Source organism: Desulfovibrio sp. 6_1_46AFAA, assembly GCF_000224635.1.
Taxonomy (GTDB): domain Bacteria; phylum Desulfobacterota; class Desulfovibrionia; order Desulfovibrionales; family Desulfovibrionaceae; genus Desulfovibrio; species Desulfovibrio fairfieldensis.
Genome location: NZ_JH114303.1, coordinates 160,785 through 216,332, shown reverse-complemented (window position 1 = coordinate 216,332; position 55,548 = coordinate 160,785). Strand labels below are relative to the sequence as shown.

At 61.8% G+C, this 55,548-nt stretch carries 52 protein-coding genes and 2 tRNA genes (1 of these 54 cut by a window edge); 39 read left to right on the top strand and 15 right to left on the bottom strand.

The window, feature by feature from the left end; all coding sequences use genetic code 11:
- The 6 genes from HMPREF1022_RS10685 to HMPREF1022_RS10660 form a co-directional block, all read right to left on the bottom strand.
- On the bottom strand, positions 1-215 hold the 5' portion of the coding sequence (locus tag HMPREF1022_RS10685) for a bactofilin family protein (protein ID WP_008682480.1). Its footprint begins 154 nt before the window's first position; 215 of the gene's 369 nt are visible here — the first part of the coding sequence; it begins with the start codon at positions 213-215; the stop codon falls past the left edge of the window.
- Positions 216-498: 283 nt separating this feature from the next.
- Positions 499-1,605 carry a rod shape-determining protein RodA gene (gene rodA, locus HMPREF1022_RS10680; protein ID WP_008682478.1) on the bottom strand — a complete coding sequence of 369 codons (1,107 nt, stop codon included), beginning with the start codon at positions 1,603-1,605 and terminating at the stop codon, positions 499-501.
- Between the two features lie 319 nt (positions 1,606-1,924).
- A complete protein-coding gene (gene mrdA, locus HMPREF1022_RS10675) occupies positions 1,925-3,850 on the bottom strand; it encodes a penicillin-binding protein 2 (protein ID WP_008682476.1) in 1,926 nt (641 codons plus the stop codon).
- The gene (locus HMPREF1022_RS10670) at positions 3,837-4,307 is read right to left on the bottom strand and encodes a hypothetical protein (RefSeq protein WP_008682474.1); all 471 of its coding nucleotides are present in this window, start codon (positions 4,305-4,307) and stop codon (positions 3,837-3,839) included. Before HMPREF1022_RS10670 ends, mrdA begins: the two co-directional genes overlap by 14 nt.
- Positions 4,304-5,200 carry a rod shape-determining protein MreC gene (gene mreC / locus HMPREF1022_RS10665; RefSeq protein WP_009303113.1) on the bottom strand — a complete coding sequence of 299 codons (897 nt, stop codon included), beginning with the start codon at positions 5,198-5,200 and terminating at the stop codon, positions 4,304-4,306. Before mreC ends, HMPREF1022_RS10670 begins: the two co-directional genes overlap by 4 nt.
- 122 nt (positions 5,201-5,322) lie before the next feature.
- Positions 5,323-6,363, bottom strand: coding sequence for a rod shape-determining protein (locus HMPREF1022_RS10660; RefSeq protein ID WP_008682471.1), 1,041 nt, complete (start codon positions 6,361-6,363; stop codon positions 5,323-5,325).
- Positions 6,364-6,604: 241 nt separating this feature from the next.
- On the opposite strand from HMPREF1022_RS10660, the gene HMPREF1022_RS10655 reads away from it, so the two are divergent.
- The 4 genes from HMPREF1022_RS10655 (at position 6,605) to HMPREF1022_RS10640 (ending at position 11,610) form a co-directional block, all read left to right on the top strand.
- Positions 6,605-7,555, top strand: a complete 951-nt coding sequence (locus HMPREF1022_RS10655; RefSeq protein ID WP_009303112.1) for a TIGR01212 family radical SAM protein — start codon at positions 6,605-6,607, stop codon at positions 7,553-7,555.
- Positions 7,556-7,698: 143 nt separating this feature from the next.
- A complete protein-coding gene (locus HMPREF1022_RS10650; protein WP_009303111.1) occupies positions 7,699-9,246 on the top strand; it encodes a carbon starvation CstA family protein in 1,548 nt (515 codons plus the stop codon).
- A gap of 118 nt (positions 9,247-9,364) precedes the next feature.
- Positions 9,365-11,029: a hypothetical protein gene (locus tag HMPREF1022_RS10645; RefSeq protein ID WP_009303110.1), complete on the top strand. Its 1,665-nt coding sequence runs from the start codon at positions 9,365-9,367 to the stop codon at positions 11,027-11,029.
- A gap of 2 nt (positions 11,030-11,031) precedes the next feature.
- A complete protein-coding gene (locus tag HMPREF1022_RS10640; RefSeq protein WP_008682466.1) occupies positions 11,032-11,610 on the top strand; it encodes a prenyltransferase in 579 nt (192 codons plus the stop codon).
- Here the strand turns inward: HMPREF1022_RS10640 and HMPREF1022_RS10635 are convergent.
- Positions 11,603-12,526, bottom strand: coding sequence for a UbiA prenyltransferase family protein (locus HMPREF1022_RS10635; RefSeq protein WP_008682456.1), 924 nt, complete (start codon positions 12,524-12,526; stop codon positions 11,603-11,605). The two genes, HMPREF1022_RS10640 and HMPREF1022_RS10635, sit on opposite strands and share 8 nt — an antisense overlap.
- Before the next feature lie 211 nt (positions 12,527-12,737).
- On the opposite strand from HMPREF1022_RS10635, the gene HMPREF1022_RS10630 reads away from it, so the two are divergent.
- A complete protein-coding gene (locus HMPREF1022_RS10630) occupies positions 12,738-14,366 on the top strand; it encodes a hypothetical protein (RefSeq protein WP_009303109.1) in 1,629 nt (542 codons plus the stop codon).
- Between the two features lie 46 nt (positions 14,367-14,412).
- On the opposite strand, the gene HMPREF1022_RS10625 is transcribed toward HMPREF1022_RS10630, so the two are convergent.
- Positions 14,413-15,252, bottom strand: a complete 840-nt coding sequence (locus tag HMPREF1022_RS10625) for a sulfotransferase family 2 domain-containing protein (protein WP_008682454.1) — start codon at positions 15,250-15,252, stop codon at positions 14,413-14,415.
- A gap of 308 nt (positions 15,253-15,560) precedes the next feature.
- Between HMPREF1022_RS10625 and HMPREF1022_RS10620 the strand changes: the two genes are divergently transcribed.
- The 13 genes from HMPREF1022_RS10620 (at position 15,561) to HMPREF1022_RS10560 (ending at position 28,806) form a co-directional block, all read left to right on the top strand.
- Positions 15,561-16,352: a type III pantothenate kinase gene (locus HMPREF1022_RS10620; RefSeq protein WP_008682453.1), complete on the top strand. Its 792-nt coding sequence runs from the start codon at positions 15,561-15,563 to the stop codon at positions 16,350-16,352.
- A gap of 70 nt (positions 16,353-16,422) precedes the next feature.
- Positions 16,423-17,724 carry a phosphopyruvate hydratase gene (eno, locus tag HMPREF1022_RS10615; protein ID WP_008682452.1) on the top strand — a complete coding sequence of 434 codons (1,302 nt, stop codon included), beginning with the start codon at positions 16,423-16,425 and terminating at the stop codon, positions 17,722-17,724.
- A gap of 215 nt (positions 17,725-17,939) precedes the next feature.
- Positions 17,940-18,473, top strand: a complete 534-nt coding sequence (locus HMPREF1022_RS10610; protein ID WP_008682451.1) for a DUF805 domain-containing protein — start codon at positions 17,940-17,942, stop codon at positions 18,471-18,473.
- Positions 18,470-19,606, top strand: coding sequence for a DUF805 domain-containing protein (locus tag HMPREF1022_RS18915; protein ID WP_008682450.1), 1,137 nt, complete (start codon positions 18,470-18,472; stop codon positions 19,604-19,606). The genes HMPREF1022_RS10610 and HMPREF1022_RS18915 overlap by 4 nt, the downstream gene beginning before the upstream one ends.
- Positions 19,603-20,757, top strand: coding sequence for a DUF805 domain-containing protein (locus HMPREF1022_RS10600; protein WP_009303107.1), 1,155 nt, complete (start codon positions 19,603-19,605; stop codon positions 20,755-20,757). The genes HMPREF1022_RS18915 and HMPREF1022_RS10600 overlap by 4 nt, the downstream gene beginning before the upstream one ends.
- A 21-nt stretch (positions 20,758-20,778) precedes the next feature.
- Positions 20,779-21,636, top strand: a complete 858-nt coding sequence (folD, locus tag HMPREF1022_RS10595) for a bifunctional methylenetetrahydrofolate dehydrogenase/methenyltetrahydrofolate cyclohydrolase FolD (RefSeq protein ID WP_009303106.1) — start codon at positions 20,779-20,781, stop codon at positions 21,634-21,636.
- A 371-nt stretch (positions 21,637-22,007) separates the two neighbouring features.
- Positions 22,008-22,481, top strand: coding sequence for a DUF805 domain-containing protein (locus tag HMPREF1022_RS10590; RefSeq protein ID WP_009303105.1), 474 nt, complete (start codon positions 22,008-22,010; stop codon positions 22,479-22,481).
- A 22-nt stretch (positions 22,482-22,503) separates the two neighbouring features.
- The gene (locus tag HMPREF1022_RS10585) at positions 22,504-22,953 is read left to right on the top strand and encodes a DUF805 domain-containing protein (RefSeq protein WP_008682443.1); all 450 of its coding nucleotides are present in this window, start codon (positions 22,504-22,506) and stop codon (positions 22,951-22,953) included.
- A 79-nt stretch (positions 22,954-23,032) separates the two neighbouring features.
- Positions 23,033-24,112 carry an iron-containing alcohol dehydrogenase family protein gene (locus tag HMPREF1022_RS10580; RefSeq protein WP_009303104.1) on the top strand — a complete coding sequence of 360 codons (1,080 nt, stop codon included), beginning with the start codon at positions 23,033-23,035 and terminating at the stop codon, positions 24,110-24,112.
- A 257-nt stretch (positions 24,113-24,369) separates the two neighbouring features.
- Complete coding sequence (locus HMPREF1022_RS10575) at positions 24,370-25,557, top strand: DegT/DnrJ/EryC1/StrS family aminotransferase (RefSeq protein ID WP_008682441.1); 1,188 nt, start codon at positions 24,370-24,372, stop codon at positions 25,555-25,557.
- A gap of 282 nt (positions 25,558-25,839) precedes the next feature.
- Positions 25,840-27,513: a cytidine 5'-phosphate N-acetylneuraminic acid synthetase gene (locus tag HMPREF1022_RS10570; protein WP_009303103.1), complete on the top strand. Its 1,674-nt coding sequence runs from the start codon at positions 25,840-25,842 to the stop codon at positions 27,511-27,513.
- A complete protein-coding gene (locus HMPREF1022_RS10565) occupies positions 27,510-28,079 on the top strand; it encodes a DUF4952 domain-containing protein (protein WP_009303102.1) in 570 nt (189 codons plus the stop codon). Before HMPREF1022_RS10570 ends, HMPREF1022_RS10565 begins: the two co-directional genes overlap by 4 nt.
- A 28-nt stretch (positions 28,080-28,107) precedes the next feature.
- Positions 28,108-28,806 carry a cytidylyltransferase domain-containing protein gene (locus HMPREF1022_RS10560; RefSeq protein WP_008682438.1) on the top strand — a complete coding sequence of 233 codons (699 nt, stop codon included), beginning with the start codon at positions 28,108-28,110 and terminating at the stop codon, positions 28,804-28,806.
- A gap of 257 nt (positions 28,807-29,063) precedes the next feature.
- On the opposite strand, the gene HMPREF1022_RS10555 is transcribed toward HMPREF1022_RS10560, so the two are convergent.
- Entirely contained in the window at positions 29,064-30,194 is a 1,131-nt protein-coding gene (locus HMPREF1022_RS10555) for a TOBE domain-containing protein (RefSeq protein WP_009303101.1), read from the bottom strand.
- Positions 30,195-30,436: 242 nt separating this feature from the next.
- Here HMPREF1022_RS10555 and modA point away from each other — a divergent pair, with 242 nt between their 5' ends.
- The 13 genes from modA (at position 30,437) to tnpA (ending at position 44,847) form a co-directional block, all read left to right on the top strand.
- Positions 30,437-31,189, top strand: coding sequence for a molybdate ABC transporter substrate-binding protein (gene modA / locus HMPREF1022_RS10550; RefSeq protein ID WP_008682435.1), 753 nt, complete (start codon positions 30,437-30,439; stop codon positions 31,187-31,189).
- 191 nt (positions 31,190-31,380) lie between these two features.
- On the top strand, positions 31,381-32,067 hold the full coding sequence (gene modB / locus HMPREF1022_RS10545; RefSeq protein WP_008682433.1) for a molybdate ABC transporter permease subunit: 687 nt from the start codon (positions 31,381-31,383) through the stop codon (positions 32,065-32,067).
- Complete coding sequence (locus tag HMPREF1022_RS10540; RefSeq protein WP_008682432.1) at positions 32,064-32,936, top strand: ATP-binding cassette domain-containing protein; 873 nt, start codon at positions 32,064-32,066, stop codon at positions 32,934-32,936. The genes modB and HMPREF1022_RS10540 overlap by 4 nt, the downstream gene beginning before the upstream one ends.
- 540 nt (positions 32,937-33,476) lie before the next feature.
- Positions 33,477-35,216 carry a sulfoacetaldehyde acetyltransferase gene (gene xsc / locus HMPREF1022_RS10535; RefSeq protein ID WP_008682430.1) on the top strand — a complete coding sequence of 580 codons (1,740 nt, stop codon included), beginning with the start codon at positions 33,477-33,479 and terminating at the stop codon, positions 35,214-35,216.
- A 414-nt stretch (positions 35,217-35,630) separates the two neighbouring features.
- Positions 35,631-36,464, top strand: coding sequence for a phosphonoacetaldehyde hydrolase (gene phnX / locus HMPREF1022_RS10530; RefSeq protein ID WP_009303100.1), 834 nt, complete (start codon positions 35,631-35,633; stop codon positions 36,462-36,464).
- A gap of 765 nt (positions 36,465-37,229) precedes the next feature.
- On the top strand, positions 37,230-38,582 hold the full coding sequence (locus tag HMPREF1022_RS10525; protein WP_008682420.1) for an SLC13 family permease: 1,353 nt from the start codon (positions 37,230-37,232) through the stop codon (positions 38,580-38,582).
- A 22-nt stretch (positions 38,583-38,604) separates the two neighbouring features.
- Positions 38,605-39,450 carry a fumarate hydratase gene (locus tag HMPREF1022_RS10520; RefSeq protein ID WP_008682418.1) on the top strand — a complete coding sequence of 282 codons (846 nt, stop codon included), beginning with the start codon at positions 38,605-38,607 and terminating at the stop codon, positions 39,448-39,450.
- A gap of 14 nt (positions 39,451-39,464) precedes the next feature.
- Complete coding sequence (locus tag HMPREF1022_RS10515) at positions 39,465-40,028, top strand: Fe-S-containing hydro-lyase (protein WP_008682417.1); 564 nt, start codon at positions 39,465-39,467, stop codon at positions 40,026-40,028.
- Positions 40,029-40,101: 73 nt separating this feature from the next.
- The gene (locus HMPREF1022_RS10510; protein WP_009303099.1) at positions 40,102-40,731 is read left to right on the top strand and encodes a hypothetical protein; all 630 of its coding nucleotides are present in this window, start codon (positions 40,102-40,104) and stop codon (positions 40,729-40,731) included.
- Between the two features lie 10 nt (positions 40,732-40,741).
- Complete coding sequence (locus HMPREF1022_RS10505) at positions 40,742-42,598, top strand: fumarate reductase flavoprotein subunit (RefSeq protein ID WP_008682415.1); 1,857 nt, start codon at positions 40,742-40,744, stop codon at positions 42,596-42,598.
- A gap of 11 nt (positions 42,599-42,609) precedes the next feature.
- Positions 42,610-43,395: a fumarate reductase iron-sulfur subunit gene (locus HMPREF1022_RS10500; protein ID WP_008682413.1), complete on the top strand. Its 786-nt coding sequence runs from the start codon at positions 42,610-42,612 to the stop codon at positions 43,393-43,395.
- A gap of 120 nt (positions 43,396-43,515) precedes the next feature.
- Positions 43,516-44,208, top strand: coding sequence for a CBS and ACT domain-containing protein (locus tag HMPREF1022_RS10495; protein WP_008682411.1), 693 nt, complete (start codon positions 43,516-43,518; stop codon positions 44,206-44,208).
- A 186-nt stretch (positions 44,209-44,394) separates the two neighbouring features.
- The gene (tnpA, locus tag HMPREF1022_RS10490; protein ID WP_009303098.1) at positions 44,395-44,847 is read left to right on the top strand and encodes an IS200/IS605 family transposase; all 453 of its coding nucleotides are present in this window, start codon (positions 44,395-44,397) and stop codon (positions 44,845-44,847) included.
- A gap of 182 nt (positions 44,848-45,029) precedes the next feature.
- Here tnpA and HMPREF1022_RS10485 read toward each other — a convergent pair whose 3' ends face one another.
- Positions 45,030-46,415, bottom strand: coding sequence for a sigma-54 interaction domain-containing protein (locus HMPREF1022_RS10485; protein WP_009303097.1), 1,386 nt, complete (start codon positions 46,413-46,415; stop codon positions 45,030-45,032).
- 212 nt (positions 46,416-46,627) lie between these two features.
- Between HMPREF1022_RS10485 and HMPREF1022_RS10480 the strand changes: the two genes are divergently transcribed.
- Positions 46,628-47,818 carry a sensor domain-containing diguanylate cyclase gene (locus tag HMPREF1022_RS10480; protein ID WP_009303096.1) on the top strand — a complete coding sequence of 397 codons (1,191 nt, stop codon included), beginning with the start codon at positions 46,628-46,630 and terminating at the stop codon, positions 47,816-47,818.
- Positions 47,819-47,953: 135 nt separating this feature from the next.
- Here the strand turns inward: HMPREF1022_RS10480 and HMPREF1022_RS10475 are convergent, their stop codons facing one another.
- The gene (locus tag HMPREF1022_RS10475; protein ID WP_009303095.1) at positions 47,954-48,160 is read right to left on the bottom strand and encodes a helix-turn-helix domain-containing protein; all 207 of its coding nucleotides are present in this window, start codon (positions 48,158-48,160) and stop codon (positions 47,954-47,956) included.
- Positions 48,161-48,292: 132 nt separating this feature from the next.
- Positions 48,293-48,607, bottom strand: a complete 315-nt coding sequence (locus HMPREF1022_RS17420) for a helix-turn-helix domain-containing protein (RefSeq protein ID WP_083823289.1) — start codon at positions 48,605-48,607, stop codon at positions 48,293-48,295.
- 123 nt (positions 48,608-48,730) lie between these two features.
- Here HMPREF1022_RS17420 and HMPREF1022_RS10465 point away from each other — a divergent pair, with 123 nt between their 5' ends.
- Positions 48,731-49,078, top strand: coding sequence for a helix-turn-helix domain-containing protein (locus HMPREF1022_RS10465; protein ID WP_009303094.1), 348 nt, complete (start codon positions 48,731-48,733; stop codon positions 49,076-49,078).
- Positions 49,079-49,101: 23 nt separating this feature from the next.
- On the opposite strand, the gene HMPREF1022_RS10460 is transcribed toward HMPREF1022_RS10465, so the two are convergent.
- Positions 49,102-49,365 (bottom strand): helix-turn-helix domain-containing protein, encoded by a 264-nt coding sequence (locus HMPREF1022_RS10460; RefSeq protein ID WP_009303093.1) that lies wholly within the window; start codon positions 49,363-49,365, stop codon positions 49,102-49,104.
- Positions 49,366-49,462: 97 nt separating this feature from the next.
- On the opposite strand from HMPREF1022_RS10460, the gene HMPREF1022_RS10455 reads away from it, so the two are divergent.
- Together HMPREF1022_RS10455 and HMPREF1022_RS10450 are read left to right on the top strand one after the other, a co-directional pair.
- Positions 49,463-49,759, top strand: a complete 297-nt coding sequence (locus tag HMPREF1022_RS10455) for a helix-turn-helix domain-containing protein (protein WP_009303092.1) — start codon at positions 49,463-49,465, stop codon at positions 49,757-49,759.
- 183 nt (positions 49,760-49,942) lie between these two features.
- Positions 49,943-50,827 (top strand): GIY-YIG nuclease family protein, encoded by an 885-nt coding sequence (locus HMPREF1022_RS10450; protein WP_009303091.1) that lies wholly within the window; start codon positions 49,943-49,945, stop codon positions 50,825-50,827.
- Between the two features lie 263 nt (positions 50,828-51,090).
- Here the strand turns inward: HMPREF1022_RS10450 and HMPREF1022_RS10445 are convergent.
- Positions 51,091-51,185: transfer RNA gene (locus HMPREF1022_RS10445), tRNA-Ser, on the bottom strand.
- A gap of 250 nt (positions 51,186-51,435) precedes the next feature.
- Here HMPREF1022_RS10445 and HMPREF1022_RS10440 point away from each other — a divergent pair.
- Positions 51,436-53,142, top strand: a complete 1,707-nt coding sequence (locus HMPREF1022_RS10440) for a glutamine--tRNA ligase/YqeY domain fusion protein (protein ID WP_050801275.1) — start codon at positions 51,436-51,438, stop codon at positions 53,140-53,142.
- Positions 53,143-53,245: 103 nt separating this feature from the next.
- Positions 53,246-53,321: transfer RNA gene (locus tag HMPREF1022_RS10435), tRNA-Lys, on the top strand.
- 377 nt (positions 53,322-53,698) lie between these two features.
- On the opposite strand, the gene HMPREF1022_RS10430 is transcribed toward HMPREF1022_RS10435, so the two are convergent.
- Complete coding sequence (locus HMPREF1022_RS10430) at positions 53,699-53,881, bottom strand: hypothetical protein (RefSeq protein WP_008682388.1); 183 nt, start codon at positions 53,879-53,881, stop codon at positions 53,699-53,701.
- A gap of 654 nt (positions 53,882-54,535) precedes the next feature.
- On the opposite strand from HMPREF1022_RS10430, the gene HMPREF1022_RS10425 reads away from it, so the two are divergent.
- Positions 54,536-54,958, top strand: a complete 423-nt coding sequence (locus HMPREF1022_RS10425; protein ID WP_009303089.1) for a PA2779 family protein — start codon at positions 54,536-54,538, stop codon at positions 54,956-54,958.
- Positions 54,959-54,983: 25 nt separating this feature from the next.
- Positions 54,984-55,548, top strand: a 565-nt coding sequence (locus HMPREF1022_RS18600) for a tetratricopeptide repeat protein (RefSeq protein WP_009303088.1), incomplete at its 3' end; no start/stop codon positions are given.

Below are 55,548 nucleotides of genomic sequence, written 5' to 3'. Positions count from 1 at the left end.
CGCTTGGCCGTGACCTCGCCGGAAAAGCGGCCCGAAAGCAGCAGTTCGCCCACGTTCAGCGTGCCGTCCACTTGGGCGTCCTTGCCCACGTTCAGCGTGCCGTCGCTGACGATTTCGCCGGTGTATTTGCCTTCAATGCGCACCGTGCCCTTGAAGGTGAGTTTGCCTTCATACACGGTGTCGGAACCGAGATATGCGATTTCGTCCTTACCCACGGGTACCCCCCATTTCGCCATTAGAGGGTGTCGTTATGAGTGTCTTTTCGGTTATCTCCGCGTCGAAATTCGCCTTTTATTCCGGTCGAGTACCATAGCTCTGCTGTCCTCATCCGTAAGCAGCTTCGCTGCAACGGCTGAGGCAAGAGTACACTTCCTTCATGCTTTAGCCGTTATGCGAGGAACGAGCATTACGGATAAAGACAGCAGCGCTAAAAGGCTCTTTCTCATTGATATAACACGAAAATTCATCTCATGTGACACCCTCTGGAGCGGTTAACACTTATCCCTTGAACATGAAGCGCCGCATGGACACGTTGAGCACAATGCCCAGCAGCGTGAAATTGACCAGAGTGGCGCTGCCGCCGTAACTGATGAAGGGCAGGGGAATGCCCACCACCGGCATCAGCCCGATGACCATGCCCATATTGATGAAAATTTGCCAGAAGAAATAGAAGAAGACTCCCACCACCAGCATGCTGCCGAAGCGGTCCTTGGCCTGTACCGCCGTGGAGAAGATCGAGAGTAGGAAGAGGCAGAACAGGGTGACCAGGGCCACGCAGCCCACAAAGCCCCATTCCTCGCCGAACACGGCCACGGCGAAGTCCGAATGGCGTTCCGGCAGAAAGCGGAGCTGGCTCTGGGTGCCTTCCTTGAAGCCCTTGCCCCAGAGCTGGCCCGAACCGATGGCGATGCGCGACTGCAGAATGTGGTAGCCCGTGCCGCGCGGGTCGTTGCCGGGGTCCAGAAACGTCAGGATGCGTTGCCGCTGATAGTCGTGCATGCCCACGAACCACATGAAGGCCGCCGCGCAGGGCACGGCCAGCAGGCAGGTTTTGAGCACATAGCCCTTGAGCCCGTGGAAGAGGATCATGCCGCCCAGAATCAGCAGGATCATCAGAGTGGTGCCCAGATCCGGCTGGGTGACGATCAGGGCGGCTGGAATCAGGCCCACAGCCAGCACGGCGCTGAAATCCTTCCAGCCCAGCGGGCGCCCGTCGCGGGCCAGCAGACGCGCGGCCAGCACCAGCACGGCCAGCTTGGCCAGTTCCGAGGGCTGGATGCTCATGAAGCCCAGGGAGAGCCAACGCTTGGCCCCGTAGACGGTTTTGCCCGCCACGGGCACCAGGATCAGCAGCGCCAGACTGATTAGAAAAAAGGGCCAGGCCAGGTTGCGCAATTGGCGATAGTCAAAGCTCATGGCCAGAAGCATGCAGGCCAGGCCGCACACGCCCCAGATCAACTGGCGCTGGTAAAAACCGGAAAAGGCCAGACCGTCTTCCAGCCGCGTGCCGCTGGCGGAGTACAGATTGCCCACGCCCAGAAAATAGAGCAGGAACATGCAGGCCAGCAGGCCCCAGTTGATGTAGCTGAACAGGCGTTTATCCATGCGAGCTCCGGGCGGAGGAAATATATTTCAAACCTGTGCGACCTTCACACGGAACGCGCCCTGCGCGGGCGGAGGGCGAAAAGACCATGACGCGGCATTTCCCTGCACTTGGCGCGGATGTCCGCTCTTCGCGGCCATTAGGGCGATGTGCCTGTTTCAAAGGTGAATTGCCCCAGGGCCTGTTAACGCTATAGAATTTTTGTTCGCCCGCAAGGAAGATAAACCTGCTTTGAGGGAGTGTACTTTTCTGGTACCCGACCGAAAAAGCAGGTGAAATCTGACGCAGCAGGAGGGCAAAAAGGCATAGCGTTAACAGGTCCTAATCCTCCCGCCCCCGGACAGGGCGCGGCGCTGCCGCCGGAGCCGGGGACGCGGGCGCGCCCGAATCCGGGCCGAAGATATAATCGTAAATCTTTTTGGCCACCGGTCCGGCCACGCTGGAACCGCCGCCGCCGTGCTCCACCATGACCACCACCACGTAGGTTTTGCCGTTCTTGGAGCCCCAGGTGGCGATCCAGGCATGGTCGCGCTGGGCGTACTCCATTTCCGAGGAGCGCACGCGGCGGTCTCCGGCGGTCATTTTCAACTTGACCACCTGGGCCGTGCCGGTTTTGCCGCCCATGTCCGCGTCCTTGCGGCCCACCACCCGCGCCGTGCCCACGCCCGCGGTCTTGCGCATGGCGTCCACCACAAACTTGAACGTTTCAGGCTTGGCCGGAATACGGCTCTGCACCACGCGCGGGGCGTCGTTGAGCAGTTGCGGCTTGAGCAGATCCCCGCCGTTGAGCATGGCCGCCACATAGACCGCCACCTGCACGGGCGTGACCAGGGTGTAGCCCTGGCCGATGGAGACGTTGTAGGTCTCGCCGCGCACCCATGGCCTGCCGAAGCGGCGCTTTTTCCATTCGCGCGAGGGCACCAAGCCGGATTTTTCGTGCGGCAGGTCAATGCCCGTGGGGCGCCCGAAGCCGCAAGCCTTGGCAAATTCCTCCAGCTTGTCAATGCCCAGGCGCTCGGCCATGAGGTAGAAATAGACGTCGCAGGAGTTGACCAGCGCGCTTTCCATGTTCATGGCCCCGTGCCCGCCTTTTTTCCAGCAGCGGAAAATCTGGTTGCCCAGCTTGACCTGGCCGGGGCAGAACACGGTTTCGCGCGGATTGACGCCGCGTTCCAGGAACAGGGCGGCCATGACCAGCTTCCAGACCGAGCCCGGCGGGTAGACGCTCTGGATCACCCGGTTCTGGAGGGGAAAGCGGTTGCTGGTGCGCAGGGCGTCCCAGTCCCGCTGGGAAATGCCCGCCGCGAAAAGATTGTTGTCGTAGGCCGGGGAGGTGACCAGGGCGCGCAGCTTGCCCGTGTCCGGCTCCATGACCACCACGCAGCCCGCCTCGCCGCCCAGGGCGTCCCAGGCCGCCTGCTGGAGGCCCCGGTCCAGGGAAAGATGCACCTCATGCCCGCCGCGCGGCTCTTCGCGCAGGGCTTTGCCCAGCACACGGGCGTGGGCGTCCACCTCCACGTCATAGAGGCCCTTGCGGCCGCGCAGCTGTTTTTCCAGCTCCAGCTCCAGGCCCTGCTTGCCCACCAGATCGCCCATGGCCAGCGCCGGATCTTTGGCCATTTCCTGCTCGTTGGCTTCGGCCACATAGCCCAGCACATGGGCGAAAAGCTCTTTTTCCGGATAGCTGCGCTTGGTGCGGACCACGATTTCCAGACCCGGCCAGGCGTAGATCTCGGACTCGATGCGGGCCACCAGGTCAAAGTCGATGTCCGTGATCAGCAGAAGGGGTTCAAAAGACTTCACCTTGAAGCGGTCCTGCTGGTATTTCTCCCAGATCTGGGGCAGCGGAATGCCGGACCAGGCGCTGATCTGGGCCAGGGTGGCCGGGATGTCGTGGCAGTCTTCGCGTACCAGGGACAGGCCGTAGGCCGTGCGGTTGTCGGCCAGCAGCTTGTCGCCGTCGTCCAGAATGCGGCCGCGCGGGGCGAAGATGCGCTCCTGGCGCAGGCGGTTTTCCTGGGCCTGGCGGGCGAATTCCTCGCCGCGGTGGACCTGGAGGTACCAGAAGCGGACCACAAAGACGAAGAACAACAGGCCCACAAGCACCTGCAAAAGCACGACCCCGCCGCGCGGGGGCTGGTAGCCCTCGCTCTCCACCTGGATTTTGAGCCAGGAGCGGATGCCCTCTTTTTTGCTGGGCGTCGCACTTGGGGAGCCGGGCGCGAAGAGGCGCTTATTTTTCTTCATCATCCGTGGTCCAGTGCCGCGTCGCGATCAACAGACGCCAGGCGAACGGCAGGAAGAGCGCCTGGATCAGGCTTTTGTCCAGCTCGTCCGGCACGTTGAAAGCGAGATTCTGCAGCGGGGCCATGAGCCAGGCCACGCCGTAATAGGCCGCGCCCAGGCAGGCGGAAAGCAGAAAGATGAAAATGAAGTTTTCCACTTCGAACAACCAGCGGCCCAGCTTGAACAGCGCGATGACCGCCGCGTACCAGACGATGACCCCGCCGAACTCGCGGGTGCCCATGCCCTCCTGCAAGAGCACGAAGAGCGGCAGGAGCCAGAGCATGTTCTTGTAGTCCCGCTCCTGCAACAGAATGATAAGGCCCACGGCCAGCACGTCCAGGCCCGGCACCAGGGCCTGCAGGCAGACGGCGATGGCCATGAAGAAAATCCACCAGCAGATGTTGCGGAGCTTGCTCATGGCGTCACGGCGGCGGGCGGCGCGGGCGGCCCCACGAAGACAGGCGGCGGACCTTCGGGCTCGGGCTCGGGCTGGGCGATGCCCGTGGGCTCCAGCAGCAGCACTTCTTCAAGATGTTGCAGATCCACCAGGGGCTCGGCGTAAATGGCCATGAACTGGGTGTAGTCCGAAGGGGCCACGCTGAGCACGCGGGCCACGGGAATGCCCTTGGGATATTTGCCGTCCAGGCCGGAGGTGATCAGCACCTCGCCCTGTTTCACGTTGGCGTCGCGCTGCACGAAATTCACTTCCAGCTTGCGGCCCGTGCCCTGCCCCGCCAGGATGCCCAGCGCCCGGCTGTTCTGCGAGAAAACCGCGATGCGGCTGCCCGGGTCCGTGAGCAGCAGGGCGGTGGCGGTATGCGCGCTGGCCCGCAGCACACGGCCCACCAGGCCCATGTGGGTGACCAGCGGCGTGCCGGGCCGTCCGCCCGTGGCATAGCCCCGGCTGATGGTGATGCTGTCCAGTACGGCGTTGGGGCCCATGCGCCCGGCCAGCACGCGCGCGCCCAGGGGCCGCCAGCTGGCGTCCACCGGCAGCTGGACCAGGGCGCGCAGGCGTTTGAGCTCGGCCAGATCCTCGCCGTTGGCCAGCAGGCGGGATTCCAGGTCCGCCACCCTGGCCTGGAGGCGCTCATTTTCCTCGCGCACGCTCACCAGGTCGAAATAGCGCTCCCAGAAGCCCGTGCCCACATCCTGGATGTAGCGCATGGGCTTGAGCACGGCGCCGCTCAGTTCCAGGCCGATGTTGGCGGCAAAGTCGTCCAGGGTACGGGTACGCTGGTTCCAGGAATACATACCCAGAAAGAGGATGAGCAAGATGCCCGCGAAAATCAGAATACGCCGCAATGACACAGAGTTATATCCGCCTCAGACTCGATTACATACACACGGGCGACGTCATGCCGGAAGAAGCTTCCGGCATGACGTCGCCCACGGAGAAAATACGCCACAAAGGTGTGGAAGACCGCACGCTGTCAGTCGATGCAGACTTCTTTGAGGATGTTCAGGCTGTCCAGAGCCCGGCCCGTGCCGACCGCCACTGTGGAAAGCGGGTCGTCCACCACGGTGATGGGCAGGGAGGTCTCCTCGCGCAGAAGCTGATCCAGACCCTTGAGCAGCGCGCCGCCGCCCGTGAGCACAATGCCGCGGTCCACAATGTCCGCGGCCAGTTCCGGCGGGGTCTGCTCCAGGGCGATGCGCACGGCCTGCACAATGCTGTCCACCTGCTCGGAAATGGCTTTGCGCACTTCCTCGGAGGTGATGATGATATTCTGCGGGATGCCCGTGACCAAGTCCCGGCCTTTGACCTCAATCTGCTGTTCCGGATCCAGGGGGTAAGCCGAAGCGATCTTGATCTTGATTTCCTCGGCCGAGGATTCGCCGATGAGCATGTTATATTTGCGTTTGACGTGGGTCATGATGGCTTCGTCCATCTTGTCCCCGCCTACGCGCACCGAGCGCGAATAGACGATGCCGGAAAGGGAAATCACCGCAACTTCGGTGGTGCCGCCGCCGATGTCCACCACCATGTTGGAGGTGGGTTCTTGAATGGGCAGGTCCGCGCCGATGGCCGCGGCCATGGGTTCCTCAATCAGGTAGACTTCACGCGCTCCGGCTGACTGGGCGGATTCCTTGACGGCCCGCTTCTCCACCTGGGTGATGCCCGTGGGCACGCAGATCATGATCCGGGGGCGCACCAGGCGGCGCGAGTTGTGCACTTTGGCGATGAAGTGGCGCAGCATGGCCTCGGTCACTTCAAAGTCGGCGATGACGCCGTCCTTCATGGGACGGATGGCCCAGATGTTGCCGGGGGTTCTGCCGAGCATGCGCTTGGCGTCGTGGCCCACGGCCAGCACCACGTTGTTGCCGCGCGAATCCTTTTTGACCGCCACCACCGAGGGCTCGCGCAGCACAATGCCCTGGCCCTTGACGTAGACGCAGGTATTGGCCGTGCCCAGGTCGATGGCCAGATCGTTGGAAAACATCCCCAGTGCGAAATCCAGAATCTTGGACATTACTCTTGCTTGCCTCGCTGTGCTGGTATGCGTATGGTCCCGGCGGGCGGGAGCGGCATTCCGGGGCCGTCGCGGCGGCAACGGTCCGGAAATAATTTTTTGTCGTCAGGCTGAAAACTGTTCGGCTAAAACGGGCGTGAAGTCAAGACGATGGGCGTGGGGTTCAAAAACTTTGTCCCGGCCGGCGGATTCCCGAACCGGCCCCGGAACAGCCCGTAATCCGCCCGCAAGGCGCGTTAGTATGGTGCGTTGGCATACTCTGGCCGCGTATTTCCGTCGCAAGTACGGCATGCGGGTGCAAAAAATTCCACTTGACGCCGGTTCGGCCTGTCCCAACCGCGACGGCCTGCTGTCCACGCGGGGTTGTGTCTTCTGCAACGCCCTGGGTTCGGGCTCGGGCCTGGGCGGGCGCGGCCTGTCCCTGGCGGTCCAGTGGCAGGCTTGGCGGCAAAAGTACCGCGCCGGGGACCCGGACTGTCGTTTCCTGGCCTATCTGCAATCCTTTTCCAATACCTACGGCTCCCTGGAGCGCCTGCAAGACCTGCTGCACGCGGTCGCAACCCTGCCGGACTGCTGCGGCCTGGCCGTGGGTACGCGGCCCGACTGCCTGAGCCCGTCCAAGCTGGACGCTCTGCTCCGGGCCGGGGCCGAAGCGGGCGTTGCGGAGATCTGGCTGGAGCTGGGCCTGCAAAGCGCCCATGACGCCACTCTGGCCCGGGTCAACAGGGGGCATACGGCGGCCTGCGCGGCCAAAGCCGTGGCCGAAGCCGCCGGGCGCGGCCTGCTGGTCTGCGGGCATCTGATGGCCGGTTTGCCCGGCGAGGGCGAGGCGGCTTTTCTGGAAAGCGTGGACTGGGCCGTGAGCCTGCCCCTGCACGGCCTCAAACTGCACAATGTTTATGTGCCCGAGGGCACGGAACTGGCCCGCCGGTACCGGGACGGGCGCTACCAGCCCCTGGAGCGCGACGAATATGTGGACCTGCTCTGCGCGGCCCTGCCGCGCATTCCTTCCCGCCTGGTCATGCACCGTCTGCAAAGCGATCCCGCGCCCGGCGAACTGGTGGCCCCGGCCTGGGCCGCGCTCAAACGCCCGCTGATGGCGGATCTGCTGCGCGCCCTGCACGCGCGCGATCTCTGGCAGGGCTGCCGGGCCGACGTTCCGGAGGGCCGGCCCGCGTGGTACGGCGGGTAGGGGCGGCCTCGAAAAGCCCGGGTTCATCGTCGCCGGACAGGGCACACAGGGCCCAGGCCGCGTCTTGACCTTTATCACGGCCGGAACTATGCAGATGGGCGTCAATTTATAGTATTTTCAACATACTTCGCGGGACGGCCGGGATGGGGATGGTCTGCTTTCTTGCGGCGCTGGGCCTGCTGGTGCTGGGTTACGCGGTGTACGGCGTTTTTGTGGAAAAGGTTTTCGGCATTGACCGCACGCGGCCGACCCCGGTGCAGAGCAGGGCGGACGGCGTGGATTGCGTGGCCCTGCCTCCGTACAAGATTTTTTTCATCCAGTTGCTGAACATCGCGGGCCTGGGGCCGGTGTTCGGGCCCATTCTGGGCGCGGTGTACGGCCCCGCGGCCCTGCTCTGGGTGGTCTTCGGCTGCATTTTCGCGGGCGCGGTGCACGATTTCCTCACCGGGGCCATGAGCCTGCGTTACGGGGCGGCCTCCTATCCGGAGCTCATCGGGCGCAATCTGGGCAAATATGCCCGCTGGTTCATGCTGGTCTTCACCATCTGGTTCATGGTTCTGGTGGGCGCGGTTTTCGTCAACGGCCCGGCCGGGCTGCTGGCCTTCAAGACCGGCGAGCTGCTGCGTTCCTGGGAGGGCGGCGCGGCCGTGTTGCAGTGGCTTGAAGCCTGTCCGCTGGCCGTGTTCTGCGCCGGGGCGGACGGCACGGTTTCTGCGGGCAAGGTGCTGGCCCTGTTCTTTTCCGCTCTGATTTTCAGCTATTATTTCGTCGCCACTATCCTGCCCATCGATAAGATCATCGGCAGGATATACCCCTTTTTCGCCATCCTGCTGCTGTTCATGGCCTTCGGCCTGCTGGCCGCGCTGCTGCTCAATCCCCAGTACAGCATTCTGCCCAACCTGCGCCCGGCCGACTTTTTCACTAACCTGAACCCCAAGGGTGCGCCCCTTTGGCCTTTACTCTTCGTGACCATCGCCTGCGGGGCGATCTCGGGCTTCCACGCCACCCAGTCGCCCATGATGGCCCGCTGCATGCGCTCGGAAGGGCAGGCCCGGCTGATGTTTTACGGGGTAATGATCGCCGAGGGCGTGCTGGCGCTGATCTGGGTGACCATCGGGCTTTCTTTTTACGACGGGGACCCGGCGGCCCTGATGGCGGCCGGAACTCCGGCGGTGGTGGTTTCCAAGGCTTCCGAAGGCCTGCTGGGCGGGCTGGTGGGGGGCACCCTGGTTTTTCTGGGCGTGGTCATCCTGCCCATTTCCACCGGCGACACGGCCTTCCGCACCGGGCGGCTCATCCTGGCCGACGTGCTCCGTTTTGAGCAGGGCTCGCTGGGGCGGCGCATCGTGCTGGCCGTGCCGCTCTTTCTGCTGGGCATTTACTTTGCCGTAGGCGACTTCACGGCCATCTGGATGGCCTTCGGCTGGACGAACCAGACCCTGGCCTGCGTGTCCCTCTGGGCGGCGGCGGTCTGGCTGCGCCGCCGCAAACGCCTGCACTGGGTGGCCACCGTGCCCGCGTTGTTCATGACCGCCGTGTGCGGCAGCTATCTCTTTTACTTTGATAAATTTCCCTTCCGCTGGTCCATGACGGCCTCGGTCTGCATGGGGCTGGCCGCCTCCGGGCTCTGCTTCGCGCTCTTTCTCGCCAGGGGCGGCAGGATGCCGGAGGGTGACGAGGCGAAGTTCTGACGCGGCAGTCGCGTGACCGGGGCTGTCAGGCGGCCTGCTTTTTCCGGGCGAGCTGTTGCTTTACTTGCGCGCCGCGCGCCAGAGCATAATTCAACATAATACTCTCGGTACGTTTTTTATGCTTCAAACGTTTGCTCCCGCGTCCGCGCAAGGCGGCCCGGCACGCCGGTACCGGCTCTGGGATCTGCTCGTCCTGGCCCTGGCGGCCTGCTATGCCTGGGCCGCATTACAGGGCGTGCTGTCCATTTCCGTCGGCGGCGCGCAGTTGGACAGTGACCTGGCCACCTATGCCCAAGGCATGGCCGGGGCGGATCATCCCGAACTGTTTGTCTTGGATCCCGTGCTGCGCGCCGTCACGCCGGCCAACAGCATCTGGAATTTGGAACGCTTCACGGCGCGCCTGCTGACCCCCGGCAACGACTATGTGGTGGGACTGTTCCGGGCCGGAGCTCTGGCTATCTTCATTTTCTACGCGGGCTGGTACCTTTTGGGCCGCTGGCTGTTCGGAAGTCCGGGCCTGGCTTTTCTGCTGGCCCTGCTGGCCGGAGTCACTGTCTGGGTGGAGTGGGGCACTTTCTGGGGCATCGCGCAGTCGGACCCTGTGCCGCGCGTGTTTTTCGCCGCGCTCTGGCCCTTTCTGCTGCTGGGGGCCCTGGCCGCTCAGGAGCGGGCGCTCCTGAGGCCTCCGGCCATGCTGGCCGCAGGCCTGTGCATGTGGGTGCACGGCATAAGCGCCTTGAACACCGGGGCCATGTTCTTTCTGGCCTTTGCCCTGCACCGTCCCCAGGGGCAGAGCCTGGTCGCGCATCTGGTCAATTGTGTTTTCTGCCTGGTGTTGTATTTCATACCGGTATTGGCCTTTCTCTGGCCTTCACTGACCCAGACTCACGCCTTCAGTGCGGCTGACATGGCCGTTTTTCAGGAATTGTTCAACCTGCGCTGGCAGGAGGACTATGGTCGCCTGGGGGAACGGCTGGCCCATCTGGTAAGTTTTTCCAGCCCGATGCTGCCCCTGCTTTGCGGCGGCTTCGCGGCCTGGTTGATCGTCCGGCGGCGCGGAGGAATGCGGGCGCGCCGCCTTGCCGCCATGTGCCCGGCCTTTGTGCTGGCCCTTGTCCTGGTTGTGTTGTTTTCCTGGGCGGAATCCCGCCTTGCGCCGGAGTTCGGACGTCTGCCGCTGGGGCATGAGCTCGTGCGGGGTCTGCGTTTTCTGGTGCCTCTTTCCTGGCTGATGATTGTGGCCGCGTTAGCCTGCTTCCGGCCTCGCCTGTCCCGTGCCGGGCGTCTGCTGCTGGCGGGCGGCGTTACCTCGGCCGTGTTGTTGCTGAGCCATGATCGCCAGTATATGGCCGCGCAGTATGCGGTATCGCAAGCGACCGGCCTGCCGCTGCCCTTGCTGGACGACGCGCGGGAAGCCATGCGCGGAGCCGCCGCCTATCGGGAAGCTCTGGACAGGCTGGCACGGCTGGTGCCGCCGGGTGTGCCGGTTTTCAGCGACAGCGACGCCATGGCCGTGCGTTATCTGGCTCAGCGCCCTCTGGTGCATTCCTTTAAGGACGGGTATATTTTTTTCTATAACAAAGACGTGCAGGGCTCCCGCACCTGGCTGCGCTACAACGCCCTGATGCAGCAGGGACCCACGGGCTACATCGACGCCTGGCTTGCCTCGGGCGTGCCTTGGCTGCTGAGCGGCCGTCCGCGGGACAAGGCCCTGCTGGAGCCTTACGGCGAGGTGCTCTGGGAAAACGGCGGCTGGCTCATCGCGCGGCGGCGTGGAGGATAGGCATGGAGCGGGATGGAAAAGATATCCCTTTGGTGACGGATCTGGACGGCACCCTGGTGGCCGGAGACACCCTGGTGGAGGGAGTTAAGGATCTGCTGGCGCGCAGGCCGTGGATGTGCTGCGTATTGCCGTTCTGGGTAGCGCGCGGGCGGCGTTTTTTTAAAAAGCAGCTTGCCCCCTGGAGCGCGGCGGCCTGTCTGCGCATGCCTCTCAATGCCTCGGTGGCCGACCTGCTGGGGGAAGCCGCCCGCACGGGGCGCCGGGTCTGCCTGGCTACAGCCGCCTATGAGGAAGTGGCCGAGGCCATGCGCGTTCGATTGCCGCTTTTTGACGCTGTTTTCGCCACCACGTCGGCGGTGAATCTCAAAGGCGGGCACAAGGCTCGCTTTCTCAGTGAGATGTTCGGAAGGGGCGGGTTTGACTATTTCGGCGATTCCACAGCGGATCTGCCGGTCTGGGCCGAAGCGCGCAAAGCCTATGTGATCGGCGACGCGGCGCTGGCGGAAAGGGTGCGTTCCCTGAACCCTGAGGTCATGTGCATTGTCCCCCGCTGGACACAAGAGCCGTACGGCGTCAGTTAATGGGTTCCAGCAGGAATTGCAGGCTCTGCACGTTGATGAAGCAGGTCGCACAGAACAAGACCACCAGCAGCGCGGTATACAGCATGAATTTTTTCTCATGAAACAGTTTTTCCGGTGTCTGCACCACGGAATCGGCGTTCATGCTGATGCTGAAATACCAGGAGAACAACAGGGCCACCAAGGGAAAAAGAAAAATAAACTCAATCTTGTACTTGATGAGTGAAATGCCCAGGAACAGCGCGGTGTTCATGGCGTAGAAAAAGGCTGAGACAAGCAGCTTCCGTTCCGTGTAACTGGCAAGGCTCTTGCGGTACCGGGCCATGACTTCCTTGGAGCGGATGCTGCGCAGTTCGGCGAAGCGTTTCAGGGCCATGAGAAAAGCGCCGCCGCACCAGTACGCCAGCAGAAAGCTGCTGGGCGGAAGATGATCGGGTATGCAGATGGCCCAGCCGAGAACCAGGCGCAAGGGATTGTTAATGGATTCCGAGATGACGTCGAGATAGGGCACATCCTTGGTGCGCAGGGGCGGCACGTTATAGCAGATGCCCATGATCAGAAGAAAAAGCGCTGTGAATCCAAACAGTTTATTGATATAAAAGCCCAGCCAGAGCCCGAGGCAGGCCAGCAGGGCGTATTCCAGCAGCACATAGCGCAGGCGCACCAGGCCCTGCGCCGCCGGGCGCAGGTATTTGGTGGGATGTTGCCTGTCGTTGGGCGCATCCAGATATTCGTTGATGCAGTAGTTGGCCGAGGCGATGCAGCAGGTGCTGACCAGGCCGAGGATGAGATTTCCCGCCAGGTTGGCCGGAATGTCCCGCAGAAAGAGGAAAGCCAGGCAGAGACCCGGAAACATGAAAAACTGTTTGAACCAGTGATCCGGGCGCGCGATCTGAATATAGGGCCGCAACTTTTCCAAGGGGACCGCCTTTCAAAATCCAGACTGTACAGTCTGGAACGAGAAAAGCCCGCGGGCTTTTCTCGTGTTAATGTGTTGTGCTCCCGGCAGAATAATTTTTCTGACGGATCACTCACATGAATTATGTGACGGCGTATATCAAAAAAAGCTCGCGCAGGAAAAGCCGCCGGACGGACCCGTCCGTTTGCGGGCCGCGCGCGAGGAGGTCGCCATGCGTGATTGTTGCCGCATCCGGGCGGTGGATATAGCGGCTCTGCTGCTGATTGCGGTCTACGCGCTGGCCGCCTTGGCGGGCGTGCTGGAGATTTCCGCCAACGGGACGGAGCTGGACAGCGACCTCGGCATGTATGCTTACATCACCGCCGGGGAGCAACATCCCGAAAGTTTCAGCGCCGATCCGACGGCGGCCCTGCATTCCCATTCTTTTTGGAATGCGGCGCGTTATCTGGGTGCCCTGCTCACGCCGGGAAACGAGTATGCCGTAGGCCTGCTGCGGGCCGGGGCCCTGGCGGTCTTCGTTTTTTACGCGGGCTTTTATCTTCTGGGGCGCTGGCTGTTCGGCAGTCCCATTCTGGCCGCCGTTCTGAGCCTGGTCATGGGCGTAACCGTCTGGGTGGGCTGGGGAACATTCTGGGGCGTCACCCACAGCGACCCTGTGCCGCGCGTATTTTTCGCCGCGCTGTTTCCTTTTCTGCTCTGGGGCGGCATCGCGGCCCTGCGTCATGTCCGGGCCAGGCCCCTGGTCATGCTGGCCGCCGGTTTGTGCGTCTGGGTGCATAATATCAGCGCGCTGGCCACGGGGGCCATGCTGTTCATGGCCTTTGCCCTGAACAGAGAGAAGCGGAGCTGGGCTGTTCATCTGGGCATCCTGGCAGTCTGCCTGTTATGTTTTTTCCTGCCCGTGCTGTTTTCTCTCCGTTCTCTTTTGGGGGGACAGGCCGCTGTTCTCAGCGCCGACAATCTGGCCGTGCTCAGATATTTGTTCGATCTGCGCCTGGGGGCGGATTATGGGAGGATGCTGGCGGATCTGGGCGGGTATCTGCTGACCTGCAGCGTGATATTTCCGCTCTTTCCCGCCGCCTGCGCGGGCTGGCTGATCACCGTGTCCGCCGGATGGGGAGGCGGGGAGCGCGCGCGCGATCTGGCGCGCATGTATCCCGGCATGCTGCTGGCTCTGGCTTTGGTGGCCCTGTTTTCCTGGGCCGAGTTTCAACTGGCCGCGCGGCTGGGCCGCTTGCCCCTGGGCCATGATTTGATCCGGGGCACGCGTTTTCTGGTGCCGTTGGCTTGGCTGATGGTCGTTTCCGGAGTGGCCTGCTTCTGGCCGCGCCTGCGCAAGATTTTTCGTTTTTCTCTGCTGGCCGGCATTGCCCTGGCGGTCCTGCTGCTGAATCAGGACCGCTGGCACATGGGCGCGCTCCACAGCCTGGCCCGGCATACGGGCCTCACCCTGCCGCTTCAGGACCGGGCGGAGGACCGGCTGCGGCACAATGCCGCCCGGCGTGAGGCGCTGGAAAAACTGAGCGCGTTGACGCGTCCCGGCGACGTGGTCTTCAGCGACAACGGTGATTCCGCCATCCGTTACCTGGCTTTGCGCGGCCTTTTCCACAGTTTCAAGGACGGTCTGTATCCCTACTACGGCAAGGATGCGGACTGGGCCCGCGTCTGGCTGCGCTACAACGCCCTGATGCAGCGGGGACCCACAGGCTATATCGACGCCTGGCTGGCCTCGGGCGTGTCCTGGCTGTTGAGCGGCCGCCCGCAGGACAGGGCTCTGCTGGAGCCTTACGGCGATGTGCTCTGGGAAAACAAGGGCTGGCTTATTGTGCGTCGGCGCTGAGTGCGCGGCCCGCACGGCCATGCGGCATTGCCGCCGCTTGCGCCGGTCAGCCCTTGGGCTTGAGGATGGGGCCCGCGCGCTCGCCCACCAGGGTGTCTTCCAGTGTGGCGCACATTTTCTGATACTTGCCGTTCAGAAAGCGGAAACGGCGCAGCCGGGCCGTGAAGTCCGGACCCGCCGCGGCCACGCGCCGCTCGAAGAGGGTGCGCGCAAAGGCGTAAAGCTCCAGGTCCGCATTGTTCAGGCGCGCGGCCAAAGCCCGGTCTTCGGCGCTGACGGCGTCGGCCAGGCCGGGGCGCAGCATGTTCCGGCGTTCGTGGAAGAGCTTTTGCAAGCCGATTTCGTCGGCCAGCAGCAGGAGGCTTTCGTCAAAGCGCTCCTGAATGCCCACAAAGCAGAAACTTTCTTCCAGATGCTTTTTAGCCAGGGCCAGCACCTCGTCCGGATTCCTGTCCGGCGCGAACACGCCCGCCAGACAGTGGGTGACGAAGTTTCTGCCCCGGAATTTCAGCAGGGGATCGTTGCTGGTGAGGTAGTCCCGGAAGCTGACGGCATTTTCGTTGAGATAGGCGTAGAGATGGTTTTCAGGCCAGGACTTCTGGAAGACGTATTCCGAAACAAGCCGACTCAAGGGCTCGCGCAGCAGGGTGAACATGCGCAGGCGACGGCCGTAGAGGCTGGGCGGATCGAAACTTTCGGGCATCAGATGCCCCTCGATGAGGCGGATGCGCTCCAGCACGTCCGCCTCCAGCATACGGCAGCGCTCGTAATCCTCCTTGGCATAGACGCTCAGGACGGTTTCAGGCGCGAAATTATCGTGCAGAACGGCGTTCAGCGTGGTCCCGGCCGTGCGCGGCAGATGCAGGAAAAAGAGCGTTTCATCCATGGCGTGTTCCCCGGAGCGTATTTGTATACCTCGCCGGGGCCGTCCCGCAAGCGGGGCGGCCGTGCCGTGCTTGCCTCCGCCGCATGAATCCGGCATACTTACTCTTCCATAAAATATTTCGCATAGGAACGCGGCGGATTCCGACGGGGCCTGTTCGCGCTGACGCGGAGTAGTTTTGGAGGCGATGTTTTCAAAGCGCCATCCAGCCGGAGCCGTTACGCTTCGCGGTGCGCCGCACACGCCGGGGCGGCACGTTTACTGTTTCAATGCTCTGAAACTGACTTTTCACGCCGACGCGGGGGTGTCCCATGCAGCCGGAACTTCTGCTCTTCGACATAGGCAACACGTCCATCAAGGTGGGGCTGGCCAATGAGCGGCACGTGCTGACTTCCTACACCCTGCCGGCCAACGCCGGGCACACCTCGGACAGCCTGGGCCTCACGCTTCTTTCCCTTTTGCGGCACGCGGACACGGATATGGCGAAGCTCAAGGCCTGCGTGGCCTCTTCCGTGGTGCCGGGTTTCGACCCGCTGCTGCGCGAGGCCGTGGCCCGCTATCTGGACCGGCCCCTGTACTGCGCGCCCGACGACTTGCCCATTCCCCTGGAAAACCGTTACGAACGGCCCTCCGAAGTGGGAGCGGACCGCCTGGTGGGGGCTTTCGCCGCCCGCAGGCTCTGCCCGGACGCGGCCTCCCTGCTGGTGGTGGACTTCGGCACGGCGGTGACTTTTGACTGCGTGAGCGGGCAGGCCTATCTGGGCGGCCTGATCTTTCCGGGCCCGGCCACGGCCCTGGCCGCGTTGTCGCGCGAAGCCGCCAAATTGCCCAGAGTCAATCTGGACATTCGCGCGCAAGAACCCGCGCCCGGCCGCGACACCACCACCAGCATCCAGCATGGTCTGGTCTTTGGCTTTGTCTGTATGGTGGAGGGCCTGACCCAGCGGCTCAAGCGGCAGATGTCCGGCCCGATCAAGGTGCTGGCCACAGGCGGCTTTGCCGCGTCCATCGCCAGGGTGAGCCCGGTCTTCGACCATGTTCTGCCCGCCCTGTTGCTGGATGGCCTGCGGCGTCTGTACTATGAGGAGCGGGATATTCTCTGAGGCCGCCGCGCATCGGCGCGCCCGGCCTTGTTCTGAACATAACCCCAACATGAGGGCATAAGGAGCGAATATGAGCAGCATTGCCTCTGTTTTCGGCCGTGAGATCCTGGATTCGCGCGGCAATCCCACCGTGGAAGTGGAAGTGACCCTGGAATCGGGCATCAGCGCCCGCGCGGCCGTGCCGTCCGGCGCGTCCACCGGCAGCCGGGAGGCGCTGGAAATGCGCGACGGCGACAAGAAACGTTATGGCGGCAAGGGCGTGACCAAAGCCGTGGAGCATGTCAACGGCGAAATCGCCGACGCGCTTCTGGGCCTGGACGTGCTGCGCCAGGTGCAGATCGACAACAGCCTTATCGATCTGGACGGCACGGACAACAAATCCCGCCTGGGCGCCAACGCCATGCTGGGCGTGTCCATGGCTTGCGCGCGGGCCGCGGCCACCTTTCTGGGCCTGCCGCTCTACAAGTATCTCGGCGGCATCAACGCCAAGGTGCTGCCCGCGCCCATGATGAACATCATCAACGGCGGCGCGCACGCCCCCAACAACCTGGACATCCAGGAATTCATGATCATGCCCATCGGGGCTATGACCTTCCGCGATTCCCTGCGCATGGGCACGGAGATTTTCCATACCCTGCAGGCCATCCTGAAAGCGGACGGGCATGTGACCAGCGTGGGCGACGAGGGCGGCTTCGCGCCCAATCTCAAGAACCATGACGAAGCCTTTGCCTACATCATCAAGGCCATCGAGGAGGCGGGCTACAATCCCGGCGGCGAAGTGGCCCTGGCTATCGACGCGGCCGCCTCGGAATTCTACCAGGACGGCAAGTACGTGCTCAAGGGCGAGGGCAAGACCTTCAACAACGCCGAAATGGTCGAATGGCTGGCCGGGTTCACCCGCAAATACCCGCTGATCTCCATTGAGGACGGCATGGCCGAAGGCGACTGGGACGGCTGGGGCATGCTTACCGCCAGCCTGGGCGAGAGCATTCAGCTGGTGGGCGACGACATCTTCGTGACCAACCCGGCCATCCTGGCCGAGGGCATTTCCGAAGGCGTGGGCAACTCCATCCTGATCAAGCTGAACCAGATCGGCACAGTGACCGAAACCCTGGACACCATTGAAATGGCCAAGGAAGCGGCCTACACCACCGTCATTTCGCACCGCTCCGGCGAAACCGAAGACAGCTTTATTGCGGATCTGGCCGTGGGCGTCAACGCCGGGCAGATCAAGACCGGCTCGCTCTGCCGTTCCGAGCGCATGGCCAAGTATAACCAGTTGCTGCGCATTGAGGAGGAACTGGGCGACGAGGCCGAATTCTTCGGCCCCATGCTGGCCGAGTATTACGCGCTGGGCGACAGCGAGGACTAAAACGCTATGCCGAACGCAAGGCCCGCGCCCGTAAAGGACGCGGGCCTTGTTGCAGCGGAGTCTTTCAGGGTGGAACATGCCGTAACATTCGCGGTAGCGAGATTCGGTATCCCGGTCTTTCAGTCCGCTTTCTATTGCTGTCGCGCGGAGGTGCCTGGAAATGACGGCATCGCTTGCACTTGACACTGTTTCAAAGCCGACCTGGGGAGAGCCGTATGGCGTTGAAAAGTTTTCCCATCAGATGGTGTTGTTTTCGCGGCCGGGCGTCACGCGCGGAATTTGTGTGGAATCTCTTTGCGTATGCCCTGATGCTGCCGCTGTTCTATGTGGTCATGGCGGTTCTGGGATCCATGATGCCGCTACTGAGTCTAGCCGGTGGAGCGGCCATTCTAGCCGTGTGGCTGACGTGGGTGGGAGTGAGCGTGCGGCGTCTGAAGGATTGCGGTCGCAGCCTTTGGTGGGTAGCCGTACCGCTGTTGCCTTCATTGTTGCAGACGGGTGAGGTGTTGCTGTTGCGGTACTGCCGGGATGACGCATGGGCCACCGAGCTGCTGGATCATCCCGCTTGGCATGTCCTGTGGGCAATTTCAGTGCTGGGCGCCCTGCTTTTTCTGCTTTATCTGCTGATCAAGAAAAGCACGCCCGACCCCAATCGCTACGGGCCTGACCCTCTGATTTCGGCGGAAGCCTTGGCCGGAAAGCCTGCTATTTCCCATGGCCTTAGCCACCGGGAAGGCCTTGAGCAGTGAAATTCATTGCAGCCGTGAAAATCTGCCTGCGCAAGTACGCCTGTTTCCGGGGCCGGGCCCCTCGCTCGGAATTCTGGTGGTTTTCGTTTGTTGCCCTGCTTGCGCAGGGCGTCGTCCTGATTTCCTGCCTTTCACTCATCCGGAGCTTGAAAAGCATGCCGTCCTGGGGGGGATTCCAAATACTCGCCGTCACGGATGCGCTCATCGCCGTCCTGCTGCAGTTTGTCATCTTTATCCCTATGTTGGCCGTCGGCATTCGACGCTTGCATGACAGCGATCTCAGCGGCTGGTGGCTGCCGACGGCCATGTGGCTGCCGTCGCTGCTTGCGCTGGGATGCGCCCTGCTGTGGGGCAGGCCTGAAGCCCTGGACCTGGTAAAGCTGGTCGGCGGCAATTCCTCATTGTTCCCGAAGATACTGGACGGGCATCCCGTGCTGTCCTGGTCCCTGCGCATCCTCAATATGCTGCTGCAATTCTTTTTGCTGTTCGTCTGGGTCAGAAAAGGCACTTCCGGTCCCAATCGTTTCGGGCCTGACCCCCTGGCTCCGGAGACGGTCCCTGGGAATCCGCCGGTTTCTCCCCCGGCGGAGCGCAAAGCGACCATGAGCTTCGCCCGCGGCATCAAAACCTGCCTGCGCAAGTATCTGCATGTCCGGGGGCGGGCATCGCGCGCGGAATTCTGGTGGTTCGTGCTGTTGTACGCGCTGCTGCTCCTGGGGTACAAGATACTGCTCTTCCGGCAGCAGGGGCCGGACTGGCTGTTCTTTGTGACGCAGGGTCTGCCCTTGCTGGCCCTGTTGCTCCTGGCGGTTCCCCTGTTGGCCGTGGGTGTCCGGAGACTGCACGACAGCAACCTCAGGTGCTGGTGGCTGCTGGTTCCACTTGTTCCCACACTGCTGGCTCTGGGCATCGGCGCTTGGGTGGGCATACCCGCTTCACTCGTCTGGATGGAAATCACGGACGCGGCCCTTGCCTATCATCTGGAGCGGTATCCCGGCGAATTCTGGATCTTGCATCTGCCGACGGCGCTGTTGCTTCTGCTTCTGCTGTGCCTCTGCCTCAGAAAGGGCACGTCCGGTCCGAATCGTTTTGGCCCAGATCCTCTGACAGTGGCGAGGGAGCGTAGGATATGAGCATTGCCGCCATAGTCAGAGCCAATTTGAGTCAGTTCGCGGATTTCAGGGGCAGATCGTCCCGTGAGGAATTCTGGTGCTTTTTTCTGGTCGGCGTGCTGGCAGCGCAGTCAATGTCCTTGCTGACGGGTTCGTTGAGCAGCATTTTCCCGGCGTTCGGCAGCTCTATGCTCTCCTCGCCGCCATTCATGGTGCGAGGGCTGTTGCTTTTGCCCTTTCTGGCGGCTGCGGCCCGGCGCCTGCGTGACTGCGGCAAAAGTCCCTGGTGGCTGTGCCTGGCCCTGCCGCGCCTCTTACTGGAGAGCTGGGAGCTGGCGACCTTCCTGATGGCGGACTATGCCTTTGGCGGACCGCTGATGTACCCCCTCGCGGAAATCTGTCTCGTGATTCTTTTGTTCCTGCTCACCGCTGAAAGGAGAGATAAGCAGGGTGTTTCCGTCGCCGCCGGCGGAAAAGAGGCGCGGGTGCCGTCCTTTACAACGGCCGTGAAACTTTGCCTGCGCCGTTGTCTTCTGTTCCGGGGCCGGGCATCGCGCGCGGAGTTCTGGTGGTTCGTGCTGGCCTGGCAGCTGCTTGCGCTTTTTCTTGAGAGTCAGGTGCTGATCCTGAGCGTGCTGCTGGGCTCGCATCTCGTTCCCTACGGTCCGGCGGCTGTGCGTCTGGCCTGCTCGGCCTTCTGCATTTTGCCCCTGTGCGCAGCCGGGGCACGCCGCCTGCACGACCGGGGCATGCCCGGCTGGTGGATGCTGCTGGGTCTGCCCTCCCTGATCATCGCGCCCGCTCTCGCCTTCTGGGCGCCGCTGGAAATCTGGGGCGGGAAAGAGAGCGCCCGGCTGTTCCAATTGATGCTCCGGCCGGAGCTGAACATGCCTCAGCTCCTGTCTCCGTTGGTGCAGCTTGCGGCTTCATGTTTGCTGCTCAGTCTTTACTGGCTGCTGACCGTGGACGGCGCGGCCGGTCCCAACCGCTACGGGCCGGATTCGCTGGAGGGCGAGCCGGGACGGAGGGCCAGGGTGCTGGTCTTCCGGGAATCGGGCCCTGACCGGCCCGAACCGGCCCGGCGCGTCAGGCGAAATGGAGGGAGAAGACCCGCCCGGAGCTTGAGCGCGGCGCGCGGATGGCGTATGCTGAATTTTTCTGATCAGTTTTGAACCCCAAGGCCGGAGAAGAGCATGCTTTTGATTGACGGCAAGGAAACGTCTCGCGTCATCCGCGAGGAACTCAGGGAAGAAGTGGCCGCCGCCTGCGGCAAAGGCCGCCGCGCGCCGGGTCTGGCAGTGATCCTGGTGGGCGAGGACCCCGCGTCGGAGGTCTATGTGCGCAACAAGGAGCGGGCCTGCGCCGAGGCGGGCATTATCTCCTTCCCCTATCATCTGCCCGCGTCCACCGGCCAGCACGAACTGCTGGCCCTGATCCATGAATGCAACCGCCGTCCGGATGTGGACGGCATTCTGCTGCAATTGCCCCTGCCGTGCGGCCTGGACGCCCAGGCTTGCCTGCTGGCTATTGATCCGGCCAAGGATGTGGACGGCTTCCATCCTGAAAATGTGGGCCGCCTTTCCCTGGGCCTGCCGGGTTTTGTCTCCTGCACGCCCGCGGGCGTCATGGAGCTGTTGCGGCGCTACGACCTCTCGCCCGCAGGCAAAAAGGCCGTGGTGGTGGGGCGCTCCGACATCGTGGGCAAACCGCTGGCCATGCTCCTGGCCCGGCCCGGCGATTACGCCAATGCCACGGTGACCATCTGCCATTCGCGCACTCCGGATCTGGCGGCGGAATGCCGCAATGCGGACTTCCTTTTTCTGGCCATGGGGCGGCCCCGCTTCGTCACCGCCGATATGGTGCGCGAAGGCGTGGTCGTCATTGATGTGGGCATCAACCGCACGCCCGAAGGCCTTTGCGGCGACGCGGACTTCGCGGGCGTGAGCGCCAAGGCGCGCGCCATCACGCCGGTGCCCGGCGGCGTGGGGCCCATGACCATCGCCATGCTGCTCAAAAACACCGTGCAGTCCTGGCGCGGCCGCACGGCATAGAGCACTTCACACTTGAAATGTTCCAACGCCGGACACGGTGAGGCGCGCCGCGAAGACCGACCCGACGGGCGGCCTGCGGGGCCGTGCCTGTAGCCCAAAGGGCGTACAGACATCGAGAGCAACGCGGCGTGGATTCCGGCAAAGCGACCGAAGGCGGCCCGAAGGTCTGTCCCCGTTGGCGACAACGGAGCCATACGGGGATCGACACAGCGCTAAACCGCGTTTTAGCATTGCCGCCGACATCCGTACGGCCCGAACCCGCCAGCGGCTGCCGTTTCCACTGTGCGCGGGCGGCGTTGGGTTTGAACTGTGTAACACTCCAAACGTAAAATACCGTGGTGCCCGATCGGAAAACCGGGAAAGGGGAACATATGGAATTCGCGCCCGCTGTGCGGCGTTGCCTGACCGAGAAGTATTGCAGCTTCAAGGGGCGGGCCTCGCGCTCGGAATTCTGGTGGTTCATGTTATTTATGTTCCTGGTCAATGTTGTTGTGAGCCTTGTCGCCGGTTTTCTTCCCTCAGCGGCGGGGAACGGCCTCAGCGTCCTGGTTTCGCTGGCTTTCATTTTGCCCAATATCGGGGTCACCGCGCGCCGCCTGCACGACCGCAACCTGTCGGGCTGGTGGCAGTTGGCGCCCATAGTCCCCACCATTCTGCTGCTGGCGATGATTTTCACGATGTCGATTACGGAGACCGCCCTGGTTCTCTTGTCTCTTCTGGCGGTGGCCGTGGCTATCTGGTTTCTCATAATGCTGATTCTGCCCGGCACGCTCGGGCCCAACCGCTTCGGCCCTGATCCGTTGAGGTCCGCGCCCCCGGACAGCGCGCCGGGCAACCCCCAATGAAAAACGGAGAAAGGGGAGAGATATGACCTTTGCCCAGGCCGTGCGCGTCTGTCTGAAAGACAAATACTGCAATTTCCGGGGCCGCGCGTCCCGTTCGGAATTCTGGTGGTTCATGCTGTGCATCGGCCTGATCAATCTGGCCGCCAATATCGTGCTTTCGCCCTTGCCGCCCAAGACGGCCATGGGGCTGAACTTTCTGGTTTCCCTGGCCCTGCTTCTGCCCAATCTCGGGGTGACGGTGCGCCGCCTGCACGATCGTAATCTGGCGGGCTGGTGGCTGCTGGTTCCCATCTTCAGCCTGTTGTTCTGGCTGCTGGGCCGGGGCGCGCCCGGCGGCAATGCCGGTCCGGTGTCGGCCCTGCTCTCCCTGTCCATGTGCATCTGCTATCTTGCCATCCTGTCGCTGCCGGGCACGGCCGGGCCCAACCGTTTCGGGCCCGATCCCCTGGCGGCGGGAAACGCGGGGGAATAGGCCGCCCCGCGGCCCTCTTGCCAGAACGGGCGCGTTGGCGTATGGCCCCGGAATCATCTGCCATAACGTGAGGACAACCATGTACCGCAATGCGAAAAATGTCGGCTACTATATGATAGGCAAGGGCGCGCTGGCCCAACTGGGCGATCTGCTGACCACCCGCCGCGAGGCGCAGGACGGACCGGCGGTCTTTTTCCTTGATCATTATTTTGAGGGCAAGGGCTTGGCGGATCGCCTGCCCGTGGAAAACCAGGATATGGTGCTCTACGTGGATACCACGGAAGAGCCCACCACCGACAGCGTGGACGGCTACACCGCCCGGGCCAAGGAATTTCTGGGCGGCAAAATGCCCTGCGCCCTGCTGGCCTTCGGCGGCGGCTCGACCTTGGACACCTGCAAATGCGTGGGCAATCTGCTGACCAATCCCGGCAAGGCCGAGGACTACCAGGGCTGGGAGCTGGTCAAACATCCCGCGCCCTACAAGATCGCCGTGCCCACGCTTTCCGGCACGGGTTCGGAAACCTCGCGCACGGGCATCATCTGCAATGAGGCCAAAAATCTCAAGCTGGGCATGAACAGCGACTATACCATGTTCGACCAGGTGCTTCTGGACCCGGACCTGACCGCCAGCGTGCCGCGCAACCAGTATTTTTACACCGGCATCGACACCTACATGCACTGCTTCGAAAGCCTTTCCGGTTCCTACCGCAACGTGGTGGTGGATTCCCTGGCGGAAAAGGCCATTGACATCTGCAAGCGGGTCTTTCTTTCCGACGACATGATGAGCGACGAAAACCGCGAGCTGATGATGATCGCCTCCTTCCTGGGCGGCATGGCCGCCGGTTTCGTGGGCGTGGTGCATCCTGTTTCGGCGGGTCTGAGCATGGTGCTGCACATGCCCCACGGTCTGGCCAACTGCCACGCCCTGTCCGTGCTGGAAGACATCTATCCCACGGAATACCGGGACTTCATGGCCATGATCGAGCGTCAGGGCATTGATCTACCCAAGGGCATCTGCCAAGGGCTCAGCGACGCGCAGTACACGGCCCTGTACGAGGCCAGCATCGTGCATGAAAAGCCCCTGATCAACCGCCTGGGCCCGGATTTTAAAAAGATTCTCACCAAAGAGAATGTGATCGGGCGTTTCAAAAATATGTAGCGCGGCATTTGTCCCTTTTTGCCGCTGGCGGCGTTATCAATGCTGTCTTTATCCGTAAGGCGGCAACGCCGCCAACGGCTAAAGCAAACACGCTTTTTATTCCGGTCATGGACCAAAAGAGTCCACTCCCGTCATAAAAAGTTCGTTTGCGCCAAGGCATCATGGGCTGTAGGCGGCAGGCCGCAACAGCCCATAGTCCTTGCCGGCGGCAAAAAGATTTCAAATGCCGTTTTTAGTAACCTCCCATGGAGGGTGAGATGGACATCAAGGTCAATTTCAGCGGACGCGCCATCCGCTATACGGAAGAGGAAATCGCCGTGGTCGTGGAGGCCATGCGCAACGCCGATCCTCTGACCCAGGGACAGTACATGCGCGCGTTTGAAAGCAAGTTCGCGCGTTATCAGGGCGTGGCCGATGGCTCCTGCTTCACCACCATGAACGGCTGCGCGGCCCTGGAAATGTCGGCCCAGCTCTGCCGTTTCAAGCCCGGCGACGAGCTGGTCATTCCCTCGCACACCTTCACGGCTTCAGCCTATCCCTATCTTAAAAAGGGCGCGCGCCTGGTCTGGGCCGACGTGGACCCGCACACCCGCGTGGTCACGGCCGAGAGCATCGAAAAAGTTCTGACCCCCAAAACCAGGGCCGTGGTGGTGGTCCATCTCTACGGCTATGTGGCGGACATGCCCGCCATAGCGGCCCTCTGCAAGGAGCGCGGCCTGATTCTCATCGAGGACGCGGCCCAGGCCATCGGCGCGGAAGTGGACGGCAAAAAAGCGGGCAGCTTCGGGGACATGGCCGTGTTCTCCTTCCACTCGCACAAAAACCTGACCACCTTGGGCGAGGGCGGCATGCTCTACGTGCGCGACCCGGCCCTGGCCGCCGTGGTGCCCGCCCTGCGCCACAACGGGCACTGCGCCTATGACTTCGAGCGCCCGGACTACTGGAAACCGGCCATGGGCAATGTGGACGTGCCCATGCTGGACGGCGACATGCTCATGCCCAACAACTATTGCCTGGGCGAAGTGGAATGCGCCCTGGGCGCGAAACTGCTGGACCGCATTGACGCTATCAACGACCGGAAGCGGGAACGCGCCCTACGTTTCATGGACGCTCTGGCCGATTTCCCGGAACTGGAATTCCATCGCGTGGACTCACGCCGCCACAATTACCATCTGCTGGCCGCCCGCATGACCACCGGCCCGGAGATGCGCGACCGCTTCATGCGCGCCATGTCCGGGGAAAAGGGCGTCAAATGCGTGGTGCAGTATATTCCGCTGGACCGTTACGACTACTATAAGCGCCTGGGCTGCGGCACGGCAAATTGCCCCAATGCGGACGCCTTTTTCGACAGCATGATTTCCTTCCCCTTCCAGCACTGGTTGAGCGAAGAAGAGTTTGACTACATGCTGGCGGCCACGCGCGACGTGCTGACTTCCTTGCGCTGAAAAGCGTCTTTAGAGCAGATCAACTTTGAATTTTTACAAATTTCAAAGTTGGCATTCCGGTGAAAAACGTGGTTATCGTTGCTATCGATCCCCATATGGCTCCGTTGCCGCCAACGGGAACAGCCCCTCGGGCTGCCTTCGGTCGCTTTGCCGGAATCCACGCCGCGTTTGGCGTTAGAGCATTTCAACGTTGAAATGCTTTATCCCTGTGCCTTGCCGAGCCTCTTTCTTGCCAGGGAACAAAATCCATCTTTTCAGGTTGGGTCAGAGATAGTGGAACCCGTGAAAGAACGCTGCATCGTCATCCCGGCCATCAAGAAAAACGCGGTCATCCCCGACCAGCTGGTCAAAAAGCTGGCCGGGGTCACGCTTATGGAGCGGGCCATCCACACGGCGCGCGCCGTGGCTCCGGGCGAGGACATTGTGGTGCTCACGGACAGCCAGGAAATCTCGCTGATCTGCGAGCGGACGGGCGTGGGCTTTCACTGGAACAAGGATCTGCGCTTCACCAGCCTGGATATTGTGGCCGAGATGCGCGACCTGCTGGGCGATCTGGCGCGCCGCTACGAGCATTGCATCATCCTGCGCGCCTCCTGCCCGCTGCTGACCTGGGTGGACGTGGAGGACGCCTGGAAGAAATATCTGGAAGCCGGGGCCGACAGCCTGGTCACGGTAAAAAGCGTGCGCCAGCGCATCTGGAACGTGCGCGGCGACAGCCTGGAAAGGCTGCTGGATTGCGCCACGGGCGAGGCGGGCGCCTGCGGCGAGGAGCAGCTTCTGGTGGAAAGCCGGGCCCTGATCATCTTGCGCCTGGCCCTGCTGCGGGAGACGCCGCAGGTCGTATCCGGACCGGGCCGCGCCCCCGTGCCCCGTCCAAACAAGGTGATCCCCTATTTCCTCAATGAGCGGGCCATTGAAATCCAGGGCTATCAGGACTGGTGGATCTGCGAACGCCTGCTGCGGCGACGGCATGTGGTTTTTGTGGTGGCGGGCTATCCGGCCATCGGCATGGGCCATGTCTTCCGCGCGCTCATGCTGGCCCATGAGATTACCAGCCACAAGATCACCTTTGTCTGCACGCGCGAGAGCGAGCTGGCCGTGGAAAGCATCGCCCGCAAGGACTACCGCATCGTGCGCCAGGGGCACGAGAATCTGGCCGACACGGTGCTGGCCCAGCGGCCCGACCTGGTGGTCAACGACTTTCTGAACACGGACGCGGCCTATATGGAGCGCCTGCGCGCGGGCGGCGCGCGCTGCGTCAACTTCGAGGACGAGGGGCCGGGCGCGACTCTGGCCAACCTGGTGGTCAACGCCCTGTATGAAAGCGGCCGGACTACGGAGCGCCTGCGTTGCGGGGCGGACTATTTCTGTCTGCGCGACGAATTTGTGGGCGCACGGCGCAATCCCCTGCGGCCCGACGTGCGCACCGTGCTGCTCACCTTCGGCGGCACGGACCAGCGGGACTGCTCGCGCCGGATACTGGACATCATCGAACCCATCTGCCGGGCCTACGGCATTTCGGTCCGCCTGGTGGCCGGGCCGGGCTACGCCCACAAGGAAGCCATGGAGGCCCATCTGCGCAAGTTGGAAAACCCCTTGGTGGAATTCACCTGGGCCACCAACGTCATGAGCCGGATGATGGAAGGCGCGGACCTGGCCATCTGTTCGGCCGGGCGCACGGTCTATGAGCTGGCGCACATGCGCGTGCCCGGCATGGTTCTGGCCCATCACGAGCGCGAGGCCCGGCACACCTTTGCCCGCCCGCGCAACGGCTTCGCCTTTGTGGGCCTTATGGACCGCGTGGATGACGTCAAAATCCGTAACGTCTTTCTGGCCATGCTCAAGCAGGCCCGCCGGGCGCGCTTCTGGGAGCGCCAGAACCGCCTGGACTTCACGGCCAACAAGGCGCGGGTGGTGGGCCTGATGCTGGATCTTCTGGACCGGGACGAGACATGAGCGGGTACACGCGGGCATTGCCGCCCCAGCCGTCCGGATTGTCCCGGCTGCCTTGCCCGCAACGCCTGGCCGCGCTTGTCTTGTTGTTCTGCACCCTGCTGGCGTTGGGGCTGCCGGTTCCGGCCGGGGCCGGGGAGGCCGTTGCGCCGCCTCTGCCGCCGGGCCCGGCCTGCGGCGATTTCCTGGCCATGGCCGGGAGAAAGCCGGACGTCTTGGAATTTCTGGGTTGCGAGCCGGGCCGTGACGCTCGGTTTCCCGTTCTGGCGGCCCGCTACCGGGTGCGCGGCGCGGACGCGGCGCTGGTGGAGGACGTCTTGAGGCGCGAAAGCGGCATGCGCCCGCTGGTCTATGTCTGCTGTCGCTGGGAAATGGAAAAGAACGGCCAGGGACGTTTCGGCTTTCGCCGGCCGGGACTGTCCCGGCCGGCGGCTCAAGCTGACGGCGGCCTGCTCGGCACATGCCGCGTGCGCATGGGCAGCGGGGATACGGAATACTATGAGCGCTCGGAGTGGCTGCTGATTCCCTGGTTTTACGTCACGGTGCTTCTGGATCTGAAAAGACCCTGAACCCGCCGTGAGAGATAAGGAAAACACCATGTCCCATAATGCCCGCCACGGCAAAAGCGTGGCCATTGTCCAGGCCCGGCTGGGGTCCAGCCGCCTGCCCCTGAAATCCCTGCTCTGCCTGCGCGATCTGCCCGTCATCGACTGGGTGACGCGCCGTCTGGCCCAATCCCGGCGGTTGGACCGGATTATGGTCGCCGTGCCGGATACGGAACTGGACCGGGTGCTGCTGGAGCATCTGCAACGCCGGGGCGTGCCCTGCCTGGCCGGGTCGGAAAACGACGTGCTGGCCCGTTTCTGTCTGGCCGCCAGGGAGGCGGAGGCGGATCTGGTGGTGCGCGTCTGCGCGGACAATCCCCTGATCTGGGGCGAAGCCGTGGACCGGCTGCTGGCGCATTATGAACGCACGGACTGCGACTACGCCTACAATCATATTCCGCGCGACAACCTCTGGCCCGACGGCCTGGGGGCCGAAGTTCTCTCCCGTGAACTGCTGGATGACCTGGACGCCAGGGCAAAGCAGCCCTCCCAGCGTGAGCACTGCCTGAACTACATTTGGGACAATGCCGCGCAATTCCGCATTTCCACCTTTGACCCGGAAGAGGACTGGCTGCGCCGTCCGGACCTCAAGCTGGATATGGACCGGCCCGAGGACTTCCGGCGGCTGGCCCTGCTGCCCCTGTCGCCGGACATGGACGCCCGCGCCATTGTCAACGTCTTTTCAAACTGACTGAAATTACTCTGAGGAATTGCTGTGGAGTGAATCAGCGTTGAAAAGGTGATTCACTCCAGGGGCTGTTTCTAAATTGAGGAATTTTGGCCTTCCGGCAAGGGAAACAAGTTTTTTGCGGAAGGAGTGTGCTCCGATGGTGCTCGACTGGAGCAAAAAACGCAGTTTTCTTCAGCCGTTGGCGGCATGGCCGCTACGGATAAAGACAGCATCGATAACGCCGCCGGAAGTCAAAAGAGCCGATTTAGAGACAGCCTCTAATCCAGGCTCAGGATCACGGAGAAGGCCTTGAACAGCACCGTGATTTTGTCTCCGGCGCGCAGCGGCGCGCCTGTGGCCGGACCTTTGCTTTGCAGGGCGCAGATCTGGCTGCCTTCGGGCAGGGCCGCCAGGATTTCCATGACCATCCCGTCTTCGCGCACCCGTTCCACCACGGCGGCGAAGCGGTTTTCCGCGCCGGACGTCGCGTCCACGCGGCCGTTGCCGCCTTCCGGCGCGCCCGCTTCGATCATTACCCAGGGGGCCTTCACGCTGGCGTTGACCAGCTTGCCTTCCTCCAGTGCCAGGCTGCGGTAACTCTCATCCGTGATCAGGGCCGCCACGCGCAGGCCGCCGGCGGTGCTCAGAATGGCCTCCACCAGCAGGCCGGACTGGCGCAATGCAACGATCCGCCCCTGAAACACGTTCCGGGCGCTGGTTTTCATGGGTCGCTCCCTTTGCAGTTGTTCACGCAACAGGCGTTGCGCCTTCTGCGGATCGCAGCGCACAATGCCGCTCTGGCCGGGCCCGGCGCGCCGTCCCAGAAAAATGTCCACCACCGGCAGGGGCAGGCCCTGCCGGCCCAGTTCCAGGGCCCGGCTGTGGCGCAGGCTGCGCGCGCTGAGCAGGCCCTTGGGCAGGCCGCAGGCCGCGCCGCACTGTTGCAGGCTGCGCCGCACGTAACTGGCGTCGCAACGCATCAGTTCCGGGCTGGCCGGAAACAGGCCCGGATCTTCCAGCACCCGCCGCAGGCGACGGCTCACGGCCAAGGGCAACGGCACCTCGCGGCCGCAGGCCCCCTTCACGCGGATGATCCCCCCCTGCAAATCCATATCCGACGGACCCAGGGCGAAAATTTCCACCAGGCGCAGGCCCGCGTAGCGCAACAGCATGAAAATCAGCCACATGCGCAGGCGGGGGCGTTTTTCGCGCGGACCGCGCGCCGCCGCTGCCCGTTCCCAGAGCCAGGACTCCACGCTCAATAGTTCCTGCGGGCTGATCCGGCCGGTATCCTGCAGCAGGGCAACGGAATCCCGCCGCAGCAGTCGCTGCCGCAGCCAGGCCGTGTCCGCCGGGGAGAGCGAGCGCAGCAGCGCCGCCAGTTCTTCACGCTTTGCTGTTTTGTCCATGCCTTTTCCGCGTTTTTTCCTCCTTATACAAATAGAACACCGGCTTTGTACAGCCTTCACGTTTTTGTCGTAAAACGTGCGTATGCACCCGTTTTGATCCCCGTTCACGTTTTTTGCCCAAAACGTGAACGGCTTGCCGGTCCGTGCCGCTGGGGTAGAGTAGCTATAACCCCGACCGCGCCCCCTGTCGCCGCCGTCGGCCTTCTTTCTCGTCAGTACTACTCATGGAGGAGACAAAACACATGAAGACGCCCTTCCTTTCCCGCATTCTTCTGGCCCTGGCCTGTGTCGGCCTGTTGGCCCTGCCCGCCAAGGCCGCGGAAATGACCATTTCCGGGGCGGCCAGCCTGACCAACGCCTTTACCGAGCTCAAGGGCATGTTTGAGAAAAAACATCCCGGCCTCACCGCGCACGTCAACTTCGCCGCCTCCAATCCGCTGCTGAAGCAGATTCAGGAAGGCGCGCCCGTGGACGTTTTCGCCTCCGCCGACCAGGCCACCATGGACAAGGCCGTGGCCTCCAAGGTGGTGGACCCGGCCACGCGCAAGGATTTCGCGCTCAACGACCTGGTGCTCATCGTGCCCGCCGGGAGCAAGAAGCCCGCTGATCTGGCCGACCTCAAGAACTTCAAGCGCATCGCCGTGGGCAATCCCGATTCCGTGCCCGCCGGGCGCTACACCCGCGAGGCCCTGACCAACGCCAAACTCTGGGACGTTCTTCAACCCCAGGTGATCCAAGGGGCGAGCGTGCGCCAGGTGCTGGACTATGTGGCGCGCGGCGAAGTGGACGCGGGCTTTGTTTACGGCACGGATGCCAAACAGCAGGCCGGCAAGGTGGACGTGGTCCTGGTGGTGCCGGGCCACAAGCCCGTGCTTTATCCCATCGCCGTGGCCACTACGGGCAAGAATCCCAAGATGGGACAGGCCTTCCTGGACTTCGTGCTCTCGCCGGAAGGGCAGGCGGTGCTGGCCAAGTACGGCTTCTCCAAGCCTTAACGGGATTTGGTCCTTTTGACCGCCGGCGGCGTTACACATGTTTTTTGCTTGGGTCATGGGCGAGAAGAACCCACTCCCCGCGCAAAAAATATATGTGCCTTGTCGGCGGTCAAAAATCCTCAAATGCCGTGAAATATCCAGGCGTGTCGTCAGATTATTTTTCTTTGCAGCGGACAGGGTGACCCGATCTTATGGATTTTGATCAGATATCCATTCTGAGCCCGCTGGAGCTTTCCCTCCGGGTAGCGAGCCTGGCGACCCTGTTCTCCTTTGTGGCGGCCACGCTCATGGCCTGGCTGCTGGCAAGAAAAAGAGGGCCCCTGCCCGCCCTTCTGGACGCCCTCTGCACCCTGCCGCTGGTGTTGCCGCCCACGGTGCTGGGCTATTATCTGATTCTGCTGGTGGGGCGGCGCGGGGTATTCGGCCACTGGCTGGCCGACATGGGCATCAATCTGATCTTTTCCTGGCAGGGAGCCGTGGTGGCGGCCACGGTGGTGGTTTTTCCCCTGATCTACAAATCCGCGCGGGCGGCTCTGGAGCAGGTGGACCCCCACCTGGAAAACGCGGCCCGCACCCTGGGTTCCTCGGAGTGGCGGGTTTTTGTGAGCGTCTCCCTGCCCCTGGCCTGGAGAGGCATTTTCGCCGGGCTGATGCTGGCCTTCGCGCGCGGCATGGGCGAATTCGGGGCCACGCTGATGATCGCGGGCAATATCCCCGGCAAGACCCAGACCCTGGCCCTGGCCATTTATGACGCTTTTCAGGCCGGCAACGACGTCCAGGCCGTCTGGCTGGTGATCATTACCTCCGCTGTCTGCGTCAGCCTGCTGATGGCGGCGGAACTGTTGCTGAAACTGAAATGGAAAAGGCGGTCCCGATGATCTCGCTGCATCTGCGCAAAACGTTCCGGAATGCGGACACGCCCTTCAGCCTGGACGTGGCCTACGAGATCGGCGACAGCCAGAAGCATGTGGTTCTGTTCGGCCCCTCGGGCTCGGGCAAAAGCCTGACCCTGCAATGCCTGGTCGGGCTTACCCGCCCGGATGCCGGGCATATCCGCCTGGGCGAGCGCGTGCTCTATGACGGCGCGGCCAAGGTCTGCGTACCGGCCCGCCGCCGCCGCATCGGCTATATGTTTCAGGATTACGCGCTGTTTCCGCATCTGAGCGTGCTCCAGAATGTGGCTTACGCCCGTACCGGCTGCTGGCCCTGGCGGATCTGCGCGACGGAGCGGAGCAAGGCCCAGGCCATGCTGGAGCGCTTCGGCATCGGGCATCTGGCCAGGCATCTGCCGGTCCAGCTTTCGGGCGGGCAGCGCCAGCGCGCGGCCCTGGCCCGCGCTCTCAACGCCGACCCGCAACTGCTCTTGCTGGACGAGCCCTTTTCCGCCCTGGACCCGCTGCTGCGCGAGCGCCTGCGCGAGGAACTGCTGGAACTGCTGGCTGATCTGACCATCCCGGCCGTGATCATCACCCATGATCCCGACGATGTGGATGCCTTTGCCGGTGGCCTGATCCTCTATGACCACGGGCAGGCCCGGCAGGTGCCGGATTACCGCGGCGCGCGCCGGAATTTCGCCACAGCCGGGCAATGCCTGCGGCATTTGCAGGAAGAGCGGGGCGGGGCGCGGCAGCGCGCCGCGAATCCCGCGGCCTTGATGCCCCCTCCCGCACGCCCGGCGGCTTTTGCTGCCGCCCTGACGCCGCGTACGGCTTCGGCGCGGGCCGAAGGAGCGGTGGGGAGCCGGTAGCGCAAAATGGAAAAAGAGATTTGGTCCGGATCGCGAGGTCCCGGCCAGAGGGAACGCGCTGCCGTTGCGACTCCGGCGGCGCGTTCCGCTTTTTTGCACCCGGCGCTTGCGCGTCTTCGGGCATGTCGCGCGCGTCCGGCCCTGCACCGGCCCCGGCGGCCTCTGTCCGCACGGCAGCGGTGACAGCGGCACGGGAGTCATGTAAAATAAAATCACAGTGCTCCAAACTGTCCGATCTGTCCGATAGATTGAACACTTTTGACAGACACTGTCCGGATTATAAGACAGTTTTGCCGTCCAGAAAAGCCGCCGCAAGGCCGCTGCATGGAAAGAGCTATGAAATTGAGGCGGATACGAAAGCCTTCCGTCCGGCACGCAATTTGCTACTTCTGTCACAATTTTCGGGTGTTCTCAGGCCCTGCAGGCCGCTCTTCCCCTTTTTTCCGTTTTTCTCCGACGTGCCGCGGAGATGCGGGCGCGAGGAACGGGCGGTTGCGGATCGCAAGCATCACAAACAGCGCGAAAGCAAAAGGAGCAATTATGCCTAAAATGACTCCCAGTGAGGCCATGGCCGAAGTCCTGGTGGAAGAAGGCGTTAAACACGTCAGCGGTATCCTCGGTTCCGCTTACATGGACCTGTTGGACCTCTTCCCGGCCGCGGGCATCGACTTCATCTCCGTGCGCCATGAGCAGACCGCCGGCCACATGGAAGACGCCTTCTGCCGCATGACCGGCAAAGCCGGCGTTGTCATCGGCCAGAACGGCCCCGGCATCACCAACTACGTGACCGCCGTGGCTACCGCCAACATGGCGCACAGCCCCATGATCATCCTTTCGCCCAGCGCCGGTTCCGCTTCCGTGGGCTGGGACGGCTTCCAGGAATGCGACACGTGGAATCTGTTCAAGCCCATCACCAAGGCTTCCCTGCGCGTGCCCCATCCCAAACGCGCCGCTGACATTCTGCGCACCGCCTTCCGCGCCGCCTACGCCATGCGCGGCCCCGTGCTGGTGGACATCCCGCGCGACTACTTCTACGGCGAGCTGGATGAAGAAATCCTGAAACCCTCCCAGTACCGCGTGGCCCCCGGCGGCATCGGCAATCCGGAAATGTTCAAGCACGCCGTCGAAGTGCTCAAAGCCGCCAAGAATCCCGTGATCGTGTCCGGCCGCGGCGTGGTTGACGCCGACTGCGTGGACACCGTCAAAGCCCTGGCCGAGCACATCGCCGCTCCCGTGGCCTGCAGCTACCTGCACAACGACGCCTTCCCGGCCGACCATCCGCTGTGGTGCGGCCCCATCGGCTACATGGGCTCCCATGCCGCCATGCGCCTGATGGAAAAGGCCGACGTGATCCTGGCCATCGGCAGCCGCCTGTCCTACTTCGGCACCCTGCCCCAGGACGGCATCAACTACTTCCCCAAGACGGCCAAGATCGTCCAGATCGACATCAATCCCATGCACATCGCCAAGACCCACCCCATCACCGTGGGGCTGTGCGCCGATGCCAAGGACGCTTCCGAAGAGCTGTACAAGCAGCTGCGTGACGCCATGCCCAAGAAGGACATCACGCCCGTGGCCAACAAGGTCAAGGAAGAGCTGGCCCTCTGGCACAAGGAAATCGACGAGATCTCCAACGAACCCGTGATCGAAGGCCGCCTGCACCCCCGCAAGGCCTTGGAAGTGGTCGGCAAGTTCATTTACGACAATGACGCCATCGCCACCACCGATATCGGCAACACCTCCTCCACGGCCAACAGCTACCTGCGTTTCCGTCATCCGAAACGCGACATCGCCACGTTGACCTTCGGCAACACCGGCTTCGCCTATCAGGCCGCTCTGGGCGCGCAGCTCGCCTGCCCGGACAAGCCGGTCGTCTCCATCGCCGGCGACGGCGCCTGGGGCATGAGCCTGTTTGAAGTGCCCACCGCCTGCCAGTTCAACCTGCCCGTCATCGCCACCGTGTACAACAACGGTGCCTGGTGCGCGGAAAAGAAGAACCAGGTGGACTTCTACAACAACCGCTTCGTGGGCGCGGACATCTGGTCCAAGTCCTACGCCAAGATCGCCGAATCCATGGGTGCCGACGGCTACACCGTCAACACCCAGGCCGACCTGGCCAACGCTCTGGAAACGGCCTACAAGAACCGCCGTCCGGCCGTCATCGAAATCATGACCGACGGCACCCGCCTTGCGCCGCCTTTCCGTCGCGACGCTCTGGCGCTGCCTACCCGCTTCCTGCCCAAGTACGAAAAGCTGGACAAGAAGTACTTCCCCAAATAAGTGACTGTTGACTGAACGCGGCCCCGCCGGATCTTCCGGCGGGGCCGCTGATTGACGGCGGCGCGGGGAAATTTCCCCGCGCTTTCTTTTTTTTAGAGTATTTCAACTTTGAAATGCTCTAACGCCGAACACGGCGCGGATTCCGGAAAAGCGACCGAAGGCAGCCCGAAGTGCTGTCCCCGTTGGCGACAACGGAGCCATACGGGGATCGACAGCAGCGATAACCGCGCTTTTTGCCGGAATGCCAACTTTGAAATTTATAAAATTTCAAAGTTAATCTGCTCTAGAACATATTGCGCTTGAGATTTCCGCTTGACGGCGGGCAAAGCACGCCTGCGAAAATCTCGCGGGCCTTGTAACAGTACAGAGTAATTTCATTGTGAAAATGCTCTAATCCGCACATGAGGACAGTTCATGAAGCCTTTTCTGCGTCGCACAGCATATATGGGGCCGATACAGGCCGTTATTCTGGATTGGGCCGGTACGGCGGTGGACCACGGTTGCCGGGGGCCGGTGGCCGTGTTTTCTCGGGCCTTTGAGCGCCACGGCATGAAGCCCGAGGTGGCTGAAGTGCGCGCTCCCATGGGCCGCGAAAAGCGCGAGCACGTGCAGGCCATGCTGGCCATGCCGCGCCTGGCCGAACTTTGGCGTGCCGGGCACGGCAATGCGCCCGACGATGCCGCCACGGATACGATTTTTGCCGCCGTGCAGGAACTGATGCCTGAAACATTGGCGGACTACGCCATGCCCGTGCCGGGCTGCGTGGAGGCTATTGCCGCCCTGCGCGCCAAGGGCCTCAAGATCGGCTCCTGCACCGGCTACAGCCGGGACATGATGGTGCGCCTCATGCCGCGTGCCGAGGCCGCCGGGTATAAACCCGACGCGGTGGTCACAGCCGACGAGGCGCCCCAGGGCCGCCCCTGGCCGTGGATGTGCTACCTCAATTGCATGCGTTTGGGCGTGCATCCGCCGGAGGCCGTGGTCAAGGTCGGCGACACCCTGGCCGACGTGGAGGAGGGCATCAACGCGGGGCACTGGAGCGTGGGCGTGACCCGTACCAGCAATGCCCTGGGCCTGACCGCCGAGGAAGCGGCGGCCCTGCCCGCCGACGAACTCTGCCGCCGCGAGGAGGAGTTGGGCCGCGCCTTCCGCGAGGCGGGCGCGCATTATGTGATTTCGAGCATTGCGGATCTGCCGGGCCTGATCGACAAGATCAACGCCCGCCTGGCAAAGGGCGAACGCCCGTAGACGGCGTTGGGAGCAATCCGTTTCCGGGCTGAGGCCGGGGCAGCGCCCGAGTCGGGCGTCCGGCCACTGTGTGACGGGCAGGGGGCAGTCCTGTGCCGTGAGCGGAAATATTGCGCCACGGTGAGAATTCTTCCGCCTGATCCAGCCTGATTTGCGCAGGATTTGTTCTTCGGCGTCGTCTCGAGCCGTTTGCGCTTGAAATTATCGCTTAACGGCGAAGCAAATTCGCCTTGCGATAATTTCGCGGTGCGGATTTCCGTGGAAAATCCGCACAGGGCGTTGGGATATTTTCAATATCAAAACGTTCTAAAAAGGCCCGGCCGGAAAGATTTCGGCCGGGCCTTTTTTGCGTCCGAGCGCCGTCCGCCCTGGCAGGCGCGGCGGACAATGGAATCAGCACCTGTATTGGTGGAATGTTTTCACAAAGTCCGTGTACTCTGCTATGGATGATGGGCTTTTTACTGTTGATACCATATATATTGCAATTTGGTATCACAGGTATAACAGGCATAAAAGAATTGTGATTTTTTACGCAACATGCGGATTTATAAAATTTTTTTCTCTATCTATCACGGTATGCTTGAAAAAAACATAAAAGTTGAGCAGTCATTCAACAAAAGGGGGTTGTCAGTATCGTTTCCGTATGCAATGCTTTTCCATCTTTTTCAAGTCATTCCGGCCAGCAGTGCGCCGGAGGCCGTGTGGACCCCGCTGGCGGCATGCGTGCGGGGACGCCTTCAACTCTGAAACTTTGGAGGTTGACGGATGAAACGGTTCTTTTTCCCGGCAGCAATGCTGCTGATCCTGGCTGTGTTGCTGGTGGGGCAGGACGCTCTCGCCGCCACGGGCATGGGCATAAAACTGCCTGAAGACCCCACCAAGGCCTACATTACCCTGGGCATCCTGGTAGCGGCGGCGGTCATGTTTTTCACCGAAATCGTGCCCCTGCCCATCACCGCCCTGCTGGTGCCGGTGGCGCTTTCCCTGACGCACGTCATTACCTCCAAGGTGGCCTTCAGCTATTTCGGCGATCCCACGGTCATTCTGTTCATGGCCATGTTCATCGTGGGCGAAGCCACGTTCATTACCGGCTTCGCGGACAAGGTCGGCGCGCTGGCCGTGCGGCTCTCCAAGGGCAATACCGTGCTGCTGCTGGTTTACACCATGGCCGCCGTGGGCCTGCTCTCCACAGTGCTGTCCAACACCGGCACCACCGTGGTGGCCGTGCCCATGATTCTGGGCATGTGCATCAAGGCCAAGCTGGCGCCGGGCAAGGTGCTCATGCCCGTGGCCTTTGCCTCATCCCTGGGCGGCACCGTGACCCTGGTGGGCACGCCGCCCAACGGCATCATCAACTCCATGCTGGCCCAGACCGGCCAGACGCCTTTCGGCTTCTTTGAATTCGGCCTGATCGGCATTCCCCTGCTGGTGGTGGGCCTGGCCTATTACGGCCTCATCGGCCACCGCTTTCTGCCCGAAGGCCGCCAGATGGACGACGATATCGTCACCGAGGGCCAGACGCGCCGTGAAAACAAGATGTGGTACTCCATCGCCATTTTCGCCTTTGTGGTCTTCATGATGGCCAGCGAACTCATGCCCCTGACCACCGCCGCCATACTGGGCGCCTGCCTGATGGTCATCTCCGGCTGCATGACCATGCGCGAGGCCTTCCGCAGCGTGGACTGGACCACCATCTTCCTCTTCGCGGGCATGCTCTCCATGTCAGCGGCCATGGCCAAGTCCGGCGCGGCCGCCATTGTGGCCAACGCCGTGGTGAGCATGGTTTCCGACCCCTGGATGCTCATGCTGGTCTGCTGCGCGCTCACCGCCCTGATCACCAACTTCATGTCCAATACGGCCACGGCCGCGCTCATGGCCCCGCTGGCCCTGCCCATCGCCCTGGCCAGCGGCATTTCGCCCCTGCCCATCACCATGGGCATCGCCATGTCCGCCTCGGCCTGCTTCCTGACGCCCATCGCCACTCCGCCCAATACCATCGTTTTGGGACCGGGCAAGTATAGCTTCCTGGACTATGTCAAGGCCGGCTGGCCGTTGCAGCTGATCACCCTGCTCATGTGCTGGCTGCTCATTCCCATGATCTGGCCTTTCCATCCGTAAGCCGTTCCGGCGGAGAGAGAATATGAAGGAAATTCACGTTACTACCATTACGGAGGCCGTGGCCGGCCTGGCCGTGGAAGCCTGTTGCCGCCTGCCCGAGGACATGGTTGAGGCCATGCGGGCGGCCCGCGCCCTGGAGCCGTCGCCGGTGGGCCGGAACATTCTGGACCAGATCCTGGAAAACGCGGCCATCGCGGCGCGCGAAACCATGCCCATCTGCCAGGATACGGGCCTGACCGTGGTTTTCGCCGAGGTGGGGCAGGATGTGCGCATTGTGGGCGGCGGCTTTGAGGGCGCCGTCAACGAAGGCGTGCGCCGGGGCTATGTGGACGGCTATCTGCGCAAATCCTGCGTGGCTGAACCGCTCTTCGAGCGCAAGAACACCAGGGACAACACCCCCGCCGTTATCCACACGCGCATTGTGCCCGGCGACAGCCTGCGCCTGCGCCTCGCGCCCAAGGGCGCGGGCTCGGAAAACAAAAGCGTGCTGAAAATGCTGGTGCCCGCCGACGGCATCGAGGGCGTGCGCCGGGTGGTGCTGGACGCTGTGCTGGCCGCCGGTCCCAATTCCTGTCCGCCCCTGGTGGTGGGCGTGGGCCTGGGCGGCACCATGGAAGTGGCGGCCATCTGCGCTAAGAAAGCCGCCGCTCGCGATCTAGAAAGCGTCAACCCGGACCCGCGCTACGCGGCCTTTGAACGGGAATTGCTGGAAATGATCAATAAGACCGGCATCGGCCCGCAGGGCCTGGGCGGCCTGACCACGGCCCTCAAGGTGCATGTGGAGTGGGCTCCCACCCACATCGCCTCCCTGCCCGTGGCCGTGAACATCAACTGCCACGCGGCCCGCCACGCGGAAGTCGTACTCTAAGAGGAGGGCGAGACATGTCCGACGATCAGGTCAAACGCATCCGCGCCCCTTTTGACGACGCCACGGCGCGCTCCCTGAGGGCCGGAGACAGGGTGCTGATTTCCGGCGTTATTCTGGCCGCGCGCGACGCGGCCCACAAGCGGCTGGTGGAGACACTGGACCGGGGCGAAGCGCTGCCCGTGGACCTGCGCGGCGCTGTTGTCTATTACGTGGGCCCCTCGCCCGCCAAGCCGGGCCAGGCCATCGGCGCGGCCGGGCCCACCACTTCGGGCCGCATGGACGCCTATACGCCCCGGCTGCTGGATCAGGGCCTCAAGGGGATGATCGGCAAAGGCTACCGCAAGCCGGAAGTGGTGGAAGCCATGAAAAAGCACGGCGTGCCGTATTTGGCCGCCGTGGGCGGCGCGGGCGCTCTCATCGCCCGCAGCATCAAAAAGTACACCGTGCTGGCCTATGAGGATCTCGGCCCCGAGGCCGTGGCCGCCATGGAAGTGGAGGATTTCCCGGCCATCGTGGTCATCGACAGCCTGGGCGACAATTACTACGAAACGGGCCAGGCCCCGTATCGGCAGTTGTAGCGGCTTGGCGCGCCGGGTCATTCCGGTGCGCCGCCGTGTCCGCAATACGGAATACTTTCCTAAAGGAGTTGCTATGGCGCCAATGAGATCCCCCGCCGACGCCCGGACCCGCCTGGATTTCTGGCAAGCCGCGTCCGGCGCGCTGCTGGCCCTTTTCGTCTGTGTCCATCTGCTGCTGGAAGGCAGCGTGGTGATCAGCCCCGCGCTGACCAACGGCATCGCCTGGCTGCTGGAAGCCACCTTTCTGACCCAGATCGTGGCCCCGCTCATCGTGCTGCTGGTGATTTTCCACTTCTGGATCGCGGCTCGTAAAATGCCCTTCCGCACCAATGAGCTGGGCATTTTCGTGCGCCACAGCAGAAGCCTGCGCGAGGCCGACACCTGGCTCTGGCTGGTGCAGGTCTTTACCGCCGTGGTCATTCTGGTGGGCGTGTTCTTCCACGTCTACACGGTCATGACCAACCTGCCCATCAACGTGGCGGGCAGCGCCAAGCGCCTGCACGATGGCTGGCTGGCTTTTTACGTGGTCTTTCTGCCCTGCGTCATTCTGCACACGGGCGTCGGCGTATATCGCCTGGCCGTGAAGTACGGCGTGTGCACCAAGGCCGAGCGCGCCCGTTGGCGCAGGTGGATATGGATTGTCATGGGCTGTTACCTTGTGCTCGGCGTGCTGGCTCTGACCCGCGTCTGGTTCCTGGGATAGGGGGGTGCGTATGCGTGTTTTTCAAAGTGATGTTCTCTGCATGGGCGCCGGTCTGGCCGGGGAGCGCGTGGCCGTGGAAGCCGCGCAGGCGGGCTTCAGCGTCATCTGTCTGAGTCTGGTGCCGCCCCGGCGCTCCCATTCCTCGGCGGCCATGGGCGGCATGCAGGCGGCCCTGGGCAATTCCATCATGGGCGACGGCGACAGCCCGGAAATCCATTTCAACGACACGGTCAAAGGCTCGGACTGGGGCTGCGACCAGGAGGTGGCCCGCCTGTTCGCCAAGACCGCGCCCATCGCCATGCGCGAAATGGCCTGGATGGGCGTGCCCTGGAGCCGGGTGGTGCCCGGCGAGCATACCTATTACAAGGGCGGCAAACCCTTTCAGGCCACGGAAAAGGCCGAGAATGAAGGCCTGATCCATTCCCGGGCCTTCGGCGGCACGGCCAAATGGCGTACCTGCTATACCTCGGACGGCACGGGCCATGCCGTGCTCTTCACCCTGGACAACCGCCTGCTGCAACTGGGCGTGGACGTGCACGACCGCGTGCAGGCCGAGGCCCTGGTGCATGACGGCGAGCGCTGCATGGGCTGCGTGGCCCGTGACCTGCGCACCGGCGAGCTGGTGGGCTATTTCGCCAAGGCCACGCTTATCGCCACGGGCGGTTACGGGCGCATCTACCGGGCCACCACCAACGCCGTGATCTGCGACGGCGGCGGCCAGATCACCGCCCTGGACACGGGCGTGGTGCCGCTGGGCAATATGGAGGCCGTGCAGTTCCACCCCACGGGCACGGTGCCTACGGACATTCTGGTGACCGAGGGTTGCCGGGGCGACGGCGGCACCCTGCTGGACGTCAACGAATACCGCTTCATGCCCGACTACGAGCCGGAAAAGGCCGAACTGGCCTCGCGCGACGTGGTTTCCCGCCGCATGACCGAGCATATGCGCAAGGGCTTCGGCGTGCCCAGCCCCTACGGCGAGCACCTCTGGCTGGACATCCGCCACCTGGGCGAAAAGCATATCACCACCAATCTGCGGGAAGTCTACGACATCTCCACGCACTTCCTGGGCGTGAACCCCATCCATCAGCTTATCCCGGTGCGGCCCACCCAGCACTATAGTATGGGCGGCGTGCGCATCAACAAGGACGGCCACGCCTACGGCCTCCAAGGCCTGTTCGCGGCGGGCGAAGCCGCCTGCTGGGACATGCACGGCTTCAACCGCCTGGGCGGCAACTCCCTGGCCGAAACCATCGTGTCGGGCCGTGTTGTGGGCAAGAAGCTTGTGGAGTTCCTGCAAGGCTATGAATGCGTGTTCTCCACGGCGGCCATGAGCGACGCGACGGCCAAGGTGCGCGAGCGCATCGAAAACCTGCTCCGGGGCACGGGCGACGATTGCTACACCCTGCGCAACGCCATGCAGGACATAATGATGGAGCACGTGGGCATCTTTCGCAACGGCAAGGATCTGGAAGCCGGTGTGGCGAAACTCCAGGATCTGCTGGAGCGCAGCAAAAACATGCGCCTGCGCGGCGGCAACATTCCCGGCCCGCACGGCGAACTTTCCATGGCCCTGCGCGTGCCGGGCATGCTCAAGCTGGCCCTGTGCACGGCCTACGGGGCGCAGCAGCGCACCGAGAGCCGGGGCGCGCACGCCCGCGAGGATTACCCCGAGCGCAACGACAAGGACTGGCTGGTGCGCACCCTGGCTACCTGGAAGGAGGGCGACAGCCTGCCCACCCTCAACTATGAAAAGGCCACGCCGTTCTATATCCTGCCGCCCGGCGACAGAGGCTACGGCGGCGGCAAGATTATCCCCGGCGACATCGGGGAGGGCGAAATTGAGCCCTTTGCGCAAAAGGTCTAAGGGAGGCCGACATGGGACGCAATCTGACGTTTGAGATCTTTCGCTACAATCCGCTGGATCCCCATTCCCAGCCTCACATGCAGACCTTTAACCTGGAAGAGCATCCCAGCATGACGCTCTTCATTGCCCTGAACATGATCCGCGAAACCCAGGACGCGAGCCTTCAGTTCGACTTCTGCTGCCGCGCGGGCATCTGCGGTTCCTGCGGCATGGTCATCAACGGCCGCCCGGGCCTAGCCTGCCATACCCAGACTTGCGATCTGCCCGCCCGCATCAGCCTGCACCCCCTGCCGGTGTTCAAGCTGCTGGGCGACCTTTCGGTGGATACGGGCACTTGGTTTCGGCATGTGGGCAAAAAGATCGAATCCTGGATTCACACCAACAAGGCCTTTGACCCGGACGCCCAGGAAGAGCGCATGGACAACGAACTGGCCACTCAGATCTTCGAGCTGGACCGCTGCATCGAGTGCGGCTGCTGTGTGGCGGCCTGCGGCACGGCGCGCATGCGCGAGGACTTTATCGGGGCCACGGCCATCAACCGTATGGCCCGTTTCTATATTGACCCGCGCGACAACCGCACCCCGGCGGATTATTACGACCTTATCGGCGACGACAATGGGGTTTTCGGCTGCATGGGCCTGCTGGCCTGCGACAACGTCTGCCCCAAACAACTGCCCCTGCAGGACCAGCTGGGCATCATGCGCCGCATGGTGTCCGCCGAATCCGTGCGCGGCATTCTGCCGGAATTCCTGCGCAAAAAGCTCCAGGGTTGCGGTTGCGATCACACACGGGCATAACCACGGAACGGCCGCCGTTACGCGGCGGCCTCAGCGTGATGACAAACCCCGCTTCGCGGGCTTTGCGCCGCCATCGACGCCAGAACCGTCGGGCGGAAATTCGCCAAAAGGAAGCATGCCATGCTGATACTTGACTGGATGAAATCCAATGTGATCTCGGTTCCGCCGGACGCCTCCCTGCTCCAGTGCCGGAAGCTGTTCAAGGACAACCACATCGGTCGCCTGCCTGTGGTGGATGCGGACAAGATTGTGGTGGGCCTGATTTCCGCCTCGGACATCAACGCCTTCGCGCCCCAGCGCACCACGGGCCTTGAAATCCTGGAAGTGCTCGACATTCTGGGTGAAACCCCGGCCAAGCAGATCATGACCGTGGACCCGGTGACCATCAATTACAAGGGCACGGTGGAGCAGGCCGCCCAGCGTATGATTGAAAAGCGCGTGGCCTGCCTGCCGGTGGTCAATGACGAGGAAAAACTGGTCGGCATTCTCACCGAATGGGACATTTTCAAGGCCCTGGTCAGCATCAGCGGAGCCGCCATGCCCGAGGGCGTGGAAATGGCCTTCAAGCTGGAGAACAAGCGCGGCACCCTGCGCGAGATTCTGGATATGCTCAAGGAATACGGGGTGCGCATTTCCACAGTGCTCTCGATCATTTCCGACGACGGCATGCGCCAGGTGAAAATCCGTTTCTGGTCCGAAGACGCGGAGGCGGAAAACAAGGCCCTGGAAAAGCTCAAGGACCACGCCGGGCTGCGCTACTGGGCCCGTGGGGGCGAAGTCTATCTGCGCGACAAGCCGGATTTCAAACTCTGAGCCGACGCACGGCGCCGAACCTGAATCACAAGGCCGCCCATCGGGCGGCCTTTTTTTTTTTATGATCGAAAACTCCCCGCTAAGCGGGGAGTTCCAAAAAGGCGAAGCCTATAGCTGTCAAAAAAGAAGCTCTTCTTTGCTACAAAAAAGTTGTCCTGACTTCCGTAGTAGCAAAGGAGAGCGACAATGGATGATCAAAGTTTAGAGCACACGCGTTGGAATTGCAAATATCATATCGTGTTTGCACCGAAATTCAGGCGCAAAATTATTTATGGCAAATACAAGAAAGAAATTGGCCTGATATTAAGGAGGTTGTGTGAGTATAAAAAGATTGAAATATTAGAAGCGCATGCATGTATTGATCACGTCCACATGTGCATAAAAATACCTCCCAAGTATAGCGTGGCACAAATCATGGGATACTTGAAGGGAAAAAGCGCGTTAATGATATTCGAGCAGTTTTCGAACTTGAAATATAAGTCTGGGAACCGTCATTTCTGGTGCAAAGGCTATTTTGTCAGCACGGTAGGGGTGAATGAAGCCACTCTTTTGAAGTATATTCGTGAGCAAGAGATACGAGACAAAATAGCCGATCAGCATAGTTTGTTTGAACATAAAGACCCATTTATGGGTCGCTAGGAATAGCGGCGGAAGTCAGGTCTGACCTCCTTCAGGGGGCGGACGAGTAACAGGCCCTTATAGGGCCAAATCAAACCGCCCCTTGAAGGGGCGGTGCTGATTGGCGGAAACGATATTCAACGCCCCGGCGGTTCGAGGCGTCGGTCGGGCAATCAGCGGACGTGTTTTCAGGCCTGTTAAATCTATGTGCTCCGGCGGCTGATGCCGTACTTGCGCAGCTTTTCGTACAACGTGGCGCGCGCGATATGCAGGGTGCGCGCCGTGCGCGAGACATTGCCGCCCTGTTCGGCCAGCACCTTGCGGATGACCACGGCCTCGGTGTCGGCCATGATGTCGGAAAGGTCCCCGGCGGCGGCCACGGCGCGCAGGGGCAGATCCGCGCTGGGCAGGGTGTCCGGCGGGAAGTCGTCCACCTGGATCACGTCGCCGTGGCGCATGGTGGCCGCGTGCACCACGGCATTGTGCAACTGCCGCACGTTGCCCGGCCAGGAAAAGGCCAGCATGGCCGCCTCGGCTTCCGGGGCAAAGGCCAGATGCTCCAGGCCCATGCGCGAAAGCACATAGCGGGCGATGGGCAGGATGTCGTCCGCGCGTTCGCAGAGCGGCGGAATTTCCAGCACAAAGGTGTTGATGCGGTAGTAGAGATCCTCGCGGAAGGAACCCGCGCTGAGCATGGCCGAAATGTTCCGGTTGGTGGCCGCCACCAGGCGGAAATCCACGTTGCGGGCATTGACCGAGCCCACCCGGCAGACGCTGCGGCTTTCCAGCACGCGCAGCAGCTTGGCCTGGATCTCGGGCGGCATTTCCCCGATTTCGTCCAGAAAAAGGGTGCCCTTGTCGGCCAGTTCGATCTGGCCGATCTTGCCGTCCTGGTGCGCGCCGGAAAACGCGCCGCGCGCATAGCCGAACAGCTCGGATTCAAAAAGATCCTTGGGGATGGCCGCGCAGTTGATGCTGACCAGCGGGCCTTCGGCGCGCGGGCTTTCGGCGTGCAGGGCATGGGCAAAGAGTTCCTTGCCCGCGCCGGTGGCGCCCAGAATCAGCACCGGCGCGTCCAGTTGGGCGTAGCTGCGCACCTGCTGCTTGAGGCGGCGCATGGGCGCGCTTTCGCCCAGGATGCTGCGCAGGCTGTACTGCGGGGCCAGGCTGGCCTTGATCCGCCGCTTGTACTGATTGAGGGTGTGGCCCAGATGGTCGATTTTGGAGGAAAGTTTTTTCAGCTCTTCGGGATCGTTGAAAATAGCCTGGGAAACCATGCCCGCCAGCCGCCCCTGGCCGTCGCGCACCGGGATGCGGTTGACCACCACGGGCAGGGCGTTGCCCGGCCCGAGCTGGCAGAGTTCGCCCATTTCGGCCCGGCCGTCGCGCAGCACCACGCGCGCGCGCGAGTGAGGGATGATCTCCGTGATGTCGCATCCCAGCAGGTCTTCGGGCCGCTGGCCCAGCAGATCGGCATAGGCCTTGTTCACAAAACGGATGATGTAGTCCATGTCGCAGAACAGCACGCCCATGGGCAGGCTGTCCAGAATGAGGGAGGTCATCTCGCTGTTTTTTGTGAAGGGGGACATGGAAAACTCCTCGGTCGCGCCGCGCATCGCGCGGCAACCCTATTCCTTATACAGGCGGGAGGGGGTTGAGGCAAGTTCCGCGCCCGCCGGGACGCGCGGCAGCTTTTCGTTGAATCATGCCCGACCCTGGTGTATAGTCCCCTATACTACTATGCGCCTGCAGTCCGCATCCGGTGGTCTTTTCAGCCGGGTACGCACCCTGGACCGGAGACATGAACACGGATTCCATCAGTACGCCGCTGTCCGGCACGGAAAGAAAAATCCTGCTGAGCGTCCCCCTGGCAATTCTGGCCACGGCGATCTCCATTTTCGGGATTTTTTATTACCAGGTGACCAAGGGCGTCAGCAACACGGTGCTGGAGCGTTCGGGCGCCATCTTTTCCTATTTGACCGACCGCATTCCGCCGCAAAGCCTGGTGGAGCTCAACAGTGCCGCCGACGAAGGCGGCCCCCTGTATGACGAGGTTCAGGATCTGCTCACGAGCGTGCGCCAGTTGACGGCGGTGCGCTATCTCTATACGGCCCGGCTCAATGATCAGGGCAAGGCCGTCTATGTGGTGGACGGCCTGGACCCGGCCGCCGAAGACTTCCGCCACATCGGGGATCTCATCGAGCCCGAGGTGCTGCCCCTGCTGACGCGCTGCCTCCAGGGGAATCCCGCGCATGCGGACAAGGTGATCAGCACGGACTGGGGCGACGTGCTGCCCGCCTGCGAGCCCATCCGCCGGGACGGCCGCACTGTGGGGGCCATTGTCATGGAGTTCGACGCGGGGCTTATTTCCGGGAGCATCCGCAAGGCGCTGTCCATCAGCCTGATCGGCTCCTGCTCTCTGGTGGTCCTGTTCATCTTTGTCACCACTTGGCTGCTGCGCCGCCTTTCCGTGCCCCTGTACCGCAAACTGGCCTATACCGACCTGCTCACCGGCATCAACAACCGCAATGCCTTTGAGCTGGATACCAAGCGTCTCTGTAGTCGCAATGAGCAGCAGGGACTGAGCGTGCTGGCCTGCGACCTGAACATGCTCAAAAAGGTCAATGACCAGCGTGGCCACGCCGCCGGGGACCAGTACATCATCAGCCTGGCGCGCCTGCTGGTGGAGCGCTTCAAGGACCGGGGCCAAACCTACCGGACCGGCGGCGACGAGTTCGCCACCCTGCTGCGGAATGTGGATGTGGCCGCCCTGCGGGCCGAAATGGACGAACTGCACGCGCGGGCCCTGCGCATCAGCGTGGCGGGCTTTCCGCTCTTTTTCGCTTACGGCATCGCCAGCTTTGACCCGGAGCGCGATGCGGACATCCACGCCACCCTGACCCGCGCGGATGCCGAGATGTATGCCCACAAGCGCGCGTTAAAACGGGAGCGGGAACAGGAAGAACTCCTGTCGCCGGACCAAAATTCTTAGAGCGGTTCACGCATGAAATGCGGCAACCGCTCAATTCTTGCCGCGAAATACGAGCAGGCGGGCGTTGCTCGCCGTAAACGAGCATTTCAAGTGTTAAATGCTTATATATGTCCGGGCGCTGCCGGATGCGAGACCTCATTTTTTACTGTGCGTGAATAATCGGCAGATATTCACATTCAGAGCGTCAGCCAATTTTTCCAGCGTCAGCAGCTTGCACGTCGCTATTCTTTCATCCCTGGCCCGCGCGACAGTATCGGGCGCCACTTTTGACCTGTATTGCAATTCCTCATAGGTCATCCCTTTTTCTTCCATTATTTGGCTTAAGTGGCTGATTATAGGCATGCATCCTTCCCATTTTACTTGGATGTAGCCTAGAATTTCTTGACGTTCACTTGGCTATAGCCTAGTACAACGAAAGAAACCGCTCATAATCTGGATCAGGAAGGAGGCATGCGGTTTGCGGCGGCATATCTGTCAGGCGTTTTTCTTTTCTTTCTTTTTTCCAACAGTCATTTCCAACTGCTCGTTGCCGGAATCTTGTTTTTCTTCCGCCAATGCCGCCCAACTCAGTTTCGCGGCAGCATCGACCAATTCTCCCGGTTCCATGCCTATAGCCTGTGCGAGCAACAAAATAGTAGTGAAGCGCGGCTCGCTTCTGTCATGCTCGATGTTATTGAGATAGCGAGTACTTCGACCCAAAAGTTGCGCAAGACGGTATTGGGTGATGTTCCGTCTTTTGCATTCCTGAACCAGTGCTGCACCAAATCGAGATGGGGGTCTTTTACGCATCCCATATACATACTTGACAGCTGCTTAAAAAATAGCTGATCTATTTATCAGGTGACAAATAAATATGCTATTTAATATAGCGAAATTTAACGTTTTATTTGATTTATAGGATGGAGAAATTTTATGTCTTCCGCACTGGAGCGCGTTTTTCAAACGGCAGGCTGCCGCACCCAACAACAATTGGCTGAATTTTTGGGCATCAGCCAATCCTCCATATCAGATGCGAAAAGGCGGGAAGTCATCCCGGCTGAGTGGCTGCTTAAACTTTTGCGTGACAGGGGTGTCAATCCAGACTGGATTCTGACAGGGGAGGGCGTGCACTATTTGCGGTCGGCGGAATCGGAAGAGCCCGTTTTTCCGGCTGAGCGCGTGATCGAAATCCGCCCGCCGGAACAGTGTTCGGCGCAGGAACTGATCAACGAGTTGGTGCGTCGGGCGTTGGGGGAACGGATGGGATGCGAAACATCGTGATGTGTTACTGAATGGTCTGCTCGTTATTCCAGCCGGTTTTTATCGTTCAGGTATGCCTGCCGTTGCATGGCCTCCAGCAACAACTTGTCCGCGTCGATGCCGAATGCCATCGCTATTGCAACAAAAACCATGACAGAAGGATTTCCTTGGCGCATTTCAATAACCCTTACATGCGATATGGAAATGCCGGTTTTGGCGGCCAGAATTTTACGCGTCCAGTTGCGCTTTTCTCTGTGCTCGCGGATAATTTGCCCCAAGGCGAGACAAAAGTTTGAACTATCCTTCATTACTACCAAATAGCATTGGATTGCTTAACCCACACCTGAATGATAATATATTATCACTCAGATGTGTCGTTTTTTATGTCGAAAAGGAGAATGTGGGATGAGCGTTAGTTTGCTTTCTGACTTCGCGGCGGCAATGGAGCGCATCCGAGCCGTGACCGGGTGCGGAACCCAGCGAGAGCTGGGCAGGTTTTTAGGCATCAACCAGTCAGCCATTTCGGACGCGAAACGGCGCGGGACTATTCCGGCGGAATGGCTGCTCACGCTCCTGCGCGGCAAAGGGATAAACCCGGACTGGATATTGACGGGAAAGGGCGCGCGCTGCTTGCGCCCGGCGGAACCGGCAGAAGCCGCTTTTCAGACTGTGAGCGTAACGGACATCAGTCCGCCGGAATAATCTTCGGCTTGGGCATTGATTGCCGAACTCGCGCGCCGGGCGCTGGCGGAACGGAAAGCGACGAGCCATAGAGATGCGGAGCAGGGAAATCTACACGAAAAGCGGCAGACCAGGACTTTTCAGCCTATGGTTTATTGACTCGCGCAAGTTGGGGGCTGTAGATTCGCAGAGAAGGGGGAGGATATGCCGGGAGCCTACTCAATACGAATCTTTCTGCCGAACGGCGAGCCCAATGGGCTGCGGATTTTAAGCCGTCCGAACTGGACGGGAACCGGAGTCACCTTTGCCCGCACAGGCTTTCAGGAGGCTACAAAGCGTAAAGAGTTGTCGCAGGCCGGTGTTTACGTGCTTGTGGGTAACAGTGAGGACAGCACCTTGCCGACAATCTATATCGGTGAAGGAGATCCTGTCCTCGGACGTCTGAAAAGCCATAACCTCAACAAGGACTTCTGGAATTGGGCCGTCGTTTTCACTACGACGGACAACAGCCTGAACAAGGCGCATATCCAGCATCTTGAAAGCAGACTTGTGGAACTTGCCAAAGACCGCAAGCGCTGCAACCTTGAAAACGGCAATCAGCCGCAGCCGCCGACGCTCATCGAGTCCGAACTCGCCGACATGGAAAGCTTTCTCGGCTATATGCTCGGCGTGTTCCCTCTGATAGGGATTGATATATTTGAAAGTGCAAAAAGTACGGGGAAAGCCAAATCCAAGGATATGTTCTCCTTGAAGGGCCGTGACGGTATTTTTGCCAAAGCGGTGCAGAACCCCAGCGGATTTATTGTGCTGAAAGATTCCACGGCCGCGCCGGGAACAACGCCAAGCATCTCAAAGAGCATTAAAGCATTCCGTGAAGACTTGATCCGCCAGGGCGTCCTGCTCAAAAACGGCGAGCTTTATACCTTTACGCAGGATTATACCTTCTCATCTCCCAGCATGGCGTCATCGGTCACACTTGGTCGCAATACCAACGGGCGTTCCATCTGGAAAGACAAGAGCGGCAAATCCCTGAACGACCTGGCGGCGGAATCCACGGATTGCGACCCGCAGGATGAAAAGAGCACATAGCGGGCGGCATCGTGCATCCTGTTGCGGAAAACACAATTCCTTGAGCAGGGGCACGACCATATGCCGAAAACTATGCAAGAAATTTTTTTGAGCCGTATCCGTCAACGTGGATAGGTTTGAGCAGGGCATTTATCGTTCGGCCCCATTAATGTTTTTACCATGCAAAAAGTTGGCTGTGCCGTCTGCAGCTTGATGATTTTACCTCTGCTTATAAAAAACAAAAGGGCTTACGCTGTTAACGCAAGCCCTTCGTTTACTGTATGTGGCGGAGAGGGAGGGATTTGAACCCTCGATACAGGTTTAAGCCCGTATACTCGCTTAGCAGGCGAGCTCCTTCGGCCGGCTCGGACACCTCTCCGCATGGTTCAGCATGTACAATGGCAAACCGTGAGGTTGGAAGCTAGCTCAGTCCGGCGTTACTGTCAAGGGCGGGGGCCGTCTTTCCGGCGCGGCGCGGTTCTGATCTCGTGCGTTTTTGAGGGCTGTCGCTTCCGGTGTCGCGGTCCGGCGCGCATTGACCCCCGGCGCGGCTTGGCGTATTTTTACAAATTCCCGTTTATCACTTCCGCATGGAGCGCACTATGGCCCCCACCAGCAAGCCCGACACGATGCAGACCGGCAATGACGCCACGGCCCGCGAAGCGGCCAAGCCCGGCGTGGACTTCATCCGCGCCCGGATTCAGGAAGACAATGCCTCGGGCCGTTTCGGCGGCCAGGTGCACACGCGCTTCCCGCCGGAGCCCAACGGCTATCTGCACCTCGGGCACGCCAAGTCCATCTGTCTCAATTTCGGCGTGGCCAAGGAGTTCGGCGGTCTCTGCAATCTGCGCTTTGACGACACCAATCCCACCAAGGAAGAGACCGAATACGTGGAGTCCATCCGCGAGGACGTGCGCTGGCTGGGCGGGGACTGGCAGGACCGCGAATTCTACGCCTCCAACTATTTTGAAAAGCTCTACGAATACGCCGAACAGCTCATCAAAATGGGCAAGGCCTATGTGGACGACCTCTCCGCCGAGGAGATCCGCGAATATCGCGGCACGCTCACTGAGCCCGGCCGCGAGAGCCCGTACCGCAACCGCAGCGTGGAGGAAAACCTGGATCTCTTCCGCCGCATGCGCGCCGGAGAGTTTCCGGACGGCGTGCGCGTGCTGCGGGCCAAGATCGACATGGCCTCGCCCAACCTGGTCATGCGCGACCCCACGCTCTACCGCATCCGCCACGCCGAGCACCACCGCACGGGCAATGTCTGGTGCATCTATCCCATGTATGATTTCACGCACTGCCTGTCCGACTCGCTGGAGGGCATCACGCATTCGCTCTGCACCCTGGAATTCGTGAACAACCGCGAGCTTTACGACTGGGTGCTGGACACTCTGGGCGTGTACCACCCGCAGCAGATCGAATTCGCCCGCCTGAACCTGACCTACACTGTGCTCTCCAAGCGCAAGCTGATCCAGCTGGTCAAGGAAGGGCACGTCCGGGGCTGGGACGACCCGCGCATGCCCACCCTCAGCGGCCTGCGCCGCCGGGGCGTGCCCCCCTCGGCCCTGCGCGAGTTCTGTGCCCGCATCGGCCTGGCCCGCGCCGATTCCATTGTGGATTACTCCATGCTGGAATTCTGCATCCGGGAGCACCTCAACGCCGGAGCCCCGCGCGCCATGGCCGTGCTGGACCCCATCAAGGTGGTTATCGAGAATTATCCGGAAGGGCAGGTGGAGGAATTCGAGATGCCCTACCATCCGGAAGACCCCGACTACGGCAGCCGCAAAGTGCCGTTCTCGCGCGAGCTGTATATCGAGCACGACGATTTCCGCCAGGACCCGCCCAAGAAATTCCACCGCCTTTTTCCCGGCGCGGAAGTGCGTCTGCGCTATGCCTATTTCATCACCTGCCGCGAGGCTGTGCTGGATGAGGCGGGCAATGTGAAGGAGCTGCGTTGCGTGTACGACCCCCAGAGCCGGGGCGGGCAGAGCCCGGACGGCCGCAAGGTCAAGGGCACTATCCACTGGGTTTCGGCGGCCCACGCCCTGCCTGCGGAAGTGCGCCTCTATGAGCAGCTCTTCGCGGTGGAAAACCCCAATGCCGCGCCCGAGAGCAAGACCTTTCTGGACAACCTCAATCCGGATTCGCTGCGCATGGTGCGCGCCCTGTTGGAACCGGCCCTGGCCGACGCCGAGGTGGGCCGGACCATGCAGTTCGAGCGTCTGGGCTATTTCTGCAAGGATAAGGACAGCACGCCGGAACTGCCCGTGTTCAACCGCACGGCCACCTTGCGCGATACCTGGGCCAAACTGGAAAAGAAGGGCGAGTAAGTCTCGTTGCCCGGAGGCAAGGCGCGCTGTGCCGCATCCCGGCCATAATCCGCGCGGCGGGCTTGACACTCCGGGGGCAAGCGGCTATGGTGTCCCCCTCAATGGGTCGTTAACTCAGTAGGTAGAGTATCTGCCTTTTAAGCAGAGAGTCGCAGGTTCGATCCCCGCACGACCCACCAATTTTCCATCTCACGAAGCCCCGCAAAGCCCAAAACGCCTTGCGGGGCTTCACTTTTTCCGGATGTTCCGTCCCGGATTTCCTGCCCGCGCGCCTGGAACGCAACGTGGATTTGCCCGAGAGCAATGGCCGACATCAGCAGTCCTGGCTTTTCCGATCATCTGCAAAAAGTGCCACCACAGGCGATATCCCAACGCAATCCCCAGTTCCAGCGCCAGCCCAAATTCATTGCCATCGACATCGAGATGTCTGATTGCTTTAAAGAATGCCTGTGCGGCAACGGCCCCATGCTTGCTGTTCCCCCCATTTTTTCCGCTTGGCAACCCGGCCCCGCAAGGGGTGGGCCGGGTTCCCCCAAGAACCCGGCCCATCCTTTACTTAGTTGTCCTTAACCTCCTTTGGAAACACTGCGGAAAATACCTGGCAGGCATCGGCCACGGCGTCTTTCGGACTCAGTTCCGGATCCAGCGCCAGCATGATGCAGGCTGAATGAGCAACCGCAAGCCGCGTTTCGTGGTCGAATTCCGCCACCGTCTGTATCTGTTCCGCTTCCACTACCATGTGCAATCCCTCCTAATTTGATCGCACCCCCCTAGGCGCTGTTTCTGAATTGTCCTTTCGCCCTTTGCCTGCGTCAGGCTCGCCCCATGCGAAGGTCAGGTTTGAATATGCTCCCTTCGCCTCGCCTTTCTTGGCAGAGGATGGCAATTCTTATTCAGAAACGGTCCTAGTTATTATGAAGATTCCATTATAGCCAAAAATAGATAATTTGCTATAAGAATTTATATTTTTTGAATGATTATTTATTAATATCAATAAGTTATATTTTGCAACCGAGAGGGGTTCTTATGCGCCCGACCCTATTTCTCCCGCGCGGACAAAAAAGGCCGGGCAGAAGAGGCTTTTCCGGCCTAAGACTATATTGGGGAATGAAGGCTGGTTGGGGATGTTCGTTGTGGTGTCCTCGTAAACTGCCGGCTTTGCATCCGGCGAATTGTCATCGTCACTTCGAGATGACGCGGGCCGGACGCCCCCTGTTTTGCCGCCGCTACACTTTTGTCGGGACGGCCTCGGCCGCCCGGCAGGCGGTCGTCAGCGCCGGTTTCCGCGTACAAAATTTTGGCGTTGACGACCCGGGGGCTAAGGGCTAGGGGGGAATCGTCGAAAAGCGGCTTTGTATGTGCCAACTGGTTTCACATTTACCGGATGAATGCCATGCGAATGTCTCTGTGCCTTTTCAGAGTGGCGGCGCTGCTGCTCATCCCGCTGTTGGCGGTGAGTCCGCGCGCCGTGGCCGGTTTCATTCCCACCCTTTACAACCTTTCGGACGAGGGTTCGCGTCGGCTGGAGGCGGCGCGGCGGGATCTGGAAGGCAAGATCGTACGCCACTATCTCATGGCGCGCGGCCAGCAGGAAGAGGCGGCGGCCAAGGCCGCGGCCGCCATGAGCGACGAGCAGCGCCGCAAAACCATTGATGTGGAGATTCCCAAATACATCAAGGGCAGCTCCGGCGACGGCCTGCTGGTCCTGCTGGCGATCCTGCTCGTGGGCGGCGCCGTGCTGGGAGCCGCGCTGGGAGGATCATCCTCCCACTGCGATGACGACGACTACAATCATAACCGATATTGCTGCCCCTGAGACGGCGGAGAAAGGAGGATTTGCCATGCGCATATCGCTCAACAGCCTGGGCTGTCTTATAGGGGCCTTGCTGCTGCTTTGCTGCGCGGCCTGTGGGCCGCATCATCTGCCTGATCCCCTGATGCCCGAGGAACATCTGGACTTGGGCAAGGCCTACGAGGCACGGGGCGAAACCGAACGCGCCCAGGGCCAGTATACGGCGGCGGCCGTCACGGTGCCGGAAGGAGATTTCTATCTCGGCAACCTGGCCGCCGCTACCGGGCAGGACGCCGTTGCGCTGGAGTATTACCGCAAAGCCCAGCCGGATATGCCCGATGACCCGCATCTGAACAACAATCTGGCCTGGGTGCTCTGTCGCCTGGGTGAAAAAAACAATGATAAAAAGCAATTGCAGGAAGCCAGCGCCCTGGCCCGCAAGGCTCTGGCCATCGCGCCGCCGGACCTGAAGCCCCTGTGCGAGGATACCTTGCATCGCACGCAACAGGTCCTGCGCGGCGAAGCGCCCACGGAAAAGACCCTGCCGCCGCCGCGCCGTCGGCGTGCCCGCCAGGACGCCGGTGTGCCCGGCGGAACCGCGGCCCAGCCGACTG

Bases quoted from the DNA above. Each gene is read 5' to 3' on its own strand.
- HMPREF1022_RS10465 (WP_009303094.1), top strand. From the start codon at position 48,731: ATGTCTTCCGCACTGGAGCGCGTTTTTCAAACGGCAGGCTGCCGCACC.
- HMPREF1022_RS10520 (WP_008682418.1), top strand. From the start codon at position 38,605: ATGAAGGAAATTCACGTTACTACCATTACGGAGGCCGTGGCCGGCCTG.
- HMPREF1022_RS10510 (WP_009303099.1), top strand. From the start codon at position 40,102: ATGGCGCCAATGAGATCCCCCGCCGACGCCCGGACCCGCCTGGATTTC.
- HMPREF1022_RS10540 (WP_008682432.1), top strand. From the start codon at position 32,064: ATGATCTCGCTGCATCTGCGCAAAACGTTCCGGAATGCGGACACGCCC.
- HMPREF1022_RS10575 (WP_008682441.1), top strand. From the start codon at position 24,370: ATGGACATCAAGGTCAATTTCAGCGGACGCGCCATCCGCTATACGGAA.
- HMPREF1022_RS10660 (WP_008682471.1), bottom strand. From the start codon at position 6,363: ATGTCCAAGATTCTGGATTTCGCACTGGGGATGTTTTCCAACGATCTG.
- HMPREF1022_RS10425 (WP_009303089.1), top strand. From the start codon at position 54,536: ATGCGAATGTCTCTGTGCCTTTTCAGAGTGGCGGCGCTGCTGCTCATC.
- HMPREF1022_RS10655 (WP_009303112.1), top strand. From the start codon at position 6,605: ATGGTGCGTTGGCATACTCTGGCCGCGTATTTCCGTCGCAAGTACGGC.
- tnpA (WP_009303098.1), top strand. From the start codon at position 44,395: ATGGATGATCAAAGTTTAGAGCACACGCGTTGGAATTGCAAATATCAT.
- HMPREF1022_RS10625 (WP_008682454.1), bottom strand. From the start codon at position 15,252: ATGGATGAAACGCTCTTTTTCCTGCATCTGCCGCGCACGGCCGGGACC.
- HMPREF1022_RS10630 (WP_009303109.1), top strand. From the start codon at position 12,738: ATGCGTGATTGTTGCCGCATCCGGGCGGTGGATATAGCGGCTCTGCTG.
- xsc (WP_008682430.1), top strand. From the start codon at position 33,477: ATGCCTAAAATGACTCCCAGTGAGGCCATGGCCGAAGTCCTGGTGGAA.
- HMPREF1022_RS10430 (WP_008682388.1), bottom strand. From the start codon at position 53,881: ATGGTAGTGGAAGCGGAACAGATACAGACGGTGGCGGAATTCGACCAC.
- HMPREF1022_RS10565 (WP_009303102.1), top strand. From the start codon at position 27,510: ATGAGCGGGTACACGCGGGCATTGCCGCCCCAGCCGTCCGGATTGTCC.
- HMPREF1022_RS10515 (WP_008682417.1), top strand. From the start codon at position 39,465: ATGTCCGACGATCAGGTCAAACGCATCCGCGCCCCTTTTGACGACGCC.
- HMPREF1022_RS10645 (WP_009303110.1), top strand. From the start codon at position 9,365: ATGCTTCAAACGTTTGCTCCCGCGTCCGCGCAAGGCGGCCCGGCACGC.
- rodA (WP_008682478.1), bottom strand. From the start codon at position 1,605: ATGGATAAACGCCTGTTCAGCTACATCAACTGGGGCCTGCTGGCCTGC.
- modB (WP_008682433.1), top strand. From the start codon at position 31,381: ATGGATTTTGATCAGATATCCATTCTGAGCCCGCTGGAGCTTTCCCTC.
- HMPREF1022_RS10580 (WP_009303104.1), top strand. From the start codon at position 23,033: ATGTACCGCAATGCGAAAAATGTCGGCTACTATATGATAGGCAAGGGC.
- HMPREF1022_RS10525 (WP_008682420.1), top strand. From the start codon at position 37,230: ATGAAACGGTTCTTTTTCCCGGCAGCAATGCTGCTGATCCTGGCTGTG.
- HMPREF1022_RS10475 (WP_009303095.1), bottom strand. From the start codon at position 48,160: ATGCCTATAATCAGCCACTTAAGCCAAATAATGGAAGAAAAAGGGATG.
- HMPREF1022_RS10500 (WP_008682413.1), top strand. From the start codon at position 42,610: ATGGGACGCAATCTGACGTTTGAGATCTTTCGCTACAATCCGCTGGAT.
- HMPREF1022_RS10440 (WP_050801275.1), top strand. From the start codon at position 51,436: ATGCAGACCGGCAATGACGCCACGGCCCGCGAAGCGGCCAAGCCCGGC.
- HMPREF1022_RS10455 (WP_009303092.1), top strand. From the start codon at position 49,463: ATGAGCGTTAGTTTGCTTTCTGACTTCGCGGCGGCAATGGAGCGCATC.
- HMPREF1022_RS10555 (WP_009303101.1), bottom strand. From the start codon at position 30,194: ATGGACAAAACAGCAAAGCGTGAAGAACTGGCGGCGCTGCTGCGCTCG.
- HMPREF1022_RS10495 (WP_008682411.1), top strand. From the start codon at position 43,516: ATGCTGATACTTGACTGGATGAAATCCAATGTGATCTCGGTTCCGCCG.
- HMPREF1022_RS10600 (WP_009303107.1), top strand. From the start codon at position 19,603: ATGAGCATTGCCGCCATAGTCAGAGCCAATTTGAGTCAGTTCGCGGAT.
- modA (WP_008682435.1), top strand. From the start codon at position 30,437: ATGAAGACGCCCTTCCTTTCCCGCATTCTTCTGGCCCTGGCCTGTGTC.
- HMPREF1022_RS10640 (WP_008682466.1), top strand. From the start codon at position 11,032: ATGGAGCGGGATGGAAAAGATATCCCTTTGGTGACGGATCTGGACGGC.
- HMPREF1022_RS10450 (WP_009303091.1), top strand. From the start codon at position 49,943: ATGCCGGGAGCCTACTCAATACGAATCTTTCTGCCGAACGGCGAGCCC.
- HMPREF1022_RS10460 (WP_009303093.1), bottom strand. From the start codon at position 49,365: ATGAAGGATAGTTCAAACTTTTGTCTCGCCTTGGGGCAAATTATCCGC.
- HMPREF1022_RS10590 (WP_009303105.1), top strand. From the start codon at position 22,008: ATGGAATTCGCGCCCGCTGTGCGGCGTTGCCTGACCGAGAAGTATTGC.
- eno (WP_008682452.1), top strand. From the start codon at position 16,423: ATGAGCAGCATTGCCTCTGTTTTCGGCCGTGAGATCCTGGATTCGCGC.
- HMPREF1022_RS10610 (WP_008682451.1), top strand. From the start codon at position 17,940: ATGGCGTTGAAAAGTTTTCCCATCAGATGGTGTTGTTTTCGCGGCCGG.
- HMPREF1022_RS10480 (WP_009303096.1), top strand. From the start codon at position 46,628: ATGAACACGGATTCCATCAGTACGCCGCTGTCCGGCACGGAAAGAAAA.
- HMPREF1022_RS17420 (WP_083823289.1), bottom strand. From the start codon at position 48,607: ATGCGTAAAAGACCCCCATCTCGATTTGGTGCAGCACTGGTTCAGGAA.
- HMPREF1022_RS10560 (WP_008682438.1), top strand. From the start codon at position 28,108: ATGTCCCATAATGCCCGCCACGGCAAAAGCGTGGCCATTGTCCAGGCC.
- phnX (WP_009303100.1), top strand. From the start codon at position 35,631: ATGAAGCCTTTTCTGCGTCGCACAGCATATATGGGGCCGATACAGGCC.
- mrdA (WP_008682476.1), bottom strand. From the start codon at position 3,850: ATGAAGAAAAATAAGCGCCTCTTCGCGCCCGGCTCCCCAAGTGCGACG.
- HMPREF1022_RS10505 (WP_008682415.1), top strand. From the start codon at position 40,742: ATGCGTGTTTTTCAAAGTGATGTTCTCTGCATGGGCGCCGGTCTGGCC.
- HMPREF1022_RS10650 (WP_009303111.1), top strand. From the start codon at position 7,699: ATGGGGATGGTCTGCTTTCTTGCGGCGCTGGGCCTGCTGGTGCTGGGT.
- HMPREF1022_RS10585 (WP_008682443.1), top strand. From the start codon at position 22,504: ATGACCTTTGCCCAGGCCGTGCGCGTCTGTCTGAAAGACAAATACTGC.
- HMPREF1022_RS10670 (WP_008682474.1), bottom strand. From the start codon at position 4,307: ATGAGCAAGCTCCGCAACATCTGCTGGTGGATTTTCTTCATGGCCATC.
- folD (WP_009303106.1), top strand. From the start codon at position 20,779: ATGCTTTTGATTGACGGCAAGGAAACGTCTCGCGTCATCCGCGAGGAA.
- HMPREF1022_RS10485 (WP_009303097.1), bottom strand. From the start codon at position 46,415: ATGTCCCCCTTCACAAAAAACAGCGAGATGACCTCCCTCATTCTGGAC.
- HMPREF1022_RS10620 (WP_008682453.1), top strand. From the start codon at position 15,561: ATGCAGCCGGAACTTCTGCTCTTCGACATAGGCAACACGTCCATCAAG.